General features: G+C 68.8%; 52 protein-coding genes (1 of these 52 only partly in view). 22 read left to right on the forward strand and 30 right to left on the reverse strand.

Translation table 11 applies throughout. The annotated features are described in order from the left end of the window. The 15 genes from KBI44_04760 to rplU all read right to left on the reverse strand — a co-directional run. On the reverse strand, positions 1-336 hold a 336-nt coding region (locus KBI44_04760; protein MBP9143777.1), incomplete at its 3' end, for a chromate transporter. Further along, on the reverse strand, positions 333-1790 hold the full coding sequence (locus KBI44_04765; GenBank protein MBP9143778.1) for an NADH:flavin oxidoreductase: 1458 nt from the start codon (positions 1788-1790) through the stop codon (positions 333-335). The genes KBI44_04765 and KBI44_04760, both read right to left, overlap by 4 nt. Positions 1791-1905: 115 nt before the next feature. Then, entirely contained in the window at positions 1906-2715 is an 810-nt protein-coding gene (locus KBI44_04770) for an IPTL-CTERM sorting domain-containing protein (protein MBP9143779.1), read from the reverse strand. Positions 2716-2777: 62 nt separating this feature from the next. Beyond that, positions 2778-4016: an acyl-CoA dehydrogenase family protein gene (locus KBI44_04775; GenBank protein ID MBP9143780.1), complete on the reverse strand. Its 1239-nt coding sequence runs from the start codon at positions 4014-4016 to the stop codon at positions 2778-2780. Beyond that, positions 4013-4810: an enoyl-CoA hydratase family protein gene (locus KBI44_04780; protein MBP9143781.1), complete on the reverse strand. Its 798-nt coding sequence runs from the start codon at positions 4808-4810 to the stop codon at positions 4013-4015. Before KBI44_04780 ends, KBI44_04775 begins: the two co-directional genes overlap by 4 nt. Beyond that, positions 4807-5253 carry a RidA family protein gene (locus KBI44_04785; GenBank protein ID MBP9143782.1) on the reverse strand — a complete coding sequence of 149 codons (447 nt, stop codon included), beginning with the start codon at positions 5251-5253 and terminating at the stop codon, positions 4807-4809. Before KBI44_04785 ends, KBI44_04780 begins: the two co-directional genes overlap by 4 nt. 14 nt (positions 5254-5267) lie before the next feature. Then, a complete protein-coding gene (locus KBI44_04790; GenBank protein ID MBP9143783.1) occupies positions 5268-6050 on the reverse strand; it encodes an SDR family oxidoreductase in 783 nt (260 codons plus the stop codon). A 28-nt stretch (positions 6051-6078) separates the two neighbouring features. Continuing rightward, positions 6079-6462: a large-conductance mechanosensitive channel protein MscL gene (gene mscL / locus KBI44_04795; GenBank protein MBP9143784.1), complete on the reverse strand. Its 384-nt coding sequence runs from the start codon at positions 6460-6462 to the stop codon at positions 6079-6081. 91 nt (positions 6463-6553) lie between these two features. Further along, on the reverse strand, positions 6554-7300 hold the full coding sequence (locus tag KBI44_04800) for a creatininase family protein (protein MBP9143785.1): 747 nt from the start codon (positions 7298-7300) through the stop codon (positions 6554-6556). A 57-nt stretch (positions 7301-7357) separates the two neighbouring features. Then, on the reverse strand, positions 7358-8275 hold the full coding sequence (locus KBI44_04805) for a sigma-54-dependent Fis family transcriptional regulator (protein ID MBP9143786.1): 918 nt from the start codon (positions 8273-8275) through the stop codon (positions 7358-7360). Further along, positions 8272-8736 carry a ribosome silencing factor gene (rsfS, locus tag KBI44_04810; GenBank protein MBP9143787.1) on the reverse strand — a complete coding sequence of 155 codons (465 nt, stop codon included), beginning with the start codon at positions 8734-8736 and terminating at the stop codon, positions 8272-8274. Before rsfS ends, KBI44_04805 begins: the two co-directional genes overlap by 4 nt. Beyond that, positions 8733-9341 (reverse strand): nicotinate-nucleotide adenylyltransferase, encoded by a 609-nt coding sequence (gene nadD, locus KBI44_04815; GenBank protein ID MBP9143788.1) that lies wholly within the window; start codon positions 9339-9341, stop codon positions 8733-8735. The genes rsfS and nadD overlap by 4 nt, the downstream gene beginning before the upstream one ends. Further along, positions 9338-10396, reverse strand: a complete 1059-nt coding sequence (gene obgE / locus KBI44_04820; GenBank protein ID MBP9143789.1) for a GTPase ObgE — start codon at positions 10394-10396, stop codon at positions 9338-9340. The genes nadD and obgE overlap by 4 nt, the downstream gene beginning before the upstream one ends. Before the next feature lie 38 nt (positions 10397-10434). After that, complete coding sequence (rpmA, locus tag KBI44_04825; protein MBP9143790.1) at positions 10435-10692, reverse strand: 50S ribosomal protein L27; 258 nt, start codon at positions 10690-10692, stop codon at positions 10435-10437. Positions 10693-10719: 27 nt separating this feature from the next. Continuing rightward, on the reverse strand, positions 10720-11046 hold the full coding sequence (gene rplU / locus KBI44_04830) for a 50S ribosomal protein L21 (protein ID MBP9143791.1): 327 nt from the start codon (positions 11044-11046) through the stop codon (positions 10720-10722). Positions 11047-11181: 135 nt separating this feature from the next. On the opposite strand from rplU, the gene KBI44_04835 reads away from it, so the two are divergent. Both KBI44_04835 and KBI44_04840 read left to right on the forward strand, forming a co-directional pair. After that, on the forward strand, positions 11182-12027 hold the full coding sequence (locus KBI44_04835; GenBank protein MBP9143792.1) for an alpha/beta fold hydrolase: 846 nt from the start codon (positions 11182-11184) through the stop codon (positions 12025-12027). A 41-nt stretch (positions 12028-12068) separates the two neighbouring features. After that, on the forward strand, positions 12069-12248 hold the full coding sequence (locus KBI44_04840) for a hypothetical protein (protein MBP9143793.1): 180 nt from the start codon (positions 12069-12071) through the stop codon (positions 12246-12248). Here the strand turns inward: KBI44_04840 and KBI44_04845 are convergent. The 4 genes from KBI44_04845 to KBI44_04860 form a co-directional block, all read right to left on the reverse strand. Then, positions 12223-13083 (reverse strand): nucleotidyl transferase AbiEii/AbiGii toxin family protein, encoded by an 861-nt coding sequence (locus tag KBI44_04845; protein MBP9143794.1) that lies wholly within the window; start codon positions 13081-13083, stop codon positions 12223-12225. The genes KBI44_04840 and KBI44_04845 overlap by 26 nt on opposite strands. Beyond that, entirely contained in the window at positions 13040-14179 is a 1140-nt protein-coding gene (locus KBI44_04850) for a hypothetical protein (protein MBP9143795.1), read from the reverse strand. The genes KBI44_04845 and KBI44_04850 overlap by 44 nt, the downstream gene beginning before the upstream one ends. Before the next feature lie 170 nt (positions 14180-14349). After that, positions 14350-15450, reverse strand: a complete 1101-nt coding sequence (locus KBI44_04855; protein MBP9143796.1) for an ATP-dependent 6-phosphofructokinase — start codon at positions 15448-15450, stop codon at positions 14350-14352. Positions 15451-15460: 10 nt separating this feature from the next. Then, positions 15461-16888, reverse strand: coding sequence for a GHKL domain-containing protein (locus tag KBI44_04860; protein MBP9143797.1), 1428 nt, complete (start codon positions 16886-16888; stop codon positions 15461-15463). A 200-nt stretch (positions 16889-17088) separates the two neighbouring features. Between KBI44_04860 and KBI44_04865 the strand changes: the two genes are divergently transcribed. The 6 genes from KBI44_04865 (at position 17089) to KBI44_04890 (ending at position 23531) form a co-directional block, all read left to right on the forward strand. After that, positions 17089-17538 (forward strand): Hsp20/alpha crystallin family protein, encoded by a 450-nt coding sequence (locus tag KBI44_04865; protein MBP9143798.1) that lies wholly within the window; start codon positions 17089-17091, stop codon positions 17536-17538. A 147-nt stretch (positions 17539-17685) separates the two neighbouring features. Further along, positions 17686-19329: a hypothetical protein gene (locus KBI44_04870; protein MBP9143799.1), complete on the forward strand. Its 1644-nt coding sequence runs from the start codon at positions 17686-17688 to the stop codon at positions 19327-19329. Continuing rightward, complete coding sequence (locus KBI44_04875) at positions 19326-20291, forward strand: ABC transporter permease (GenBank protein MBP9143800.1); 966 nt, start codon at positions 19326-19328, stop codon at positions 20289-20291. The genes KBI44_04870 and KBI44_04875 overlap by 4 nt, the downstream gene beginning before the upstream one ends. After that, the gene (locus KBI44_04880) at positions 20284-21339 is read left to right on the forward strand and encodes an ABC transporter permease (protein MBP9143801.1); all 1056 of its coding nucleotides are present in this window, start codon (positions 20284-20286) and stop codon (positions 21337-21339) included. The genes KBI44_04875 and KBI44_04880 overlap by 8 nt, the downstream gene beginning before the upstream one ends. Next, complete coding sequence (gene queA / locus KBI44_04885; GenBank protein MBP9143802.1) at positions 21339-22436, forward strand: tRNA preQ1(34) S-adenosylmethionine ribosyltransferase-isomerase QueA; 1098 nt, start codon at positions 21339-21341, stop codon at positions 22434-22436. Before KBI44_04880 ends, queA begins: the two co-directional genes overlap by 1 nt. A gap of 45 nt (positions 22437-22481) precedes the next feature. Then, positions 22482-23531 carry a LamG domain-containing protein gene (locus KBI44_04890; GenBank protein ID MBP9143803.1) on the forward strand — a complete coding sequence of 350 codons (1050 nt, stop codon included), beginning with the start codon at positions 22482-22484 and terminating at the stop codon, positions 23529-23531. On the opposite strand, the gene larB is transcribed toward KBI44_04890, so the two are convergent. The 6 genes from larB to gcvT are packed head-to-tail and all read right to left on the reverse strand — an operon-like array spanning position 23505 to position 30184. Then, positions 23505-24293, reverse strand: a complete 789-nt coding sequence (larB, locus tag KBI44_04895) for a nickel pincer cofactor biosynthesis protein LarB (protein ID MBP9143804.1) — start codon at positions 24291-24293, stop codon at positions 23505-23507. The two genes, KBI44_04890 and larB, sit on opposite strands and share 27 nt — an antisense overlap. Then, positions 24290-25099: an ATP-dependent sacrificial sulfur transferase LarE gene (gene larE, locus KBI44_04900; GenBank protein MBP9143805.1), complete on the reverse strand. Its 810-nt coding sequence runs from the start codon at positions 25097-25099 to the stop codon at positions 24290-24292. The genes larB and larE overlap by 4 nt, the downstream gene beginning before the upstream one ends. Positions 25100-25151: 52 nt before the next feature. Then, entirely contained in the window at positions 25152-25736 is a 585-nt protein-coding gene (locus KBI44_04905; protein MBP9143806.1) for a TIGR00730 family Rossman fold protein, read from the reverse strand. After that, positions 25737-28679 (reverse strand): aminomethyl-transferring glycine dehydrogenase, encoded by a 2943-nt coding sequence (gene gcvP / locus KBI44_04910; protein MBP9143807.1) that lies wholly within the window; start codon positions 28677-28679, stop codon positions 25737-25739. It abuts the gene before it with no gap. Continuing rightward, on the reverse strand, positions 28636-29022 hold the full coding sequence (gene gcvH, locus KBI44_04915; protein MBP9143808.1) for a glycine cleavage system protein GcvH: 387 nt from the start codon (positions 29020-29022) through the stop codon (positions 28636-28638). The genes gcvP and gcvH overlap by 44 nt, the downstream gene beginning before the upstream one ends. Positions 29023-29077: 55 nt before the next feature. Further along, positions 29078-30184 (reverse strand): glycine cleavage system aminomethyltransferase GcvT, encoded by a 1107-nt coding sequence (gene gcvT, locus KBI44_04920; GenBank protein ID MBP9143809.1) that lies wholly within the window; start codon positions 30182-30184, stop codon positions 29078-29080. 94 nt (positions 30185-30278) lie between these two features. Here gcvT and KBI44_04925 point away from each other — a divergent pair, with 94 nt between their 5' ends. The 9 genes from KBI44_04925 (at position 30279) to KBI44_04965 (ending at position 45501) form a co-directional block, all read left to right on the forward strand. Then, positions 30279-32042: a DUF1800 domain-containing protein gene (locus KBI44_04925; protein MBP9143810.1), complete on the forward strand. Its 1764-nt coding sequence runs from the start codon at positions 30279-30281 to the stop codon at positions 32040-32042. 25 nt (positions 32043-32067) lie between these two features. Then, a complete protein-coding gene (locus tag KBI44_04930; protein ID MBP9143811.1) occupies positions 32068-33444 on the forward strand; it encodes a DUF1501 domain-containing protein in 1377 nt (458 codons plus the stop codon). Between the two features lie 128 nt (positions 33445-33572). Next, entirely contained in the window at positions 33573-35333 is a 1761-nt protein-coding gene (locus tag KBI44_04935; GenBank protein ID MBP9143812.1) for a DUF1800 domain-containing protein, read from the forward strand. A gap of 11 nt (positions 35334-35344) precedes the next feature. Further along, entirely contained in the window at positions 35345-36706 is a 1362-nt protein-coding gene (locus KBI44_04940; protein ID MBP9143813.1) for a DUF1501 domain-containing protein, read from the forward strand. Continuing rightward, the gene (locus tag KBI44_04945) at positions 36690-38087 is read left to right on the forward strand and encodes a hypothetical protein (protein ID MBP9143814.1); all 1398 of its coding nucleotides are present in this window, start codon (positions 36690-36692) and stop codon (positions 38085-38087) included. Before KBI44_04940 ends, KBI44_04945 begins: the two co-directional genes overlap by 17 nt. Positions 38088-38167: 80 nt before the next feature. Then, on the forward strand, positions 38168-40066 hold the full coding sequence (locus KBI44_04950; GenBank protein MBP9143815.1) for a potassium transporter TrkA: 1899 nt from the start codon (positions 38168-38170) through the stop codon (positions 40064-40066). Positions 40067-40075: 9 nt separating this feature from the next. Continuing rightward, positions 40076-40834: a DUF937 domain-containing protein gene (locus KBI44_04955; protein ID MBP9143816.1), complete on the forward strand. Its 759-nt coding sequence runs from the start codon at positions 40076-40078 to the stop codon at positions 40832-40834. 51 nt (positions 40835-40885) lie between these two features. After that, positions 40886-42409 (forward strand): DUF4932 domain-containing protein, encoded by a 1524-nt coding sequence (locus tag KBI44_04960; protein MBP9143817.1) that lies wholly within the window; start codon positions 40886-40888, stop codon positions 42407-42409. Positions 42410-42558: 149 nt separating this feature from the next. Further along, positions 42559-45501, forward strand: a complete 2943-nt coding sequence (locus tag KBI44_04965; GenBank protein ID MBP9143818.1) for a hypothetical protein — start codon at positions 42559-42561, stop codon at positions 45499-45501. A 21-nt stretch (positions 45502-45522) separates the two neighbouring features. On the opposite strand, the gene KBI44_04970 is transcribed toward KBI44_04965, so the two are convergent. After that, entirely contained in the window at positions 45523-47037 is a 1515-nt protein-coding gene (locus tag KBI44_04970; GenBank protein ID MBP9143819.1) for a hypothetical protein, read from the reverse strand. A gap of 116 nt (positions 47038-47153) precedes the next feature. Further along, positions 47154-47891 carry a hypothetical protein gene (locus tag KBI44_04975; GenBank protein ID MBP9143820.1) on the reverse strand — a complete coding sequence of 246 codons (738 nt, stop codon included), beginning with the start codon at positions 47889-47891 and terminating at the stop codon, positions 47154-47156. 38 nt (positions 47892-47929) lie between these two features. Between KBI44_04975 and KBI44_04980 the strand changes: the two genes are divergently transcribed. From KBI44_04980 to rsmI, 3 genes are read left to right on the forward strand one after another with little or no spacing between them, the layout of a single operon-like run. After that, a complete protein-coding gene (locus KBI44_04980; protein MBP9143821.1) occupies positions 47930-48766 on the forward strand; it encodes a carbon-nitrogen hydrolase in 837 nt (278 codons plus the stop codon). Positions 48767-48788: 22 nt separating this feature from the next. Further along, positions 48789-49625 (forward strand): NAD+ synthase, encoded by an 837-nt coding sequence (locus KBI44_04985; GenBank protein MBP9143822.1) that lies wholly within the window; start codon positions 48789-48791, stop codon positions 49623-49625. Positions 49626-49671: 46 nt separating this feature from the next. Beyond that, entirely contained in the window at positions 49672-50406 is a 735-nt protein-coding gene (gene rsmI / locus KBI44_04990; GenBank protein ID MBP9143823.1) for a 16S rRNA (cytidine(1402)-2'-O)-methyltransferase, read from the forward strand. 110 nt (positions 50407-50516) lie between these two features. On the opposite strand, the gene bla is transcribed toward rsmI, so the two are convergent. Genes bla through KBI44_05005 form a run of 3 tightly spaced genes read right to left on the reverse strand, consistent with a single transcriptional unit; the run spans position 50517 to position 53697 of the window. Next, positions 50517-51398 carry a subclass B3 metallo-beta-lactamase gene (gene bla, locus KBI44_04995; GenBank protein ID MBP9143824.1) on the reverse strand — a complete coding sequence of 294 codons (882 nt, stop codon included), beginning with the start codon at positions 51396-51398 and terminating at the stop codon, positions 50517-50519. 29 nt (positions 51399-51427) lie between these two features. Next, positions 51428-52528 (reverse strand): tRNA 2-thiouridine(34) synthase MnmA, encoded by a 1101-nt coding sequence (gene mnmA / locus KBI44_05000; protein ID MBP9143825.1) that lies wholly within the window; start codon positions 52526-52528, stop codon positions 51428-51430. After that, a complete protein-coding gene (locus tag KBI44_05005) occupies positions 52525-53697 on the reverse strand; it encodes a cysteine desulfurase (protein MBP9143826.1) in 1173 nt (390 codons plus the stop codon). The genes mnmA and KBI44_05005 overlap by 4 nt, the downstream gene beginning before the upstream one ends. A 55-nt stretch (positions 53698-53752) precedes the next feature. Here KBI44_05005 and KBI44_05010 point away from each other — a divergent pair, with 55 nt between their 5' ends. Beyond that, positions 53753-56365 (forward strand): VWA domain-containing protein, encoded by a 2613-nt coding sequence (locus tag KBI44_05010; protein MBP9143827.1) that lies wholly within the window; start codon positions 53753-53755, stop codon positions 56363-56365. 46 nt (positions 56366-56411) lie between these two features. Next, a protein-coding gene (locus KBI44_05015) for a VWA domain-containing protein (protein MBP9143828.1) crosses the window boundary here: on the forward strand, positions 56412-57315 show its start. 1736 nt of this gene lie beyond the right edge of the window; 904 of the gene's 2640 nt are visible here — the first part of the coding sequence; it begins with the start codon at positions 56412-56414; its stop codon lies off the right edge, out of view.

A 57315-nucleotide genomic window follows, 5' to 3' on the forward strand; every position in this document is an offset into this window, starting at 1 on the left:
GAAGATCGACGGCAGGACGAAGAGGATCCCCGCCGCGAGACCGCCGCGAATTCCGTGGAGCGTCCAGCCGATGTAGGTCGCGAGTTGCTGAGCTTCAGGTCCCGGCAGGAGCGAGCAGAAGTTGAGCGCGTGCAGGTAGCGCGGCTCGTCAATCCACTTCCTCTCCACGACGAGGTCGCGGTGCATCATCGCGATCTGCCCGGCCGGCCCGCCGAAGTTCACACAGCCGAGGCGCGCCCAGTATCGAAAAGCCGTCGCGAACGACGGCGTCGGGGGCGAAGTCCGAGGCGGGGCCGGGGCCGGCGGACCCGGCTCCGGCTCTGGCGCTGCGATCATCCGGGCGACCAGGCGGGCGCGACGAGACGCCGCCGGCCGTCGCGCGACTTGAGGATCCCCGGTTCCTCGAGATCCTCACGATCCCAGAGCTGGCAGGTCACCTGCTTGTGCATCTGGTCGAGACCTTCGCAGTAGTTCGAGAAGATGCAGCGCCGAACCTCGGCACCCCGCCCCACGCGGACCTTGCGGAACCAGTCGGGATCGGCGAGCGACTGGCGCGCAGCGGCGATGATGTCGGCGGCGCCGGCGGCGAGCAACGCCTCCGCCTGCGCGAAGCCCGAGATCCCACCGGCGAGAACCACCGGAGTCGTGAAGCCGGCGCCGCGCACCGCGGCGCGGATCGCGGCCACCGCGGCCACATTGCGCCCGAACGGCCCGAAGGCGTCCGAGATCGCCGTCGGCATGCACTCGTAGCCCGAAGGGCCGGTGTACGGATAGGCCGACCAGCCGACCTTCGGCTGCTTGGCGTCCTCGAACTTTCCACCGCGCGACAGCGACAGGAAGTCGACCCCGGCGCGCGCGAACTCGGTGGCGAAGAACGCGGCGTCCTCGACCGTCCCTCCCCCACCCTCGACGCCGATCTTCTCCTTGGCGAGAAAACGGCAGCCGACCGCGAGGCCCGAGCCGACCGCGGCGCGAACGGCAGAGAGAACCTCGAGCGGCAGCCGCACCCGGTTCTCGCGCGGCCCGCCGTAGCCGTCGGAGCGCGTGTTGAGCGGCGAGAGAAACGACGCCATGGTGTAGGCATGCGCAAAGTGGAGTTCCACTCCATCGAAGCCGGCGCGCTTCGCGCGCAGGGCCGCGGAAGCGAACAGCGGTGGCAAGACCGCGGGCAAGGAACGCACCGAGGGAACATGGAGATCGGTCACCAGCTCCCGCGCTCCGAACTGCAGATCGTGCCACTCGCGCTCCGACAGCACTTCGCGCAACTCGGAATCGGTGAGCGTCAAGAGGGCGCCCCGAGCTTCCACGTCTCCCTTTACCGAGAGCTTTTCTTTCAGGGAGTCGGAGATGTTCAGGAATCGGGAAAGGAAAACCTCCCGCTCAGGCCGCCGCCGAATCGAAAGAAAATCGATGATCTGAAGAAAGACCTTCGATCGCCCGCCGCTCGCGCGGTGGACGGTCGAGACCAGTTCAGTGAGCCCGGGGAGAAACCGATCGTCGCCCGCGCGCAGCAAGGGGCCGCTCGGCACGTCGCGGATGCCAGTCGCCTCGACGACGATCGCCCCCGGCTCGCCGCGCGCGAAGCGCTCGTACCAGGCAAGGACCTCGGGAGTGACGAACCCATCCTCGGTGGCCCGCCAGGGCACCATCGCCGGCACCCAGGTGCGCTCGGCGAGCCGCAGCGGCCCGACGTCCACCGGCTGGAACCAGCGCGCCGCCGCTGCCGCCTCGGCGGTCGGCCAGGCCGGCTCCGGCAGCGCGTGCCGGATGCGCTCGGGCGGTTTCCACATCGGAAGAGTCTAGCGATGAAACGAAAAGGGGGACACGATCTCTCGTGCCCCCCGTTGAGCTCTCGAGCGAGCCGGCCCGCAGCTGGCGCCGGCGAGGCGGGCGGCGACGCCCGGATCAGACCGCGCTGCGCCTGCGCAGCACGAGGAACGCCGCGCCCGCGAGCGCCATTCCGAGCAGGACCACTCCCCAGCTCCCGAGGGTCGGGATCTCGATGATCGAAGGCCCGCCGATTCCCGGGTCACCACTCGCATTGAGGACGATCTGCATGTTGGCGAAGCCGAGCGCGCCGGTGGGCGTCGGGACGACTGCGCCGCAGGCCGGGGCCTGAAGGTAGGACGGAGCGCTCTCGCCGAGGTTGTTCGAGCCCATGAAGAAGGAGTGGCCGGCCGTCTGTCCGTTCGGAGTGAAGACTTCGAGGACCATCTCGAGAGCGCCCGCCGGAACGCTCGCGGCGAGCGGTACCGTGAGAACGGTCAGCGCCTGGTCAGCGAGGTCCACCGCCGCCGTTCCGACCAGAGTGAGCGTCCCGCCGGGGAATGCTGAGCCGGTGTTGGAGTAGACGTTGACCGTCATCGGCTGGGTGATTCCCGCGCCGACACCGGGCGCTCCGGCGGCCGCGGACTCGATACCGATCTGGACTTCACAGACGTCGAAACCGTCCGGATATCCGGACATGTCGTAGGCACGGAAGTAGCTGTTGTCGGTGTGCAGGCCGCCGGTGTTGCAGCTGATGCTGTTCAGGGCGGCGATGCTCTGCGAGGTCGACCGGGTCAGGAATGTCGAGCCGCAGCCGGCGCCCTCCGCGACTCTGCTGCCCACCTGCCCGGCGACGCCGGTCGGACTGGCGGAGAATGTCGCACCCCAAGACGCAGAAGCCAGCAGGCCGAGCGCCAGCGCCCCTACCATCCAAGTTCGAGCCCTCATGCGGAATCCCCCCGTCTAGAGCCAGCAGAAAAGTGCAGTAATTTCAATATGCAAGATTACCATCAATGGTCCTGAAGGTCGCGGCCGGGCCCGCCCGGCCCCTCGGGACGCAGGAGATCGCGCGCGATGACGAGGTGCTGGATCTCGGAGGTTCCTTCGTAGATCCTGAGTCCCCGCACTGCGCGATAGAGCCGGTCCACGACGCTCTTCGCGAGCACGCCGCGGCCACCGAGGATCTGCACCGCGTCGTCCACGATGCGCTGCGCCGCCTCGGTGGCGAAGAGCTTCGCCATCGCGGCCTCACGCGTCACCCTGGCGGCGCCGCGATCGCTCTCCCAGGCGGCGCGAAAGGTGAGCAGGCGCGAGGCCACGAGGTCAGTCGCCATGCGCGCGATCTTGGCCTGGATCAGCTGGAACTCGGCGAGCGCTGCGCCGAACTGGCGCCGCGAGCGGGCATGGGCGATCGCCTCTTCGAGCCCTCTCGCGGCCATCCCACAGGCCGCGGCAGCGACGGTCGGCCGCAGCATGTCGAGGCTGCGCATGCCCAGTTTGAAGCCCCCGGTCTCGGCTCCCACGAGCGCCGAGGCCGGAATCCGGCAGGCTTCGAAAGCCAGCTCGCCCAACGGATGCGGCTCCGAGAGCACGTAGGGCGCGACGAAGCGCAGACCAGGAGTCGCGGCCGGAACCAGGAAGCAGCCGATGCCGCGCGCCCCCTGCGAACGGTCGGTCGAGGCGAAGACGCAGTAGAAGTCCGCGATCCCGGCATTGGAGATGAAGCTCTTCGTACCCTCGAGCACCCAGGAGTCGCCCTCGCGGCGGGCCGTCGTGGCGATCGCGCCGACGTCCGAGCCGGCTTCCGGCTCGGTCATGGCGAAACCGGCGATCGCCCGGCCGGCGGCGACCAGAGGCAGCCATCGGGCGCGCTGTTCGGCGCTGCCGGCGAGCGTGATCGGCATCGATCCGAGACCCTGCAGGGCGAAGAGGGCATCGGCGAGCGGCGAGGCCCAGCCGAGCGCCTCGCGAATCAGGCAGAGCGAGCGCAGCTCGGGCTCGCCAACCTCCCCGATCCCGCCAGCGGCTGCGCGCTCGGAGCTCCCGGAGAGGGCCGCCGGAACGACATGCCTCAGCAGGCCCTCGTCGCCCATGGCCTCGACCAGGCCGCGCGCCGCGGTCCGCGCGGCGGCATCGTCGGCCGGCGGTTCGAGGGCCGCGAAGCGTCGCGCGACGATCTCCTCGAGCTGCATGGCGAGCTCGAGGTGCCGCGGTTCCAGGAAGGCCCGGATCGGCCGCGTGCCCTTCATCGGAAGTCCGGTTTGCGCTTCTCGCGAAAAGCCTCGTAGGCCTCCCGGAAGTTCCCGTCCTGCATGCAGATCGACTGGATCTCGACCTCCGCCGCAAGCGCCGCGTCGAGGTCCATCGCCGCTTCGCGATAGAGCATCCTCTTGGTCACTTCGAGCGCGAACGAGGGGCCCGCGGCCAGCTTCAGGGCCCAGGCACGCGCCTCTTCCAGGATCCGCTCCTGGGGAACGACGCGACTGTAGAGGCCCATGCGCACGGCGGATTCGGCGTCGAGGAAGTCGCCGGTCATCAGCAACTCCGTCGCGCGGCCGAGACCGACGATGCGCGGCAGCAGCCAAGAGGCTCCCATATCGGCGCCCGACAGGCCGACCTTGGTAAACAGGAAGGCGATCTTCGCGCTCGGGGCGGCGATGCGAACGTCACAGGCCGCGGCGATCACCGCCCCTGCGCCAGCCACCGTTCCGTTCAGGGCGGCTACGATCGGTCTGCGGCAGGCGATCATCGACCGGATCAGCGCGCCGGTGGCGCGGGTGAACTCGAGCAGGCCGCGGGCGTCGGTCTCGAAGAGCTTGCCGATGATCCCCTCGACATCGCCGCCCGAGCAGAAGGCGCGACCCGCGCCGGTGAGCAGGATCGCGCGAACTCCAGGCTCGATGTCGAGCGCGTCGAAGGTCGTCTTGAGCTCGTCGTAGACGTCGAAGGTGAGGGCGTTCAGGCGCTCGGGACGATCGAGCGTGATCGTCGCCACGCTGGTCGCGGCGTCGAACTGATAGCGGAAGCTGGTGGGCTGGATCATGGTCGTGCTCCGATTTCGGGAGTGTCGGGAACTGGCAGCTGCGGTGATGCACCGGGAGAGAGGGCCGCGGTGGCCTCGATCTCGACCAGAGCGCCGGGTTCGAGCAGGCCCGCCACCTCGACCAGCGCCATCGCCGGAAAATGCCGGCCGACGACCCGGCGGTAGGCCTCGCCGACGGCGCGCAAGTCACCTTCGTAGAGCTTCCGGTCCGTGACGTAGACCGTCAGCCGGCAGAGCTCGTCCATACGGCCTCCAGCCTCCACGACGACGGTGCGGATGTTCTCGAGCGCGCGCTCGAACTGCGGCACGAAACCGCCGGGTGCGAGACGCTGCTCGCGATCCCAGCCGACCTGACCGGCGACGAAGAGGAGGCGGCTCCCCGCCGGCGCAAGGACTCCGTGGCTGAACCCACGCGGCGCTCCGAGCGCTTCGGGATTGATCATCACCAGTCGCAGGCTCATCCGAGGAATCCTCCGCCGTCGATTCCCAGAGTCTGGCCGTTCACTCCCCGGGCGCGCTCGTCGCACAGCATCACGACGAGAAAAGCGACCTCTTCCGCGGTGATCAGCCGGCGCTGCGGGTTGGCCGCCACGAGCTTCTCGCGCGCCGTTTCGGCCGTGACGCCGGCGCGCGCCACGATCCGATCGACGGAGTGATCGGTCATCGGCGTGTCGACATAGCCGGGGCAGAGTGCGTTCACGGTGATCCCCTTGTCGGCGAGCTCGGCGGCCAGGGACCGGGTGAGGCCGACGAGCGCATGCTTGGTCGAGGCGTAGGCCGCTATGTAGGGCGCCCCGGTCCGCCCGGCGATCGACGCGATATGGAGGATCCGCCCCCACCGCCGAGCGACCATACCGGGCACGAAAGCCTGCGCGCAGAGGAACGGCCCGGTTGCATTGACCGCGAAGAGGCGGTTCCACTCGGCGAGCTCGACTCTGGCCAGCGGCGCGGAGCTCGCGATGCCGGCGTTGGCGACCAGGATGTCGACGGCGCCGAATCGCGCCTCGGCGGTGGCGCGCAGCCGCGCGACGGCTTCGGGATCCGAGACGTCGCAAACTGCCGCTTCGGCGCTCGCACCGGTCCGGCGGATCTCCTGCGCCACGGCCTCGATCTCGTCGGCACTGCGGGCCGCGACGACCACCCGAGCACCGGCCTCCGCCAGGAGCCGGGCGGTGGCGGCGCCGATGCCACGGCCGCCTCCGGTCACGAGCGCCACCCTGCCCTCGAGACCGACCTGCACCGTGGGTCGCGTGCCGACGGACACCCGGCTAACCGCGGGCTTTCAGGAGGTCGCGAATCTCGCCGAGCAGGCGCACATCTTCCGGCACGACCACCGGGGCCGGCGGCTCCGGCTTGCGCAGGGCATTGACCGCCTTGACCAGGAGAAAGACGCAGAAGGCGAGGATCAGAAAGTCGAAGGTCGCCTGAATCAGGCTGCCGTAGCCGAGCAGGACCGGCGCCTCGGCAGTGCCGCCGATGGTCAGGGCCAGCTTCGTGAAATCGACTCCGCCGAGGAGCAGTCCGAGCACCGGCATCAGGACGTTGCCGACCAGCGACGAGACGATCTTGCCGAAGGCTCCCCCGATGATCACGCCCACCGCCATATCCATCACGTTGCCGCGCTGAATGAACGTCTTGAACTCCTGCACCATTGCCATAGAAGCCTCCCCATCAAGGTTGTACTGCGCGATGTTCGTCCACTTCAGGTGACGCCGCTGCTCTTGCGTTCCGTCCCAAGACGATTCAGCCTAATTCTGCACGCACCGCCTCGGCAAGGATCCCGCCCAACACCGAGACGAGCGCCCGGCCTTCGGCGGCCGAGGCCGCCGCCGGGTCGCCGCAGTAGGCAAGATCCAGACCGGCCTCGAGGAACGTCGTCTGGCCCCGCTGCGCCGCCTCGACGAGAGATACCGGCAGCGGCGGAAGGTGCTGGCGCGCCGCATCGTCCACCAGGTCGGGCCGCTCGGCGAGCACGATCGACGACTCGTAGCGACCCGCATGGCACGCTCCCGAGCGAAACTCCTTGCCGAGCCGCTCAGCCAGTCGACGCCGGGTGAGATCGGGGAAAGCCACTTTGAGCCGGCCCGCCGCCCGGAGCGCGTGGACCGCCGAGCGCAGGGCGGCGATCTGCTGCGGATCAAAATGGGAATTGGCGAGCGCCAGCATCGCGACACCGCGCTGCGCGATCGCCGACCCCAGATCCACGACCAGTGCGGTCAGGGTCTCGGGACGGATGGACAGGGTTCCCGCGTGGGCGTTCGCGAACGGCGCCGGCGCATAGGCCAACGGGGGCAAGATGAGGACAGCGATGCCCTCTGCACCGAGCCTTTCGGCGCCGTCCCGCGCCATCGCCTCGGCGATCCAGACATCGGTTCCGACGGGCAGATGGGGACCGTGAGCTTCGATCGCTCCCAGCGGCAGAATCGCGACCACGGGTCCCCGGGAGCAAGTGTCGTCAAGCTCGGTGAGGCTCAGCTCCTGCCAGTTCATATCGCGGCGATGCTAGCAGTCGCAGCGCCCGCCAGGCCGGCGCTAGCGGCGAGAGGGTCAGGGAATTCCGAGCCGCTTGCGCTTCTCCCAGAGGCCCTTGCGGCTGATGCCGAGCAGGGCGGCCGCCTTCCCCTGGTGCCCACGGCTGGAATCGAGGGCGGCGACGATCGCCCGGCGCTCGGCTTCGCCGATCGAGATCGGCGCGCCCGAGCCGCTCTCCACCGGCGGAGGCGGGTCGAGAAGCGGCCCGTCGGCGAGCAGCAGGGCGCGCTCGAGGAGGTTGCGAAGCTGGCGGAGATTCCCCGGCCAGCCATGGTGCTTCATCCAGGTCCAGGCGCGGGGAGTGAGATCGAGACCGGGGCGCGCGAAACGCTCGCCCAGGTCGAGGACCATCGCCGCGACGATCTCCTCGAGCTCGGCGGCGCGCTCGCGCAGCGGCGGGAGGATGAAGGTCAGGACCTCGAGCCGAAAGTAGAGGTCGGGCCGGAACAGGCCGCGCTCGACGCGCGAGACGAGGTCGTGCGCTCCGATCGCCACGAAGCGGACGTCGGCCACGGCCTCGGATCCGCCGAGCGGCGCATAGCGACGCTCCGCGAGAAGGCGCAGGAGCTTCGGCTGGCTGGAGAGCGGCAGCTCTTCGACATGATCGAGGACCAGGGTGCCGCCCTCGGCGCGCGCCACTCGCCCGGCCTGGCTGCGCTCGGCACCGGTGAACGCGCCGGCGCGAAAGCCGAAGAGCTCGCTCTCGAAGAGCGCCGCCGGAATCGCCGCCGGATCGAGCTCGACGAGCGGCGCCGCAGCGCGCGCGCCGGCCGCGTGGATCCGGCGCGCGAACGTCGAGCGTCCGGTGCCCGGTTCACCGAGAATGAGGACTGGAGAGGAGGAGGCTGCGACCTGCTGCAGGGAAGAGGCGGGCCCGGGCGAACCTGGCAGACTGGCGAAGAAGGAGTCCATCGCCGGCCGCCCGAGGCTCACGGGATCTCTTCCGGATCGGGCGGAACGTGCGGTTCGCCCGGAGCGTGCGGGAGGTGCGGCTGCCCAGGGCTGGGCGGCGGCGCGAAGTCCGGCGTCACGTCCGGCGCATCCTTCCAGAGGCGTTCGAGGCCGTAGTAGTCCCGGCGCTCTTCGAGGAGGGAGTGGACGAGGAAGTCGCCGTAGTCGAGCAGCACCCACTGCGCGGCGCTGTAGCCCTCGATATGCAGCGCGCGGACGCCCATCTTGAGCAGCTGTTCCTCGACGGCATTGGCGATCGCCTGCACCTGGCGCTCGTTGGTGGCGCTCGCGATGATGAAGTAGTCGGTGAACGAGGTGACCGGCTCGAGGTGGCGGACGCGAACGTTCTCCGCCTTCGTGTCGTGCGCCGCGGCGACGGCCTCGCGAACGCGCGCCCGTATGTCTTCAGAGGAGGTGACGGCGGCGCGCGAGGGTAGGGTCATGGGTAGAGGCGGTACTTCCGCAAGTATCGTACCACCCGCGGCGGCAACCAGCCGTCGGGGATCGGCTCGCCGGCTGCGAAACGGCGACGCACTTCGGTCGACGAGACAGCGATGGGCGCGTTCTCGATGAAATGGACGCGCCCCGCGTCGATGGCGACCGCGAGCTCGGGCGCGAGACCCGGTTCGAGACCGTCGAGGCGGAAGCCCGGGCGGGTGAGCACCACCAGCCGGGCCGCATCGACGATCTCCCGCCAGCGCACCCAGGTCGAGATTTCGAGAAAGGAATCGGCCCCGATGAGCAGATGGAGCTCCGAGTCAGGTTCCGCGGCGTGAAAAAGCGCCAGTGTCTCGACGGTGTAGGCCGGCCGGTCCTGCGTGAGCTCGTGAGCGGAGACCAGCAGATCGGCATGGTCGAGGAGCGCCAGCTCCACCATGGCGAAGCGCGCCAACGCCGGCGCGAAGCTGCGCCCGGGCTTGTGCGGTGGAGTCGCCGTCGGCAGGAAGACGACCCGGTCGAGACCCAACCGACGCTGCGCCTCGAGCACCGGCTCGATGTGGCCCTGGTGAATCGGATCGAAGCTGCCGCCGAAGAGGCCGACCTTCAAGGCGCGGTCTCGAGCCGCTGGTTCTCCTGTCGCGGCTCTTCGAGCCTCGACGCCTCGAGCCGCAGCACCTCGAGCCGCTTCGCCAGCAGGGCGATGAGCGGTTTCAGTCCCTGGCCGGTCGCTGCGCTGATCAGCATCAAAGGCAGCTTGCGCGCGGCCGCCGCCGCCTCGAGCTCGACCCGGCGCTCTTCGCGCATCGCATCGAGCTTGCTTCCCACCAGGATCCGGTCGCGGGTCAGCAGATCGGCGCTGAACTCCCCGAGCTCATGCTCGATCGTGGTCAGGTCCTCGAGGGCCGAACCCTCGGCGGAAAGATCGACCAGGTGCAGGAGGATCCGGCAGCGCTCGACATGACGCAGGAACTGGACGCCCAGGCCGGCACCCTGCGCAGCCCCCGCGATCAGTCCCGGGAGGTCGGCGATCACGAACGGGCGCGACAGCGGACCCTCCGCGACGACACCGAGATTCGGAATCAGGGTGGTGAACGGATAGTCGGCGATCTTCGGTCGCGCTGCCGACACGACGCTGATGAGGGTCGACTTGCCGGCGTTCGGCAGGCCGACGAGGCCGACGTCGGCGAGCAGCTTGAGCTCGAGCCGGAGCCGGCGCTCCACTCCTTCGGTCCCGGGATCGGCCCGGCGCGGCGCGCGATTCGTCGGGGTGGCGAAGTTCTGGTTGCCGCGGCCACCCTTGCCGCCGCGGGCGACTTCGAGCCGCTGCCCGTCGAGCAGCAGCTCGCCGAGGATCTCGCCGGTATCGTCGTCCATCACCACCGTGCCCATGGGCACTTCGATGACCAGGTCTTCGCCCGACTTGCCGGTGCGGTTGCTGCCGAGGCCGTGCTGCCCGCGCTCCGCGGCATAGATCGACTGGAATCGCAGGTGGTAGAGAGTGTTGAGACCTTCGTTGGCGACCAGGAAGACCGAGCCGCCGTCGCCGCCGTCACCGCCCGAGGGGCCGCCGTGCGGGATGTACTTCTCGCGTCGGAACGCGACGCACCCGTTCCCACCGCGGCCAGCGCGTACCGGTATGACCGATTCGTCGAGAAAAACCACGGAGGGAAGGGGGTGCCGGAAGCCCGGCGGGACTTGAATTAATTGACGGGAAGGATGTGCACGAACATGCCACGCTGACCGCGATTCTGGAACTGAACCGTTCCATCGATCTTCGCGAACAGAGTGTCGTCCTTGCCCAACCCGACGTTGTTGCCCGGATTGTACCGGGTACCACGCTGGCGGACCAGAATCGAACCGCCCGTCACCTTCTCGCCGCCGTACTTCTTCACGCCGAGCCGCTGGGCGTTCGAGTCGCGGCCGTTCCGCGTGGATCCCTGACCTTTCTTATGTGCCATTGACGAAAGCTCCTGAAGGGGTTCTGCTCAGATGACGATGTTCTGGACGCGGACCTTGAGATAGTCCTGGCGGTGCCCGGCCTGACGCTTGTAGCCCTTGCGCCGGACCTTCTTGAAGATCCGCACCCTGGGACCACGGGTATCGTGGAGCAGCTCCGCCTCGACGCGCGCACCGGGAATCACCGGATTGCCGACTCGGGTACCGCCCTCACCGTAGACCAGCAACACGCGATCGAAGACGATCTTCTCGCGCTCGTCGCCCTTGCGGGGCTCGATCGGGAGCAGCTCGACGTCGAGCACGTCCCCGGCCTGCACACGGTACTGCTTTCCACCTGTTTCGATCACAGCAAACATGACGACACACCTCTTTCGCCGCACTGGTTGCGGGCCGCAAAGCTTACCTGCCCGGAGCGGCCGCCGTCAACCGGACCCGCCACACCACCCGCAATGCCGGCATCCGCCCCGGAATTGCGCTGGTAGGCTCGACGCGTGCTCACCCGCGCCTTCGAGCTCGCCACCGCCACGGCCCTGGCCGCGCGCGGGCTCAGGGCGACGACCATCCTCACCGGCGAGGGCTGGAGCGTCAAGTGCTGGCGAGGCGGAAATCCGGCCGGAGAACCGTGGCTCCTGCTGCACGGGCTCGGCGCGACCGCTGCTACCTATCTCCCTTTATTGCCGCAGTTGCAGCCTGACTGCAACCTCCTGCTGCCGGAGCTCTCGACGCTCGGCGGCACGCGCGGTCCGCAGCCGGCCATAGGCATCCCGCAAGCCACCCGCGCCCTCTCGGGGCTCATCGAGCAGCAGTTCCCCGGCCGGCCGGTGACGGTCTGCGGCATCAGCCTGGGGGGCTGGATCGCCGTCCGGCTGGCGCTCGCCCGCCCGGAGCTCGTCGCCCGCCTCCTTCTGGTCGTCCCCGGGGGCTACCGCGAGCAGGACTGGGAGCGCATCGGCCGGATGGTCCGGGTCGAGACCTACCGCGACAGCGCGGCGATCTGGCAGGCGCTCTTCGCCCGGCCGCCCCTGCTGCTGCGGCTCGGCCGCCCGCTCCTCTACCTCGCCTATCGCTCCGAGGCGGTGCGCGCAGCGCTCGGCGCGCTACGCGAAGAGGACGCCTTCGGGGATGCCGAGCTCGCCAGGCTCACGATGCCGGTCGGCCTCGTCTGGGGGGCCGAAGACCGGCTCTTTCTCCGCGAAGCCGGCGAGCGGATGGCCCGCGCCATCCCCAACGGCCGCTTCGAGGCGATCGCCGACGCCGGGCACGGCGTGCAATGGGAGAAGCCGCGGAAGTTCTTCGACGCCGTCCGGGCTTTCCGGCGCGAGCGCCCCTTGTCCTAGCGGCGGCAAGCGGGGCAAGATCCCGTCGGAAGGAACCGCCCATGTCCCAGCCCGATTTCCTCATCTGCCTCAACTGCGAATCGCCCTGTTACGTCTTCGAATGGGGCGACAACGGCTGCGAAGAGGCCCTCTGCCAGGTCTGCGGCAACGACGAGCCCGACCAGTTCGCCACCGAAGACGACTTCGACGCCATCGTCATCGACCACGGCGAGAAGCAATAGGGTGGATCGCGTTCAATCCACTCTGGAAGCCTGCGAGCAGCTTTCGCGCCGACTCGGCGTCGTTGCGGTGCATCTCAGTCGCGAGCCGCAGCTCGCCTTGCGGGCTTGACTCCACTTCCAGGGTTCGAATGAGCTCCGCTCGCAGCTCCTCGGAAAGCTGCTGACCGAGGTCCCGCCCCAGCAGTTCTGCGCCAGCGTGCTCGATGTCGAAGTCGTCGCGGTCGGCGAGCTCCGAAATTTCGACGAAGGCGCGCTCCTGGTTTCCGGCCTCGAAGTACGTTCTCAGAATGAGATGCAAGTCTCTGGCGTCTTTGCCTGGCTCCACGAGACGCCGGTCTCTCCAGGCAAGCAGCTTCAGCATCGCGAGTGCGGCGAGCGATGCCACTGGGACCGCGACATCGCCCGGGAGGCGGAAGGTCACGGTGGAACGAAAGGCCTCCGCGAAACCGACGAGGTTCATCACGTGGCTTCCGTCGGGAGGCCACGCAATCGTTCTGTCGCGCCGCTCGATTCCCCCGAACGGGACGAGGTCGACGGAGATTCCGCCGGAATGAACGAAGCGGTGGGGCCGTTTCGTCGATGGCGCGTGGAATCCAGAGGCGACCAGCGCCGCTGAGATCCTGTGAAACGCCTCCCAATCTTCACATTGGACGGCGCAGTCGATATCCGCAGTCGCGCGAACGGGGCCCATGTAGTGGGCAAATTGCAGCCAGAGATCTCTGGCAAAGGCCCCGGCGACAAAGATCTCCGCTTTGGCCCCCTCACTCGCCCTCACGACGTCGCGGACGACGTCAGACAGCGGCGCGAGCGCGGTATCGTTGGAGAGGTTGATCAATCCACTCATCCCGGAGTTTTCGTGCGGTTTCGATGGTCCGCGCATCGCCGATCGCCAGAAGCTCCGCGTAGACGAGGACCGGCGGCGCGGCGAGCTCGGGCAGCGGCACCGGGGTCTCCATCGCCGGCTCCCCGAGACCAGGAGCTGTCAGTTCGGGCTTCCAGAATATCTGGCGAATCTGCACACGCCCCCTCGCGTCCTGACGCAGGCCGAGCTCTGCAAGAAGTCGCGGCGTCGGTTTGTCGACCCACAACGTCAGCGTTTCCGGCTTCAGGTAGCGCGTGATCAGCGCAGCCGCCGGCTCGCCACCCCAGACGGCGTCAAACCTGCGAGGATCGATGTCGCGCCACTTCTCAAAGGCTCTCGTTTCGTAGCGACCCAGCAGGAGCTTCGGTTGGAGATCGCGCGCATAGCCGAGAGCCCACTCATCGAGAAGCCGATCCAGCTGAATCAGGCGGCGACCCGTACGCCCCTCTCGGTGAACGTAGCCGTCCTGAATCAGATCCCGCATGACCCACTGGACGGTGCCTAGAGCCACGTCGGCGACCTGTGCCAGAGTCCGGTAGTCCTTCTCGACGAGCTCGGGCCGGCAGAGGAGGGTGAAGATCACCTTCAGTCCGGTCGGCTGGAAGGCGCGGCGGGTTTCGCGTTCGATCTGAATTCTCCGGGTGTCCTTGCGTCCGGTGACCCAGACCAGCATTCCCTCGCCTCGCAGGTAGGCGTTGCCCTCCATGTCGAGGAAGCAGACCTCGCTACGGCGCAGCTCTTCCGCGAGCTCCGGATTGATGTAGTCGGCGAGGAGGAGACCGGGGTGCTCGCGGTGACCCAACTGAGCGACGATCGCTCCGACCTGAGCCGTTCGCGGACGAATCTTGATCTCGACGATGAACGTCGTCTTCCGCTCCCCCTCCCCGATCTCGACCACGGCATCGGGGCGGTCTTGGCCGAGCGCTGGATCAGCCTCTAGCAGCTTCCACTCGAAATCGTATTCGTGGAGGATTCGAGCTGCGCCATCCAGCAGGCGCTGCTTGTGCCTTTCGAAGCGCTTGGCGTGTTTCTCGTTCATCATTTCATCTCGTTCGCGATTCACGAACAATGGCCTCAGGCAGAACAAAAATGTCCAGGCAGCTGCGCTCGTTCACGTCAGCGTCTTGTTCATAATACACGAACGGCGCAATATTGTGAACGCAACGGGCGGCGTTCGGCGCCGAGGTGGTCGGGACCCGGATCCGCCGCAGCCAGCAGTTGAAACGAGCAGCTGGCCTTCTAGATCCGTTCGTCGCCGAAGCCGACGCCGACGGCGCGGGCGGTGGCGACGAGCTCGCCCTGGGGGTCGACGAGTTTCTGGCCGGCGGTCGCCTGGTCGAGGGAGACCTCGGCGACCTGGCCGTCGCGCAGGCAGACCATGGTGCCGAAGCGGCCGCCGGCGGCGGCCTCGGCGGCGCGGCGGCCGAGGCGGGTGGCGAGGATGCGGTCGTACGGCACCGGCGAGCCGCCGCGCTGAAGGTGGCCGAGGACGGTGACGCGGATCTCGTGCTCGATATGCGGCGCGAGCTCGCGCGCCAGGCGATCCCCGGCGCCGCCGAGGCGGGGATGACCGTCGCCGGCGTCGGCCAGGCGAAAGGACCGCTCCCCGCCTTCGGGCACTGCGCCTTCCGCGACCACGACGAGCGAGTAGGACTGGCCGCGCGATGCACGCTCCTCGATCTTGGCCTCGACCGCGTGAATGCGGTACGGAATCTCCGGAATCAGGATCACGTCGGCCGCCCCCGCGAGGCCTGCGTGCAAGGCGATCCAGCCGGCGTCGCGCCCCATCACCTCGAGGATCATGACCCGGTGGTGGCTCTCGGCGGTGTCGCGAAGCCGGTCGAGAGCGTAGGTCGCGACTTCGATCGCGGTCCAGAAGCCGAAGGTGTAGTCGGTCGCGGCGAGGTCGTTGTCGATCGTCTTCGGGACGCCGACGATCGGCAGACCGAGCTCCGAGAACTGGCGCGCGATGCGCAGGCTCCCGTCGCCGCCGATGACGATCAGGGCATCGAGCTCCGCCTCGCGGGCGTGGCGCACGACCTCGGCCGAGCGGTCGACGCGCGCTCCGCCGGCGACCGGCGGGTCCGGGAGCATCGCGAACGGATTGCAGCGGTTCGTCGTGCCCAGGACGGTGCCCCCCTTGTCCACCAGGTCGCGAACCTGGGAGCTGGTGAACTTGCGGTAGCGGCGCTCGAGGAGCCCCTCGAAGCCGTCGAGCACACCGAGCGTCTCGATCCCGCCGAGGCGGTCGGCGGTGCGCACCACGGCGCGAATGACTGCGTTCAATCCCGGCGCGTCGCCGCCGCCGGTGAGCACGCCGATCCTGCGGATCCTGTTCATGACGTCGATTCTAGCGGTCGCCGGGATCTTGAGGGGCGGCAGCGGTCCCGGCGGGCGGTTGCGCCACGCTGAGCGGCAGCGCGACGCGGAAGATCGATCCTCTGCCGACTTCGCTTTCGAACGAGAGCTCGCCGCCGTGGGCGCGCACGACCCGCTCGGCGATCGCGAGACCGAGCCCCGACCCGCCTTTACGGGTCGAGAAGAACAGCTCGAAGATGCGCTCGCGGATCTCATCGGGGATGCCGGCGCCGTTGTCCTCCACCTCGAGCAGGACGCGCGGACCCTCGCGGCGGGAGCGCAGCACCACGCGCGGCGGCCGGCCCGTGCCTTCGCTCGCCGCGAGCGCGTTCTGCAGCAGGTTGATCAACAACTGCTGGAGCTGCTCTTCGTCCACGCGGACGGCGGCTCCCGGCGATTCGTCCGTGACTTCGAAGATCGCGCCGCGCAGGGCGAACTCGCGCGCCACGACGTCCCGCGCGCGCTCCAGGAGCTCCGCTGCCGGGACCGTTTCGAGGCGCAGCGCGCGCGGCCGGGCGTAGCTCAGAAAGTCGCTCACCAGGCGCTCGAGACGGCCGATCTCCGAGCGCGTGATGGCGAGGAGCTTCTTCTGCCCCGACGCCGCCTGGGCGCTCGCGAGGTCCTCCTCGAGCATCTGCATGTTGAGACTCAGCGAGTTGAGCGGATTGCGGATCTCGTGGGCGAGGCCCGCCGCGAGCGTGCCGAGATAGGCGAGCCGCTCGGCCTCCGCGGCCTGCGCCTCGAGTCTCTGGCCGCGGCGTATCAGGGCCGAGATCAGGAAGAAGGCGAGGATGAAGATCGCCACCGTCAGCCCGCCGATCCATGTCGTCTGCCGGACGAGCTCCTGACGCAGTTCGCCGATCCGGCGATCCATCTCGAGCGGGCTGATGCCGATGCGCAGCGACCCGAACTCGCCGATCGGCACGGTGACGTCGAGCGAATTGACGGCGCTCGACGGCAGCTGCACCGCGCGGCTCTCCTGGCGCTCCAGGGTGCGGCTCTCGACCCGGGGCGTCCCGGCGGGCAGCTCTCGCTCGGCGCTCGCGGCGCGAGCAGGGGCGGCGATCTCGGTCTCGCGACGCTCTTTCATCACGAGCACGCCGTCGCGGTCGGTGATCTCGACCGTCTGGACGATCTGGCGCTGGCGCAGGACCGAATCGATGTAGGTCTGGGTCTCGCGCTCGAGGGCGACCGCGGTGAAGAGGTCGCCCCCGGTGCTCTCGGCGCTCCCGGCGATGCGGCCGGCAAGATCCTGCGCCTCGCGCCGGGTTTCGAGCAGGACGCGATCGAGCTCGCGCCGGGAGAGGGTCTGGAAGATCAGCCAGGAGAAGAGCGCAAGATCGCTGAGGATGAAGAGCCCGAGGAGGGCGAAGATGATCCAATTACGCCGGGATGGGGGCCTTCTGGGCCGCGGAAACACCTGAAAATCATAGCACCGGCGCCCGCTTGAGAGGCTAAGTCAATGAAAAGGCGCAACTTGGGCTGAAACGTAACATCTTAGTCGCCAATCAGCAGATTTTTCTCGAACTGGAATATTCGAAGAAATCTTAGCGTTACACACTACGAACCCAAGCCCAGATCCACCCGGATCGTGGGCCATCCGACGAAAGGAGAAGGACCATGACGACTGGACTGATTCGCTTCAACCCGGAGACCGACCTCTTCCGCGGGCGGATGGACCGTCTCTTCAACCAGATGCTGAACAGCCCCTGGACACCGGCCCTGTCGGAGGACGTCACCAATCGCGGTTTCCTGCCGGCGGTCGACATCCGCGAGACGCCGGAGAACCTCACCATCACGGCGGAGCTGCCCGGCCTCGACAAGAAGGATGTCTCGATCACCCTCGAGAACCAGGTGCTGACCATCTCCGGCGAGCGCAGCTTCGAGAAGGAGGTCAAGGACGAGACCTGCCATCGGATCGAGCGCAGCTACGGCACCTTCTCCCGCTCCTTCACGCTGCCGGCGAACCTCAAGACCGACAAGGTGGACGCGAAGTTCGACAAGGGCGTGCTGGTCGTCACGGTGCCCAAGGCGGAAGAGAGCAAGCCGCGCAAGATCACCATCCTCTGAAGTCGTTCCGGAGGACGCCCCCTCCACCGGAAGTCGGTGGAGGTCGGCGGGGGTCAGCGGGAGCCGCGCCGGCTCCCGCTTTTCTTTTGCGGACGACTTCTCTACGATCCTCGTTCCATGGCCCACAGTTGCGCCTCGAAGGGTCCGTTGGGCAGACCAGCCCCGACGGCTCGCGCCCTGCCGGGAGTCCTCGTTCTGCTCGTGGGCTTCGTGCTCGGCTGCGGCGCCGACAGGCCGTCGGCGGCGCCGGGCACGGCGCGCGCCGCGACCGCCGTCGGCGCCACCATCGCCGACCTGTCCGGAGTCAACGAACTGGTGGCGAGCGACATCCAGTTCACTACCGACGTGCTCGACCAGCTCTTCGTCCAGTTGCTCGACGAGCAGGCCGACTTCGCCGATCATCCGCCCACATTCGCTCCCGAGCTCGCCAGGAGTTACGACTGGTCGGACGACCATCTCGCCCTGACCTTCCATCTCCGCGAGGATGCCCGCTGGAGCGATGGTGTTCCGATGACCGCCGAGGACGTCCGCTGGACCTGGCAGGCCCAGACCTCTCCGGAAGTCGCCTGGAGCTACGCAGACCAGAAGGACGGCATCACGGACGTCGAGGTGGTCGATCCCCACACCGTCCGATTCCGCTTCAAGGCGGCCTACTCCCACCAGCTCACCGACGCGATCGACGGCAAGATCCTGCCGAAGCACGTCTGGGGCCAGGTGCCGTTCGCAGCGTGGCGGGAGAGCGCCGCCTGGTTCCGCGACCACCTGGTGACCAGCGGCCCGTTCCGCCTGGCTGAGTGGCGGCCGGGCGAGGAGCTGGTGCTGGTGCGGAACGAGAACTATTTCGACCCGGCGCTTCCGAAGCTCGACCGGGTGATCTTCCGGGTCGCCCCGGACGCTGCGACGCACATCGAGCAGTTGCTCGCGGGAACGCTCGACTTCGCCTGCGGCATCACTCCGTCCGATGCGGCCCGCATCACGGACCGGAAAGACCTGCGGGTGATCGCCTTCGACAACCGGCAGTACGACTACATCGCCTGGAACCTGCTGCGGGCTCCTTTCGACGACCGGGAGATCCGCCGCGCCCTGACCCTTGCGATCGACCGGCAGGCCCTCGTCGACACCCTGTTCAAGGGCTATGCGCGCGTCGCCTCCTCGCCGATCCCATCGAACATCTGGGCGCACGACCGGACGCTCACGCCCCTGCCGTACGCTCCCGCCGAGTCCCGGCGCATTCTCGCGCAGCAGGGCTTTGCCGACCGCGATGGCGACGGAGTCCTCGAACGCGATGGCCGGCCGTTCGCCTTCGAGTTGACCACAAACTCCTCGAACCGGATCCGCACCGCGGCCCTGGTGTTGATCCAGGAGCAGCTGCGCCGGGTGGGCGTCGCCGCCACCCCCCGCACGATGGAGATCCACGCCCTCACCCAAGCCAATCGGGGGCACGAGTTCGACGCCACGGTCTCCGGTTGGGCGATCGACACCACGCTCGATTTCAGGCCGTACTTCCATTCGACCGAGAGCGCCGGCGGCTACAACATCGGCAGCTACGGCAACGCCGAAGTCGACCGACTGCTCGACACCTCGCGGCGCGCACCGAGCCCCGAAGCTGCACTTCCGGACCTCGTCCGCCTGCAGCAGATACTCCATGCCGACCAGCCCTACACTTTCCTCTGGGAACCGCAGCGCCTGTGCGCTGTGCGCGCCGACCTCGAGGAGGTGCGGCCGAACGCCCTTTCCGCCTATTTCAATCTGCCCGAGTGGCAGCGCCGCGCGTCTCCAGACGGACCGTGACGCGCGCGCTGCTGGCCAGGTTCGCGTCGGCGCTGCTCGCCTGCTGGATCGTCCTCTCCGCCGTCTTCTTCCTCCTCCGGCTGCTTCCGGGTGAACCCGGGGCCGCTTTCGAGGATCCGCGCGTACCGCAGGAGCAGCGTCTCCGCCTGCGCGCCATCTACGGCCTCGACCGGCCGCTCCCGGAGCAGTACCTGCGCTGGCTCGGCGGGGTGGCGCGCGGCGAGTGGGGATACTCGCTCAGTCAGCATCGGCCGGTCGCCCAGATCCTCCGCGAGACGGCTCCGAACACTGTGCTGCTGTCGGCCGCAGCTCTCGCCATCGAGCTCGTTCTCGGCCTCGCGCTCGGCATCGCCGCGGCCCGGCGAGCCGGCTCGTGGTTCGACCACGGGCTGCGCGCTTTGTCGCTCGCCCTCTGGTCGCTGCCGACCTTCTGGCTGGGGCTGATGCTGCTCGCCGCTTTCGCGGTCGCGCTGCCGCTCTTCCCTCCCGGGGCGATGCACGCGGTGGATGCCGACGGGCTCGGCCTCGGGCGCCGTAGCCTCGACCTCGCCTGGCACCTCGTGCTGCCCGCCGCCGCCATCGGGTTGCCCGGCGCCGCAGCGACGGCGCGCTTCGTGCGCTCGACGGTCCTCGAGCGGTTGGGCGAGCCGTTCGTGCAATCGGCGCGCGCCCGCGGGCTCTCCGAACGCCGAGTCCTGTGGACGCACGCGCTGCGTGCCGGACTGGCGCCGATCGCCCAGCTCGCGGGCCTGTCGCTCGCCGCTCTGCTCTCCGGCACGATCGCGGTCGAGGTCGTCTTCGGCTGGCCCGGACTCGGGCGCGCCACGTACGACGCCCTGGTGGCGCGGGACTATCCGCTGCTCCTTGCCGGAACTGCGCTATCCGCCGCTTTCGTTCTCGCCGGAAGCTTCCTCGCCGAGGCGCTGCAGGCCTGCCTCGACCCGCGGCTGCGCGATGCCTGAGATCGCCCCCCGGGCCGAGCGGAGCGACTCGCGGACCTTCCGTGCCGGCTGGGTGCTGCTCGCTTTCATCGTCGGCACGGTCGCGCTCCTGCCGGAGCTCTGGCCGCGCTCGCCCGATCGCCAGCTCGACCCGGCCGCCGCCGGGCTCGCCCGGCCCGGCAGCCGCTTCGACATCGTCCCTCTGGCGGACGGCCGTACCCTCGCCGCCGTCGCGATCGAAGTCACCTCCTCGGAGGTCGTGCTGCACGGGCAACCGCGGCCGACACGGGTCGCGCTCGGCGACCTCGCAGGCGCCATGGACTCGCAGACTTTCCCGCTCGGCAGCGACGAATTCGGCCGCGATGTCGCGGCCCGCGTGCTCGCCGGTGGGCGTGTCTCGCTCGCCGTCGCCGGCTGGACCGTGTTGCTGATCTGTCTGGTCGCGGTCCCCCTGGGCGCGCTCTCCGGCAGCGCCCCGCCGGCGGTCGACCGCGTCGTCTTGCGGACGCTCGAAGCGCTGCAGGCATTTCCACGGCTCTTTCTGCTCCTCGGCCTGGCGGCGATCGTGCGGCCGGGCGTGCTCTCGATCGTCCTCATCCTCGGCCTCACCGGATGGATTCCGATGGCCCGCCTGGTGCGCGCCGAGGTGCGCGCCCTGCGCGACCGCGAGTTCGTGCTCGCGGCGCGCGCCACCGGCGCCGGGCGCGCCAGGGTCGTCCTCCGCCACTTGCTCCCCAACGCCCTCGCGCCGGCACTCGTCGAAGCCTCGCTCGCCGCCGCCTCGGCGATCGTCAACGAAGCGGCGCTCTCGTTTCTCGGATTCGGGCTCCAACCGCCGTCCGCGAGTTGGGGAAACATGATCGCCGACGGGCGTTCCACGCTCTCCGCCGGCTGGTGGGTCGCCTTCTTCCCCGGCGCGGCCCTGGCGCTGACGGCGATCGCCTTCAATCTGGTCGGCGAAGGGCTGCGCGACAAGCTCGATCCGCGCGCGCGCGTTCGGGCCTCTCTCCAGGGTCGCCCCCCCGCCGCCCAGGATCCGTCGCCGCAGGTCTCGTCGCAGGTCTCTTGATGCTGGTCGGGGACTTCGACTTCGAGCTCCCCGCGAGCGCGATCGCTCAAGAGGCCGCACCGCGCGGCAGCAGCCGGCTGCTGTGCCTCGACGCGGCGGGAGCCGCGCGCCATGCCGGCATCGGCGACCTGCCCTCGATCCTCGGGCCGGGCGACCTCCTGATTGCGAACGACACGCGGGTCATTCCGGCGCGCCTCTTCGCCCGCCGAACCGCGCGAGAGGGATCAGAGGCCGGAGAAGGAGCCCGAGTCGAGCTTCTTCTGATCGAGAAGCTCGGCCCACGGCGCTGGCACTGCCTCGCGAAACCCGGCCGCAAGGCCCGGGTCGGGACCCGGCTGCGCCTCAGTGCCGAAGTCTCCGGGCTCGTTGTCGCCAAGGAGGAGGACGGCCGCCACACCGTCGACTTCTCGCTCGAGATCGAGCCCCACCTCGAAACTCTCGGCCACGTGCCGCTGCCGCCCTACATCGCACGCGCCGACCGGCCCGAGGACCGGGCGCGCTATCAGACGGTCTGGGCGCGGGAACCCGGGGCGATCGCCGCCCCGACCGCCGGCCTCCACTTCTCGGAACAGCTCCTGCAGCGCCTCGACACGCGCGGCGTCGAGCGCGCATTCGTCACCCTGCACGTCGGCATCGGGACCTTCAAGCCCGTGACGGCCGAGCTCGTGCACGAGCACCGCATGGAGCGCGAGCGCTACGAGATTCCACCGGCGACCGCCGCGGCGATCGCCCGCGCCCGTCGCGAAGGACGGCGGATCGTCGCCGTCGGCACGACGGTGGTCCGCGCTCTCGAGAGCGCCGCTCTCGCGGAAGCGCCCGCGGCCGCCGCACCGGCCTCGAATGCCGCGGCTGCCGCCGGCAACGTTCCCGCCGGCGCCGGAACGACCGCGATCTTCATCACGCCCGGGTTCCGCTTCCAGGTCGTCGATCTCCTGCTCACCAACTTTCACCTTCCCCGTTCGACCCTGCTCATGCTGGTCTCGGCTTTTGCCGGCCGCGAGCGCGTGCTCGCGGCCTACGCCGAGGCGATCGCCCAGGGCTACCGCTTCTACTCCTATGGCGACGCCATGCTCGTGGAGCGCCAGCCGCCGCCCTGAGGAGTAGAATCGGCATCAACCTACCGCTCGAAAGGAGAGCCCGCCATGTCGACTTCTGTCCGTGGATTGCGCAGCTCGTTACCCGTCCTTCTTCTGACCCTCGCCCTGGGCCTGGTCGCCGGGCCGATCGCCGCCCAGCCCTACGGCGCCTGGCTGGCGCTCTCCGGCGCCAACTCCACCTACATCTCGGTGCCGCACTCTTCGAGTCTCAATCCGACCGACGGCTTCACTTTCGAAGCCTGGGTCGCGATCACCGACAGTGACGGCTGCACGAGCATCGCGGGCAAGGACTACACGCAGGCCTGGTGGATCGGCGTCTGCGGTACGACGCTCAGAAGCTACCTGCGCGGCTCCGGCTCCAGCCGCGACGGCGGCGTCGTTCCGGCAGGAAAGTGGACCCATGTCGCGGTCACCTGGGACGGAACGACGCGCCGCCACTACATCAACGGCGAGGTGGTCGCCTCGTTCGCCCAGGCCGACGCTCCCACGACCAGCACAGCCGCGCTGCGCATCGCCGGCGACGTCTCCTGGCAGTACACCCCGGCGGGCGCGATCGACGAGGTCCGGCTGTGGAACGTGGCGCGCACCACGCAGCAGCTGCGCGACGCCATCAACGAAGCGATCCTCGCCGACACGGCCGGACTGGTCGCGACCTGGGGACTCGACGCCAACGAGGACGACGTCACCGGGGACCATGACGGCAACGGCATCGGCGGACCCGGTTACCTCACCTTCCCGGTCGCGCCGTTCTGTGTCCCCAACGCCACCACGCTCTGCCTCGACGGGCGCTTCGCGGTGAGCGTCGAATGGCGCACCGCCAGCGGTACGGGCGTCGGCACGGTCGCCGGCTGCGGCACCGACGAATCAGGGCTCTTCTGGTTCTTCCATCCGCTGAATTGGGAGATCCTGGTGAAGTCCGTCAACGCCTGCGGCCTGAACGACCGCTACTGGATCTACTCCGCGGCGACCACCGATGTCTTCTATCGCATGACGGTCACCGACGTCTCCGGCGGCGCCTCGAAGACCTATTTCAACTATCCCGGCGCGCCGGCGCCGGCGGTCACCGACTCAGGCGCCTTCGCGACCTGTCCCTGAGGACGGAGGCGACGGCGGCAGCGACCTCACGATGCGGCTCGCCACGATTGCCGCGCCGAAGCCGTTGTCGATGTTGACCACGGCGACGCCCGGCGCGCACGAGTTGAGCATCGTGAGAAGTGGCGCGAGACCGCCGAACGCGGCGCCGTAGCCCACGCTCGTCGGCACAGCGACGACCGGGGCAGCGACCAGGCCGGCGGCGAGCGCCGCCAGGGCGCCGTCCATGCCGGCGACTGCGATGACGACCTGTGCGCGCCGCAGGGCCGGCAGGCGGTCGAGCAGGCGATGCAGGCCGGCGACGCCGACGTCGGTGAAGCGCTCGACCCGGTGGCCGAAGTGCTCGAGGCAGACCGCAGCCTCCTCCGCTACCGGCAGATCGGAAGTCCCGGCGGCGAGGAGAGCGATCTCGCCCGCCTCGCTCCGGGGCTCGCTCCCCAGCGTGACGATGCGCGCCCGTTCGTGATGGATCGCTCCGGCGAACTCCGACGCGAGTCGAAGTCCGGCCTCGCTCGCGAGCCGGGTCACCAGAAAGCGGCCGTGCGCCGCTGCAAAGCGGCGACAGATTGCAACGAGATCCTCCCAGCGCTTGCCCTCGCCGTACACCACCTCCGGATGCCCCGTGCGCAGCTCGCGGTGGAGGTCGAGCCTGGCGAAATCGAGATCGGCGAACGGCAGCTCGGCCAGGTCGGCGAGTGCCTCCGCCGGCGATCGCAGGCCGGAGGCGACCTCTTCGAGCAGTTCCTTGAGTCGTTGCGGCTTCATGCGCCGGCAAGCCGGTCGGCGCCACCGCTGCGGTACCCCGCGGGCTCGAGTGTCGCGCCGCGGAATCCGAGCGCGAGGAGATCGGGCACCAGCTCCCGCCAGATCGACGCCAGCCGACTCACCTCGTCGCCGCCCACCTCGACGCGGGCGCTGGCCTCATCGTGCCGGACCCGCACCACCCGGAAGCCGCGCGCCAGCAACAGGCTCTCGGCGCGCTCGACCCGACGCAGCTTGGCCAGAGTCACCGCCTGCCCGTGCGGGATCCGCGACGACAGGCAGGCATTCGCAGGCCGGTCCCAGGCCGAGAGGCCGAGGCCGCGCGCGATCTCGCGCACCAGCTCCTTGGTCACGCCGTGGGCGAGCAGCGGACTCTCGACACCCTGCTCGCGCACCGCGCGGAGGCCGGGCCGGGCCGGCCCGGGATCCGAGGCGTTGGTGCCATCGCAGACCCGCGAGATACCCCGTTCGCGTGCCAGGCGGACCATCGTCCTCATGCGCATCCCCTGGCACACATAGCAGCGCCAGGCGGGATTGGCCACGTACTCGGGGTCGTCGAGCTCGGAATAGGTTACGACCTCGTGTGCGATGCCGATCTCGATGGCGAGCGCCCGCGCCTGGTCGAGCTCGGCTCCGGCGAGGGTCTCCGCCGCTGCGGTCACTGCCAGCGCCCGCCCGCCGAGAGCGCGCGCCGCGAGCGCTGCGACCACCGCGGAATCGACGCCGCCCGAGAACGCGACCAGCAACGGACCACCCGCGGCGAGGTCCTGCTCGATCCCCCGGCGGAGGCGAAGGGCGTGCTCGTTCATCCGCCGCAGTGTAGCCCGGCTGCCGTCCGGCCGCTGTCCGCCGCCGCCCGGTTCAGAGGCGGCTCTCGTCGGCAGCCGGTGGCGACAGGGGCGGCCGGCCGGCGCTCGCGAGCTTCGACAGCAGGACGGCGGGGTCGTTCGCCACCTTGAGCAGCCCGCGATGTCCCGGGCTGACGAAGCCCTCCTCCACGGCGCGATCGAGAAACGCCAGCAGGGGATCGTAGTAATTGCCGACGGTGAGCAGCCCGCACGGCTTCTGCTGCAGCCCTAGCACGACCCAGGTCCACGCTTCGAAGATCTCCTCGAGCGTCCCCAGCCCGCCGGGCAGTGCGACGAAAGCGTCGGACAGCTCGGCCATCTTCGCCTTGCGCTCGTGCATCGAGTCGACGAGATGCAGCTCCGACAGTCCGGCATGCCCAACCTCGCGATCCATCAGGAAGCGGGGCAGCACGCCGACCACCCTTCCCCCGGTTGCGAGCGCGGCGTCCGCGAGGACACCCATGAGACCGACGTTGCCGCCGCCGTAGACGATCGTGATGCCTCGCCGCGCCACCTCCCGCCCGAACTGAGCCGCCGCCGTGCGGTAGATCTCGCCGCGACCGGCATGCGACCCGCAGAAGACGCCGAGGCTCTTCATTCAGCGGCCCGCGTACTCCTCCACGGGAGGACAGAGGCAGACGAGGTTGCGATCGCCGTAGACGTTGTCGATCCGGCCGACAGCCGGAAAGAACTTGCCGTCCCGCACCCACTCGCGCGGGAAGATCGCCTGCCCGCGTGTATACGGACGATCCCAGCTCTCGCCGGCGATGACCGCGGCGGTGTGCGGGGCGTTCTTGAGCGGGTTGTTCTTGCGGTCGATCCTGCCGTCTTCGACCGCGCGGATCTCCTCGCGGATGGCGATCATCGCTTCGCAAAAGCGGTCGAGCTCGCGCTTCGACTCGCTCTCGGTCGGCTCGATCATCAGCGTCCCGGGTACGGGGAACGACATGGTCGGGGCGTGGAAACCGAAGTCCATGAGTCGTTTGGCGACATCTTCGGCCTCGATTCCGGCGCTCGCCTTGAACGGACGCAGGTCGAGGATGAACTCGTGCGCGACGCGCCCGTTGGCGCCGCGGTAGAGCACCGGGAAGTGCGCACCGAGGCGGGCGGCCATGTAGTTGGCGTTGAGGATCGCCACCTGCGTAGCGCGCTCGAGACCGTCGCCGCCCATCATGGCGATGTACATCCATGGAATCGCCAGGATCAGCGCGCTCCCCCAGGGCGCCGCTGCCACCGGGCCGATCGCCTGCTCGCCACCGCAGCGCACCAGCGGATGTCCGGGCAGGAAGGGAGCGAGATGCCGGGCGACGCCGATCGGGCCCATGCCCGGACCGCCGCCGCCGTGCGGGATGCAGAACGTCTTGTGCAGGTTCAGGTGGCAGACGTCGGCACCGTAGTCGCCGGGCCGGCAGAGTCCGACCTGGGCGTTCATGTTGGCGCCGTCGAGGTAGACCTGGCCGCCATGGGCGTGCACGATCTCGCACAGCCGGCCGATCGACTCCTCGAACACACCGTGCGTCGAGGGGTAGGTCACCATGATCGCGGCGAGTTGAGCGGCGTGTTCGGCGGCGCGCGCTTCGAGGTCGGCAATGTCGATGTTGCCGTGCTCGTCGCACGCGACCGCTACGACCTTCATCCCGGCCATCACCGCCGAGGCCGGGTTGGTGCCGTGTGCCGAGACCGGAATCAGGCACACATTGCGATGCCCCTCGCCGCGCATCTCGTGGAAGGCCCGGATCACGAGGAGGCCGGTGTACTCCCCCTGGCTGCCTGCGTTCGGCTGCAGCGAGACCGCCGCGAAGCCGGTGACCTCGCAAAGCCACCGTTCGAGGTCGGAGAGCATCTGGGCATAGCCCTGGGCCTCCTCCGTCGGCGCGAACGGGTGCAGATCGGCGAGGTCGGGCCACGACAGCGGGACCATCTCGGAGGTCGCGTTGAGCTTCATCGTGCACGAGCCCAGGGCGATCATCGAGTGCGCGAGGGAGAGGTCGCGCGACTCCAGCCGCCGCAGGTAGCGCAGCATCTCGTGCTCGGTGTGGTAGCGGTGGAAGACCGGATGGGCGAGGATCTCCGAGGTGCGCGCATGCGGCGCAGGAATCGCGGAGCGGGCGGCGACAGCGGCGAGGGCTTCGAGAGCCTGCGGATCGGTACCGAAGAGGTCGAGCAGGTCGGCGATGTCGTCGGCGCCAACGGTCTCGTCGAGCGAGATGCCCACACTGCGGGGGCCGAGCTTGCGCAGGTTGATGCCGCGCCGCGAGGCGTCGCCAAGCAGGCCGTCGGCGTCGCCGCCGGCCGCTGCATTGAGCTCGACGGAGAGGGTGTCGAAGAACGGCTCCTCCGCCAGCGTGTGGCCGGCGCGCCGGAGACCTTCGGCGAGCGCCACCGTCATTTGGTGAATGCGCATCGCGATCGCTCGTAGTCCTTCGGGGCCGTGATAGACGGCGTACATCGACGCGAGGATCGCCGGCAGCACCTGCGCGGTGCAGATGTTGGAGGTCGCCTTCTCGCGCCGGATGTGCTGTTCGCGCGTCTGCAGCGCCATGCGGATGGCGGGATTTCCGGCGCTGTCCTTCGACATGCCGATGATCCGTCCGGGCATCTGGCGCTTGTACTCGTCGCGCACCGACATGAAGGCGGCGTGAGGTCCGCCGTATCCCATCGGCAGCCCGAAGCGCTGCGTCGAGCCGACAGCGATGTCGGCGCCGAACTCCCCCGGAGCCCGCAGGAGCGTGAGCGCCAGCAGATCGGCTGCGACGACCATGAGGGCGTTACCGGAATGGGCGAGGTCGGCGAGCGGGGCGTAGTCGAGGACTTTGCCCTCGGTGGTCGGGTACTGCACCAGCACTCCGAAGATCCGTCCGCCAGCGAAATCGCACTGGAAGGGATCGCCGGTCTCGATCTCGATACCCACCGCCCGGGCTCGCGTCTGGACGACGGCGATCGTCTGCGGATGGCAGGCGCGGTCGACGAAGAACACCGGCCGCTCGATCTTCTCGAGGTGCGGATGGATCGCGGCGCACATGTGCATCGCCTCGGCCGCCGCGGTGGCCTCGTCGAGAAGCGAGGCGTTCGAAATCGGCAGCGCGGTCAGGTCGGCGATCATGGTCTGGAAGTTGAGCAGCGCCTCCAGACGTCCTTGCGCGATCTCGGCCTGGTAGGGCGTGTACTGGGTGTACCAGCCCGGATTCTCGAGGATGTTCCGCTGGATGACGCCGGGCATGCGCGACGCGTGGTACCCGAGTCCGAGGTAGGAGCGTGAGCGCCGGTTGCGCGCTGCGAGAGTCTGGAGCCGGTCGAGCATCTCCTGCTCGCCGGGCGCCCGGTTTCGACCGGAGGCATCGATCGCGAGCGACCGGGCGGCGCGAATCGACGCCGGGACGGTCTCCGCTACGAGCGCATCGATCGAGTCCAGGCCGAGCGCCTGGAGCATTTCGCCGATCTCCGCGTCGTTCGATCCGATATGGCGGCGGACGAAGGTGTCGAGCGGCTCGAACAACTCAGTGCTTCCCCTGCTGCACGAACTCGCCGTAGGCCTCGGCATCCATCAGGCTGTCGAGGTCCGAGGAGGCGGAATAGCGCACCTTGACCAGCCAGCCGTCGACGTGCGGGTCCTCGTTGATCAGCTCCGGGTCGTCGGCCAACGCCTCGTTGACCTCGACGATCTCGCCGGCGATCGGGGTGAAGACCTCGGCGACCGCCTTGACCGACTCGATCGTACCGATCTCGTCGCCGGCGTCGTAGACATGCCCGACCTGCGGCAGCTCGACGAAGACGACCTCTCCCAACTCCTTCTGGGCGAAGTCCGTGACCCCGAGTACGGCGATGTCGTCTTCGACCCGCACCCATTCGTGTTCCGTCGTGTAGCGATAGTCTTCCGGATACATTTCAGTCTCCCTCCTGGAGCTGGTTGCGCCGCGCCCTTCTCGTACTCGGGATGCGCTAGCGTGATCGCTTGTAGAACGGCAGGGCGGTGACGCGGGCCTGCAGGAGCTTGCCGCGCACGTCGATCTCTACGCCAGTGCCGACCGCGGCCATCGCGACCGGAACATAGGCCATGCCGAGCGCCTTCTCGAAGGTGGGGCTCCAGGTTCCGCTGGTCACGACCCCCACCTGCTGTCCATCCTTCATGATCGCGCAGCCCTGGCGGGCGATGCCGCGCGACTCGACCTCGTAGCCGACCAGATGGCGGCTCTCGCCGCGCGCCCGCGCAGCGACCAGCGCGGAACGGCCGATGAAGTCACCCTTCTCGAGCTTCACCGTCCAGTCCAGCCGGGCGTCCCACGGAGTCGTCGCGCGGTCGATCTCATGGCCGTAGAGCGCCATGCCGGCCTCGAGGCGCAGGGTGTCGCGGGCTCCGAGCCCCGCCGGCACCAGGCCGGCCGGCCCGCCGGCGGCGAACAGCGCCCGCCAGAGATCCATCGCATCCTGCGGTGCGACGAAGATCTCGAAGCCATCCTCTCCGGTGTATCCGGTGCGCGAGAGGATCGCCTTCCGGCCGGCGACTTCACCGTGCGCGAAGCCGTAGTACTTGATCGGTGCGAGTGGCGTCGCGGTGAGCGGCTGCAGGATCGCGACCGAGCGTGGACCCTGCAACGCGAGCAGGGCGAACTGGTCGGAGCGGTTCTCGAGGGTCACGCTCGCGGGGCGCGGCAGCGACGCGACCCAGGCGAAGTCGCCCTCGATGTTCGAGGCGTTCACGACCAGCATGAACTCCTCATCCCCCATGCGGTAGACCAGCAGGTCGTCGATGAAGGTGCCTTCGGGGGTGAGCAGCGCGCTGTAGTGGATACGCCCGAGGGCGAGCTTCGACACATCGTTCGGCGTGAAGCTCTGCACGAACGCCAGGGCACCCGGCCCGGCGATCGCGAACTCCCCCATGTGCGAGCAGTCGAAGAGACCGGCCGCCGTGCGCACCGCGCGATGTTCGTCGATCAGCCCCTGGTACTGCACGGGCATCTCCCAGCCGGCGAAATCGACGATCTTCCCACCGGCGGCAACATGAGCTTCGTAGAGCGGCGTGCGGCGAAGAATCGGGTCGGCGGACATATCGTGGAAACTATATCGCGGCGGGAATCCACCGGCAGCCTGTGATGCTGCTCACTTCGCGGAGGACCTACCCCAAAGTAGGGTTCCCGGTCTCATGAACGTTCATCCGAGCCGGGAGCGTCGTCGCCGCCCTGCGCCAGCGCCATCGGCTCCGGCCGGCCGGTCGCGGCGCAGCCTCCTCCTTCCGCTTTCCGGGGACGCCTATCGGCCGGCCCGCGAGATGCGCCGCCCGGAAGGCCCGGAAGGACCCGGGGAGGAGTCCCTCACACCTCCGGCCCTGGCAGTCCTGGCGCTCACCCGGCTGGCCTTCGGCCCGACCGCGGGCGATATCGCAGCTTTCAACGCCCTGGGCGGCAACGACCTCCAGCGGCTCACCGCCTGGGTCGATCAGCAACTCGCCCCGGCGACGCTCCCCGACGCCGCCTGCGACGCCCGAATCGCGGCGAGCGGCTTCAGCACGCTCGGCAAGAGCCTGACGCAGCTCTTCCTCGACCATCACGTCGCCGACCCGGAGTGGTACGAGCGCATCCGCCCTGCCACCGAGACCGAGCTCGCGACCTGGACCCGTGCGGTCTATTCGAAGCGCCAGCTCTTCGAGGTCCTGGTCGATTTCTGGCACAACCACTTCAATGTCTACGCCTGGGAGTTCATCGAGGCCCCTCTCTGGGTGCACCACGATCGCGACGTCATTCGCGCCCACGCGCTGGGGAACTTCCGGCAGATGCTCGAAGCCGTGGTGAAGTCGCCGGCGATGCTCGTCTACCTCGACAACTACATCAATTTCGCCGCCGATCTCGATGGGAATCCGGTCGGGTCGAACGAGAACTTCGCCCGCGAAATGATCGAGCTCCACTGCCTTGGTGCCGAGAACTCCCACGGCAATCTGCCGCGCGAGCAGGTGCCCGGTTACCCCAACCCCACCGGCTATTGCCAGGCGGACGTCGTGGACGTGGCGCGCGCCCTCACCGGCTGGACCTTCGCCATCGACTGGGTGCAGTGGGACTGTCCCGAAGGTCTCGACAACGACGGTCACTTCTTCTATTGCGACGAGGCGCACGATACGCTGCCGAAGCAGGTGCTGGGGACGTCGATCCCCGGCGGCGGCACTGCCGCCAGCGACGGCGCAGCGGTGCTCGACCGCCTTGCCTCCCACCCCGCCGCCGGCCGCTTCATCGCCCGCAAGCTCTGCCGCCGATTGGTGGGCGACTTCCCGCCGCAGTCGCTCGTCGACTCCGCGGGCGCGCTCTTCACCGCCCAGTGGCAGGCCCCGGACCAGATCCGCCAGGTCGTCCGCCACATCGTGCTGTCGAACGAGTTCCGCACCACCTGGGGCGAGAAGGTGAAGCGGCCGTTCGAGATCGCCGCCTCCGCCCTGCGGGCCGGTGGTGCGAACTTCCCGTTCACGACTTTCCTGGCCGACGAGGACGCGGTCAACAGCTTTCACTGGTTCTTCGAGGCCGGCGGACAGGCGCTCTTCGCCTGGCATCCGCCGAACGGCTATCCGGACGTCCGCGGCGCCTGGCAGAGCGCCAATCCGCGCGTCGCCCTCTGGCGGCTGGTGAACTGGCTCGTCGAGGCGGACCAGGACGACAACGACCGCTTCCTGAGCATCGTCGACGCGACCCTCGCCTCGCCGGCGCGATCGGCCGAAGCGATCGTCGACTTCTGGATCGCGCGCATCTTCGGCCGGGCGCTCGCCGCCGCCGACCGGGGCGAGCTGGTCGATTTCATGGCCGCCGGGCACAATCCGACGTTCGCGCTTCCCATCCACACCAACGACTGGCCCGACTACACCCAGGACCGCCTGCGCAGCCTCGTCGGGCTGATGCTCATGTCGCCCGAATTCCTCTGGCGCTGACGGCGCGAGGCAAGGAGATCCAGCAATGTGTTCGCCTACACGCCGGGGATTCCTGGTCGGCTGTTCCACCGCCATCGCGAGCCTCGCCGGTTCGCGCTTCAACTCGTTCGCCTTCGCCCAGGGGAGCGGCGGTGGTGGGTCGAACGACGAGATCCTCGTCGTGCTCTTCCTGCGCGGCGGCCAGGACGGGCTCAACCTCGTCGTCCCGACCGGCGGGGCCTCGAACGACCGGCAGTTCTACGAACAGGCGCGACCCAACCTGCGCCTGCCGATCTCCGGACCCGGCGCTGCTCTCCCGCTCGGCACGCTCGGAGGGACCAGCTTCGGCCTTCACCCGGGAGCGGCGGGGCTGCACGAGCTCTTCCAGGACGGCAGGCTCGCGGTGGTCACCGCCTGCGGCATGGCGGCCAACGAGCGCAGCCACTTCGACTCGATGAACTGGATGGAGTTGGGCACCCCCGGGGTCAGCAACATCACCAACGGCTGGCTGACGCGCCACTTCCAGTCGGCGACCAATCTGCCGTCCGAGATCATCATGCCGTCGCTCGCGGTGGGTGGCACCCAGACCATCTCGCTGCTCGCGAGCTACGACACCATCAACCTCGCGAGCGTCGATTCGTTCTCCCTTTCGACCGGTCCCTGGGCCTGGCGGAGCCCGCAGCGCACGGCTCTGCGCCACCTCTACGGCGGCGGCGCGAGCTGGCTACATCAGGCAGGCCTGCAGGCCCTCGATGCGGTCGACATCGTCGAGCTCTACGCCAGCGGCGCCTACACGCCGGCGAACGGCGCCGTCTACCCGCAGACCTGGTTCGGCGAGAACCTCCAGACGATCGCGCAGATGGTGAAGCTCGACCTCGGCCTGCGCGTCGCGACGCTCGACCTGGGGGGTTGGGACACGCACGAGAACCAGGGCAATGCCGGCGGAGGAATGTACGCCGGGCTGGTCGAGGAGCTGTCGCAGGGCCTGGCCGCCCTCTATGCCGACCTCGATGGCGCCGGCGCGGCGAACTACACCCAGCGCCTGACCGTCGTCGTGATGAGCGAATTCGGCAGGCGCTTCGCCGAGAACGCCGACGCCGGCACCGACCATGGGCACGGCAACAACATGCTCGTCCTGTCGGGCAACGCCATCGGCGGACTGCACGGCACCTGGCCGGGTCTCGCCGAGGGCCAGCTGAACGACGGCGATGTCGAGGTCACGACCGACTTCCGGCGCGTCCTCTCGGAGATCCTGATTCGCCGCCTGGGCAACCCGCACCTCGGCACGGTCTTCCCCGGCTATCAGGCCTACAGTCCGCTCGGCGTCGTCGCCGGAGTCGACTTTCCGCCGGTCGGCGCCGACCTCTTCACCGACGACTTCGAGGGCGGTGACCCCAGCCGGTGGAGCGTCGTCGCCGGCTGAACGGCCGGCGCTCCAGCCGCGGAGGCCCATCCCGTCGGTGTGTGAATTGATTCATTCTCCGGCCGCGCCCGGGCAGATTAGCCTTGCCCTTTCCAACGGAACGTGACGAATTCGCCGGGAGAGCCCTCGTGCCGAACGCCAACGCCTTCCCCCGCCATCGGCCCCGGCCCTCGCGCCGGGAGCTCCTCACCTCACTCCCCCCCCTCGAACGCCCGAGCTCCGGAAAGGTCCGACCGGCCCGGACGCGGGCACCGCTCGTCTATCCCGGCCTCGCGATCGTCGCCCTGAACCGCATGGGCTTCGGGCCGCGCCCGGGCGACGTCGCGGCCTTCAATGCTCTTGGCGCCGACGACGACGCCCGGCTCGCAGCCTATGTCGCGCAGCAGCTCAACCCCGACCCGGTCGCGGCCAACGACACCGAGTACCACCAGCGTCGCAACGGCCTCGCCGGCTATCCGAATCCCGGTTTCACCACTCTCGGCAAGTCGCTCACCCAACTCTGGCAGGACCACCAGACCGGCGGCACGCAGCGCGGCCGCCCGGTGGAGGAGACGCGCCTCAACACCTACCTGCGCATGGTCTACAGCAAGTGGCAGCTGCGCGAGGTGCTGGCCGACTTCTGGCTGAACCACTTCAACATCTACGGCTTCGAGATGTACACCCAGGAGACGTTCGTCCACTACGACCGCGACGTCATCCGCCCCAGCATCTTCGGCAACTTCCGCACCATGCTCGAGGCCGTGACGCGCAGCACCTCGATGCTCTACTACCTCGACAACTACACCAACACGCGGAACGGCCCGAACGAGAACTGGGCGCGCGAGCTCTTCGAGCTCATGACGCTGGGCGCCGAGAACTACTATGGCGTCGGTTCGCAGGACCAGGTCCCGGTGTGGGAGGGCGTCGTCTGGCCGGCCGGCACGGCAAGCGCCGGAGATGCGATTCCCGCCGGCTACGTCGACAACGACGTCTACGAGACGGCGCGCGCCTTCACCGGCTGGGGCGTCTCGAGCACGCTCGGTACCTTCCTCTATTCGGCGGGCAATCACGACATCTTCCAGAAGGCCGTGCTGTCGTTCGGCCAGGTCAACATCCAGCCGAACCAGGCCGACGAAAAGGACGGTGAAGACGTCCTCACCATGCTCGCCGCCCACCCCGGGACCGGCCGGTACGTGGCGCGCAAGCTCTGCCGCCGCCTGATCTCCGACGAGCCACCGCAGGCCCTCGTCGAGGCGATCGGCGACCTCTTCACGGCGCAGTGGCAGGCCCCCGATCAGTTGAAGCAGGTCTACGAAGCGATCCTGCTGTCGGACGAGTTCAAGACCACCTGGGGCGAGAAGATCAAGCGGCCGGTCGAGTTCTCGGTGAGCGCGATGCGCGCCGCCAACGCCAACTGGAATTTCGGCTATTCGAACCAGGACCCGCTCACCGTCGAGTCGGACACCTCGAGCTTCCTCTCACGCCAGAGCAGGACCGGACAGAACCTCTTCGCCCGCGTGCCGCCCGACGGCTACGGCGACCGCGAAGAGCTCTGGTCGGGGACCAACACACGCCTGCAGTGCTGGCGCCTCGGCAGCTGGCTCATCGACCAGGACATCGACGGGTCGAGCGCGACGGACGACTTCCGGCTCGACATCCTCGGCCAGACCTACGCCGCATTTCCCGCCCTGCCCCACCAGGCGACTTCGGAGGAACTGGTCGACCTCTGGATCGGCCGGGTTTTCCGGCGCGACATCGAGCCGGAACAGCGCGACGAGCTGATCGATTTCACGGCGCAGGGCAACAGCCCGACCCTGAAGCTGAACCTCGACGCCTCGTCTTCGGTGCGGGCGCGCCTGCGCGCCCTCGTCGGCCTCATGTTCATGACGCCCGAATTCTTTCTGAAGTAGGAGAGCCCGCCATGTACCGACCCACACGCCGCGGTTTCATGATGGGCTGCTCGGCCGCGATCGCCAACGTCGCCGCGGCCCGTTTCACCAGCCTGGTCTTCGCCGATCCGATGATCGTCGGCAACCACGACACCCTGATCGTGCTCTTCCTGCGCGGTGGCATGGACGGGCTCTCCTTCGTCATGCCGACCGGCGGACCCGATCGCGCCCACTACGAGACCGCCCGCCCCGTGTTGAAGGTCCCGGCGGCCGGAGCCAACGCGGCGCTCCCCCTCGGGACGATGGGCGGCAACCAGTTCGGGCTGCACCCGGCAGCGACCGGCCTGCACAATCTCTTCCAGGACGGCAAGGTCGCATTCGTCCACGCCGCCGGCCTCGACACCTCCAGCCGCAGCCACTTCGACAACCAGGCGCAGATGGAGCTCGGCACGCCGGGCGACGGCGGTACGACCGACGGCTGGCTCACCCGCCACTTCCTGACCTGCCCGGGGCTGCCGGCGGACACGCCCATGGTGCAACGGATCGCGGTCTCTTCGACCATCCAGAGCGCCTGGCTCGCCGACACCAACGTCGTTGCCTTCGCGAACCGCGACGACTTTCTCTTCAACACCGGCCCGTCGGCCTGGCGCGACGCCCAGAAGTCGTCGCTGCGCAATATCCTCGATCTGCACAGCGACGTGGACCCGCGCTACGCCCAGGGCCTGGTCTCGCTCGACGCCTCCGGCTTCATCGAGCAGAACATCCCGACGCTCTCCTCCTACGTACCGGCGAACGGCGCGGTCTACCCTTCCGGTTCTTTCGGCGATTCGCTGAAGCTCACCGCACAGCTCATCAAGCTCGACATGGGGCTGCGCGCGGCGACCCTCGACCTCGGCGGCTGGGACACCCACAACGGCCAGGGCACCGCCGCCGACGGACAGTTCTTCTGGGAGAAGATCCAGGAGCTCTCGCAGGCGCTCGCCGCCTTCTACACCGATCTCGACGGCGCCGGCGCGAGTGCCTACGCGGGTCGCACGACGGTCGCCGTGATGTCCGAGTTCGGCCGCCGATTCCGCGAGAACAACGATTCCGGGACCGACCACGGCCACGGCGGCGTGATCACCGTCATGGGTGGACCGGTCGTCGGCGGTCTCTATGGCAGCTGGCCGGGGCTCGCCAACGACCAGCTCTACGACGCCGCCGACCTCGACATCACCACGGATTTCCGCCGCGTGCTCTCCGAGATCGTCGTCAGCCGGCTCGAGAATCCCAACTGGCAGCAGGTCTTCCCCGGCTACGTCGGCTACTCGCCGCTGGGTCTCGTCCGGCCAATTCTGTTCAACGACGGCTTCGAGAGTGGCAACACGGCGTCCTGGAATGCCGCCGTTCCCTGACCGGCGGCACCCGCAGGCTTTTCCGGCGCATCTCGCGACGCTCGCGCTCCTCTTGGTCGGCGCCTTCGGTACCGCCCTCGCCCAGGGCCCGACGCAGGGAGGCGCCTTGCCGGGACCTCTCCCGCTCCTGCCGGCCGACAACTGGTGGAACGTCGATGTCTCGCAGGCGCCGGTCGACCCAGCGAGCGCCGCTTTCCTCCAGTACGTCGGGGTGAACCGGGGAATGCACCCGGACTTCGGCGGGGACGCCGCCGAGGAGCCGGAGATCTACGGCATCCCCTACTCCACCGTGCCGGGAAACCAGCCGCTCGTGGCGGTCGATTTCTACTACCCCGACGAGAGCGATCCTGGAGCTCCCGGCCGGCCCGCCGGCTATCCGATCCCCGAGCAGGCGAAGACGCAACCGAGGTGGATCGAAGGCGGCTACCCCGGAGCTGCCGACCCGGGGGGCGACCGGCACCTGCTGCTCGTCGATCGCGACCACCGGCTGCTCTTCGAGCTCTACGACCTGCACTGGGACGGAGAGCGCTGGACCGGCGGCTCGGGTGCCGTCTGGCCTCTGGACACCAACCGTCGACGCCCGGAAGGCTGGACCAGTGCCGATGCCGCCGGCCTGGCGATCCTCCCGGGACTGGTGCGTTACGACGAGGCCAATGAAGACGGTCCGATCCGGCACGCCTTCAGGGTCACCGTGCGGGCCACGAACGGCTACGTCTTCCCGGCTTCGCACGCAGCGGGAGGGACCGCGGGCGCGCTGCCGATGGGCGCCCGCCTGCGCCTCAAGGCCGCGAAGGACCTTTCCGCCTTCGCGCCGCCGTTGCGCCGGATCTTCCAGGCGATGAAGACCTACGGGCTCATCGTCGCCGACAACGGTAGCGACCTCTACGTCTCGGGCACCTACGACACCCGCTGGGACAACGACATGCTGAATCCGGCCTTCGCCGCCCTGAAGGGCGCCGATTTCGAGGTCGTCCGCCTCGGCTGGCAGCCCGAGGGCGATCCTCCGCCGCCTCCTCCCCCGCCAGACCCCGAGCCGTGCGTCGAGAGCTCGAGCACCCTCTGTCTCAACCGGGAGCGCTTCGGCGTGCGTGTCGAGTGGACCGATTACACAGGTCACCAGGGCGCCGGCAGCGCCCATCCACTCACCACCGACTCCGGACTCTTCTGGTTCTTCAGCGAGTCGAACCTGGAGATGCTGGTGAAGGTGATCGACGGGTGCGACTTCAATGGGCAGTTCTGGATCTACGCCGCCGCGACCACCGACGTCGCCTATACCGTCAGGGTGACGGACTCGGAGACCGGGGAAACCTGGTCGCGCAGCAACCTCCTGGGGCACGCCTCCCCCGCGTTCACCGACACCTCCGCCTTCGCCTGCCCCTGAGGGCATCGGCGTCGGGCCCAGCGCCGGTCGCAGGTCGAATATGATCCGCGATCCACGCAGTGCCATTCCGGAGGCCGTTGATGAGCAAACCCAGTCTGCGCGAGCGTCTCGCGTACGCGTTCGACAACTCGCTGGCGCGCGGACCGATCGTGATCATCGCCTACCTGGCGCTGCTCTCGATCGCCCTGATCGTCGTGCTCGCCACGCTGGTCTGGGTGACCGGAGTCGCGCCCGAAGCCGAGAGCGGGGACAAGCCCGGCTTCGTCGGTATCGCCTGGATGGCGCTCATGCGTACGCTCGACTCCGGCACCATGGGGGGGGACACCGGCAGCTGGTCGTTCCTGCTCGCCATGCTGGCGGTGACCTTCGGCGGCATCTTCGTCATCAGCACGTTCATCGGCACGCTGACGACCGCGATCGAGGCCAAGATGGACGCACTGCGCAAAGGCCGTTCGCGGGTGCTCGAGAGCGGGCATACGGTCGTCCTGGGCTGGTCGCCGCGCGTCTTCTCCATCATCTCCGAGCTGGTGACGGCGAACGAAAACCAGAAGCGCGCGGCGGTGGTGATTCTGGGCGACCGCGACAAGGTCGAAATGGAGGATGAGATCCGCGAGCGGATCGGCGACACCCGGACCACGCGGGTGATCTGCCGCTCCGGCAATCCGGCGGACATGGACGATCTCGCCATCGTCAACCTTCCGGAATCGCGCAGCATCATTCTGCTGCCGCCGGTCGGACCGGAGGCCGACACGCAGACCATCAAGGCGCTGCTCGCGATCACCAACAGCCCGAACCGGCGGCCGGAGCCGTACCACGTGGTGACCGAGATCCGCGATCCGAAGAATCTCGCCGTGGCCACCATGGCGGCGCACGGCGAGGCCGAGCTGGTGCTGGTTCCCGACCTTCTCGCCCGGGTCACCGTGCAGACCTCCCGCCAGGCGGGCCTTTCGGTGGTCTACCAGGAGCTGCTGGATTTCGGCGGCGACGAGATCTACTTCAAGGCCGAGCCGACGCTCGCCGGGAAGCGCTTCGGGGAGATTCTCGGGCTCTACGAGGACTCCTCGATCCTCGGCCTCTGCCGGGCGGGCGGCACGATCCAGTTGAACCCGCCGATGGACGCCGAGGTCGGCGCCGGCGACCAGGTGATCGCGATCTCCGAAGACGACGACACCGTCCGGCTGTCGCGCTCGGGACCTGCCGCGATCGATGAAGCGGCGATCGTCTTCGGCGAACCGCGCCCCCCGCAGGCCGAGAAGACGCTGATCCTGGGCTGGAACCCGATGGCGCCGCTCCTCCTGCGCGAGCTCGAGCACTACGTCGCGGCCGGTTCGGAGGCGCGCGTCGTCGGGAGCTTCCCCGAGAGCATCGAGGCCGCCCGCGTCGCCTGCCCGCCGGCCGAGAGGCTCCGCATCACCCTGCTCGAGGGCGACCCGACCGATCGCGCGACGCTCGACCGGCTGGATATCCCGGCCTACGACCACGTCGTCCTCATCTCCGAGGACCCCGACGACGACGAGCGCACCGATGCCCGGACCCTGGTGACCCTGCTGCACCTTCGCGACATCCGCGAGCGCAGCGGCAGCCGCTTCTCGATCGTCTCGGAGATGCAGGACGTCCGCAACCGGGCGCTCGCCGAGATCACCCGGGCCGACGACTTCATCATCGGCGACCAGTTGGTCAGCCTGCTGCTCACCCAGATTTCGGAGAACAAGGCGCTCAACGCGGTGTTCACCGACCTCTTCGACCCGGAGGGCGCCGAGCTCTACCTCAAGCCGGCCGAAGACTATGTCCGGCTCGATCGCGAGGTCAGCTTCGCTACCGTGGTCGAAGCGGCCCGGAGGCGGGGCGAGATCGCGATCGGCTTCCGGCAGCCGCCGGCGCCGGGCACCGGGGGTCACGGCGTCGCGACCAACCCGGCGAAGTCGCATCGCGTTCGCTTCACCGCACGCGATTCGGTTATCGTCCTGGCAGAAAATTAAGGAGACCCCATGTCGTCACTCTTCGACCAGCTCTCGCAGCACGTCAACGCCGACACCGTCTCGAAGATCGCCACCCAGATCGGCGCCACGCCGAGCCAGACGCAGGCGGCGGTCTCGGCTGCGATGCCGATGCTGCTCGGCGCCCTGGCCCGGAACAGCGCTACGCCGCAAGGAGCGGACGGCATCCTCGGCGCGCTCGGGCGCGACCACGACGGCAGCCTCCTCGACAATCTCGGCGGCCTGCTCGGCGGCCTCGACGGTCGCAGCGGCTCCGGCGGCGGACTCGGGGACATCGGCGGCATTCTGAGCGGGATGCTCGGCGGCGGCGCCCCGCCCGCCGGTCAGGCCGGATCGGGCGGCGGAGGTGGCGGGATGATGGACATGGGCGGAGCGATCCTTGGCCACGTCTTCGGCGGCAAGCAGGGCAACGTCGCGAGCACGCTCGGCAAGTCGACGGGACTCGAGTCCGGCCAGATCCTGCAGCTCCTCGCCATGCTCGCGCCGATCGTCATGGCGGTCCTCGGCAAGCAGAACAAGCAGAGCGGCGGCCTCGACCAGGGCGGCCTCGCCGACATCCTCGGCGGCGCCTTTGAGCAGTCTGCCGCCAAAGCCCCTCCGAGCGTCACCCAGGGCGCGGGCGCAGGCGGCATCGGCGACCTCCTCTCCTCTGTCCTCGACGCGAACAAGGACGGGAGCGTCATGGACGACCTCATGAAGCAGGGCGGCGGCATCCTCGGCTCGCTCCTCGGGGGGCCGAAGAAGGGCTGAACGCTCCTGCCCTGGTGGAAACCAACCAGGGGATTTCCCGTAGTGCGGGGGATGAACCCCCTGCTTCTTGCTCTCGCCCTGCTAGCTGGGCCGGCTGCGGCGGCCCGGCCGCAGCCACTGCAGCCATCGCAGCCACCTGCACCACCGGCGCTCCCGGTCCTGCTCTCCGGCATCGACACGCTCACGATCCAGGATGGCGAGGAGCTCTCGGTCGGCTCCTGGCGACTGGCGCCGGAGGCCGACCCCGACATCTACGAAGCCAGACTGCTGCACGGCAGGCCGCACGCGGTGGTCTTTCGCTCCGATCAGGGCGAGATCCGCTTCGACGTCGAGGTGGGCAAGGAGTACGACTTCGTGGTCCGCTGGAAGGGGCAGGACTGTCGCACCCGGATCGTCGGCACCCGGTTCATCCCGCCGGCAGTCTTCGACGAGGCCTACCGCGCGGCCCACCGCGGCAGGGTGGAAGTGGAGATTCCCGAGGTCTATGAGCTGGTCAATGTCGCGATCGCTCTCTCGCCCACCGGCATCGCGAACAAGAACCTCGTCTTTCAGAACTCCGAGTACTACGCCCGGCTGCGCGCTCGATTCGACCCTTACCGCGACCAACCGGTGATCGCCGCGCTCGACGCCGAGCTGGCGCGCGACGAGGGCCGGTACTTCACGCTCAAGATGAACGCCTACAGCTTCGAGTTCGACGGCGCCGGGAAGATCGTCCAGAGCCCGGTCTACGACCGCACCGGATTTGCCGGCGCGCGCGCGAACGACCTGCGTCCCTTCCTGCCGGGGCTGCAGCAGTTCGCCGACGCCAGCGGATTCCGGAGCTTCTTCCGCGAAAACCGCGCGCTCTACGAGGAGCAGGTCGCCTTCTTCCGTGAGCAGGCCGACCTTCCGGCCATGCTCTCCTGGCTCAACCGGAACTTCCCCGCCGGCGGCGGCTACGACGGCTACAAGGTCGTCTTCTCGCCGCTCGTGGCCTACAACCAGTCGGCCACCTGGCTCGAAACACCGGACTACCGGGAGCTCCAGGCGCACGTCAACTTCCCGTATCCGCAGGACCTGACGCGCAGCGGCGCGGAGAACCTGTCGCCCGCTGCGGCGCTCCTCTTCCGCGGCTGCATCGTCTTCACCGAGCTCAACCACGGGTTCATCAATCCGGAGGCGGACCGCCACGCCGCCCGCGCTGCGGCGGCAGTCTCCGACCGCGACTTCTGGGTCGACGCCGCCAAGGGAAAGAGCTACTACCCCGGCCTCGCCACCTTCAACGAGTACATGAACTGGGCGCTGGTGAGCCTGCGTTTGGTCGACCTCGCCCCGCCCGGGGAGCTCGCCGGGTTGATCGAGCGCATCGACCGGATGATGGTCGAGAGCCGCGGCTTCCGCCGCTTCCGCGAGTTCGACACCTTTCTCGTCGCCCTCTACCGCGCCCGCAAGCCCAACGAGACCGTGGCCGACCTCTACCCGCAGATTCTCGACTGGTTCGAGCGCCAGCCGAGCGCCTCTCCTGGCGCTCCAGGAGAGCCGGCGCCCGCTACCACTTCCAGCTCGCCGCCGTCCCCGTCTCGAAGCCGTCGCTGAAGACTGCCGGGTTGGGTCTTCCTTCTCTCGTCGACCCTTCGTCTGGGGTCTGACCGCGTTCGCCGGAACCGAGGTCGGTGCCGGCGCCCTCGATTGGGATTCGAGCGCAGGGGGGCTCGAACTGGCATACTGATGGAGTGATTGGGTTGATGCCGGAGTCCGGTGAGCGCCTCGCCGGTGGGCGGCGTCGACTCCGACCCAGGACGTTCCGCTGCTGGTCGCTGGCGCTCGCCTGCGGGCTCGTCCTGTTGAATCCGGGAGCAGCAGGAGCGCAGGCGCCAAAGCTGCTCTTCAATTCGCCTCCCGATGCGATTCCCGGTGCCCCCTGGCGAACGTTCCAACTGACCCGGACAGGAACGCGGCTGGCCTTCGCCGACGAGCTCCGAGACGGCCTTTACTCCTACGAGCCGGAAACCGGACAGACCCACCTCCTGGTCGACCTCTCCGAAGGGCAGTCGTTCCAGAGCTTCAACCTGCTCGGAGGAGGGGACGAGGACATCTTTGCCAGCTTCGGCTCCCTCGAATCGCGGCCACTGGCTGGAACCGATGCCACGCCGGCAGGAACACGGATGGTGCTCGAGTCCGACCTGCCGGGCGTTTCGCTCGGCCACGGTGTGGGCCCTGACGAGAAGACCCCAATACGGAACGACCACATCTTCCTCCTGGCGTTCCATCCCGGCGGTTCGAGGGCCATCTGGGCGACGGATGCGACCGCCGCCGGAACCTTTCAGGTTTCGATTCCGACCGCCGCTTCCACATCCTCCTTCTGCGACCCGACTGTGCTCGGAGACGAGGCCCTTTTCCCGGTCGCCGCAGGCGCCGGCGCGACGGAGCTCTGGCTCAGCGACGGAACGCCTTCCGGCACCTCCTTGTCTGGGGTCGTTCCGTATGCGTTCCACTGTACCGATTCCGCCTTCACATTGCAGTCCAGGGCGGTCTATACCTGCTCTACCAGCCCTGGCGTGCGAGCGCTCTGCCTCACCGACGGCACCGCCTCGGGCACGGAGGTGGTCGCGGTGGCGGCTTATCCCAGCTTCTCGGGGGACCTTGAGCGGGTCTACTTCCGGGGCTGGAACGGTCGAGCCTGGAATCTCTGGCGCTCCGACGGCTCCGCGCGGGGCACCTATGAGCTCCAGGCCGCGACAAAGCTGGACCCGCCACTCGACCTCACCAACAACTCCGCGAGCGTACCCCGCGGGCTCGTCTTCAACCTTTTTCTTTCGAACGCCCCTTCCGAGCTCTGGTTCGCTGGCTCCGACGGGACAGTTGCAGAGCGACTGGCGGTGACGTGCGACAGCAGCGCCGGATGCACCGGCCTGCCCACCCGGAGAATCTGGCGGGTCGGCGACGTCGCTCTCTTCTTCGCCTTCGACAGCCAGAGGGGTGCCTGGCTCTGGGCTACCGACGGGACGGCGCCGGGCACCGTGCCCGTTCTGGAAGTGAACGGCATTACGGTCACGAGCCACTACCCCCAGTTCGAAGCCTTCGAGGACGGTCGATGGTACTTCCTGGGATCCTCCGCCGAACTCGGCGAAGAGCTCTATGTATCGGATGGAACGGCCGGAGGGAGTCGACGCCTGACGGAGTTCGCCAATGCGGGTGCCATCACGGGCGGCGGCTTCGGCAACCTGGAGCTAGCGATTCTCGGCGATCGGGCCTGGTTCGCCGCCGCTGAGACCGACGCTGGCCATCAGCTCTATTCGGTCTCTCCGCACTCCGCTGGAGCCGTCCAGGAGACCCATTGGTCCCATGCCTGGAGTGGAGTGCTCGGCAGCGTGGGCGGTCGTCCCGCCCTCTTCGGCTTCGAGCGACTCTGCTATGCCGGCACTCAGGCAGGACTCTGGGCGTCGGACGGCACCCCCGCGAACACTTTCCGGATACTTCTTCCGTCCAGTTCGGACTGCGCCGGGTTTCCGATTCCGACCACAGGGGCTCCCTATTCCTGGGGCAGTGGACTGGCAGTTCCCTGGCGCGGCCAGTCCGGGCTCCACCAGCTCTTCTGGCTCGGCTCCATCGCGCAGGATGTGCAAGAGGTCACTCAGTTCGATGACCGGGATGTCGGCAACGGGATGCAGGTCGGATCGGCGGCGGTGTATCAGGCGCAGAGGCCGGATTCGTCCTGGGAGCTCTGGGCCTCCGACACACCGCTCACCGCCCCTCGATTCATCGGTGCGTTGCCAGCGGAGACGTGGTTCACGTCGCGCTTCCAGCCCCTGCGGGAACTTGGGCTCTTCGCCGCCGCGGCAGAGGACAACGAGTGCGACGTCTTTCGCACCGACGCCACCGCCGCCGGGACCTATTCGCTCGGGTTCGGTACAGGTGCCTTCGTCTGTCCGAACATCTCCTCGTTCCATGTCACTCGGGTCGGGAACCGTGGCTTCTTCCTGATGCGAGAGCTGAGTACCGGAGGCGCGATCTGGGAAACTGGCGGAGACCTGGAGGACACCGCTCCGTTCACACCGCCCACTCTCGATGTGCTCAGTCTCCTGGAGCCGTCGCTCATGCAGGGCCAGATCGTGTTCGCCGCCGGCGAGCACGGACGACCCCGCGGCCTCTACTCCCAGCTTCTCGACACGGAATCGGCCAGACGCCTGACCGACCTGGCTCCGCTTCCGCCGCCCGAGGCGACAGGACTCGGGACCTACGCCGCTGCAACCTCCAGCCACGTCTTCATGACCGGCTACGACTCCGATCATGGTCAGGAGCTCTGGGTATCCGATGGTAACGGTGCTTCCTTCACGTTGCTGCGCGACATCGCACCCGGAAGCCGGTCCTCTCTTCCGCAGTACCTCACCGTCGTCGACGACCTCCTGCTTTTCTCGGCGAACGACGACTCGCATGGGCGGGAGCTCTGGATCTCCGACGGCACCGAGGCCGGAACGCGAATGATCTGGGAACCGGCGCAGGGAGGCTTCTCATCAGCTCCTTCCAACCTCTCGGTGATCGGACAGGACCTGCTCTTCACTGCCTATCATCCCCGGATCGGTCGCGAGCAGTGGATCCTCCATCTCGGCACGGGGACCGACGGACTGATCTTCGATGACGACTTCGAATCCGGCACTACCGCGCAGTGGGAAGAACCACCCTATTAGCAGGCGCAGCGCTTCCCGGCTCTACCAGCTCCAGACTCCGGTCGTCCCCGCTTCGAAGCCGTCGCTGAAGAGCGCGCCGCGCTCGAAGGCGCCGAGGTCGGTTTCGGGGCCGACGAGGCGGGCGCCGTGGGCGAGGTCGTAGGGGCCCATGCCGGAGAAGGTGGTGTCGCCGGCGTCCTCCGCCGGCGAGCCGGCGGCGAGAGTGTAGTCGCCGCCCGCGGCGTTCGTGAACAGCGGGTCGATGCCAACGAGGTTCGCCGGGAAGATCGCCGGAGATCCGATTGTCCCGATGTCCGTACCGTTGCCGAAGGCGATCGAGTTGACCAGGCTGATCGAGCCCGTGCCGACCTCGTCGAGCTCGAGCCCGGTCCCGGTGTGGTCCGTGACGGTGAGCTGCGAGAGCACGGCCACACCCTCCGTCGCCGCCGACACCAACATGCCGCCTTCCCCCATGGCTACGAGTGTGTCCCGCATCGAGACGAAGGCCGAGCTCTGGGTCGAGAACTGCGCCTGCTCGACCGCCACACCCGCCGTGTTGTCGACCACGCGGAGGCGGTCGATCGTGCCCTGCGTCGAGCCGAAGAGAAGCATCGCCAGGCCGGTTCCGCCCATGGGATTCGCCGCCTGAACCATGTTGCCGCGAACCTCCACGTCCTCGATGCGGAGGGTGGCGCCCTGGAAGTGGCCGTTGAGAGCGCCGGCGATCGCGAAGCCGTTCGCGCCGGCGGACGCCGCTGAATTGCCGAGGAATCGCGTCCGTTCCAGGGTGACCTTCGAACCGCTGCCCTCGGAATTGAGGTCGGCGCCGCCGGCGCGAGCGAAATCGGACGGCAGCGTGGCCTCGGAATGATTGTCGAGGAAGAGAGTGTCGGAGATCCGTGTCTCCGCTCCGGAGACCGCGGTGGCCCACAGTGCGCCGCCCAGGCAGGCATCGGAGTTGTCGGGTCGCTGCGCGCGATTCTGTTCGAAAACCGTGTCCTCGATGATCAGGCTGCGCGAAGCGCCGCTCGCCGCCCAGCCGATCGCGCCGCCGCGGCGGGCAACGTTGGCGAAGAAGCGGCTCCGGCGCACGGTGAGCGAGGCCTCGATCACCCGCACACCCGCGCCGAGCGGCAGGACGGTGCCGAGATCGCGGCCGTCGCGGATCTCGAGGTCCTCGAGCGTCAGGTGGCCGCCCGCCTGCAGGTCGAAGACGCGATGGGTCGTGCCGCCCGAGAGCACGGCCGTCGGCGGACTGGCCGCCGGCCCGCGCACGGTGAGGTCGGCGCAGCCGGAGGCATCGAGCACGCCGAGCGGCAGCAGGTAGATGCCCGCTCCCAAGACGATCGTGTCCGACCCGACCGCCGAGCCTGCCGGGCAGGCGTCGACCGCAGCATCGGTCACCGCCGCCGCGAGTGCCTCACGGAGGGTGCAGTTGCCGTTGCCGGTGAAGTCGTCGGCAACAGTCGCGATCGCATAGTCGGTCGCGACTGCGGGAGCGACCCAGCTCAGAAACAGGCAGAAGTGAAGAAGACCGCGGCAGAGATCCCGGTACATGGCGCCTCCTCGAGGAATCCGGTTGTCTGTCCAGGCGGAATTCGCTCTACGGAGGGGCCATCCCGCGGCCGAGCCGGGCCACGGGCCCTTCCGGGCGGCAACGATCCAGGCGCGAGCTACCGCTTCTCTTCGACCAGCGGCGGCAGGGGGCGCGCTTCGCGGTCGAGGTAGTCGACGACGTCGGCCTTGCTGCGGAGGTCCAGCGTCCAGCGGTCGAGCTCTTCGTTCAGGCGGCGCTCACGGAGCACGGCGCGGATGCTCTCGCGCACCGACTCGAGGGTGGGGAGATCGGCGGCCCTGGCGCCGCCGCGCTGCAGTTCCGGCACCAGCTCTTCGTTGTAGTAGCGCGCGATGTCGTCGACGCTGACGAAGACCCGCGGACCGAGCCGTTCTTCGACGTAGGCGAATACCGCGAGCTGGCGAGCGAGGAGCTGGCGGAGCGTGCTCTCGTCGAGACCCAGGCGAAGGAGCTCGGCGCGAAAAGCTTCCTCCGAGGGAAAGCGCGAACGGGTCACCTCCATCTGCCGGTCGAGCAGCTCGAGCGGTGTCTCCTCGAAGCCGAAGCGGTCGACCTCGTGCAACCGCAGCCGCTGCTCGATGAGCAGGTCGAGTGCCTCGCGACGCTGGACGGCGAGCGCCTCGCCGGTGCCCGTTTCGAGAAGACCGAGCCGCAGCACGCGTTCGATGTCGGAATCGAGGATCGGGTCCTCGTCGACCACCGCCACGACGCGATCGACGAGTCGGGGTGCCTGGGGCACAACCTCCTGCGCCGGAACCCCGAAGCCGGGGGGAACGCCCGCCCAGATGCCGGCGGCGAACGCGAAGAGGAGTGGCGGAAGAGAGCGCGGTGGCAAGCGAAGGGCCTCTCCTGGATGCTAGCATTCGGCTTCCGATGCCCGAGAGACGATCGAAGATCAAGGTCGGCCTGGCGCAGATCGACGCCCGCCTGGGTGACCTCGAGTTCAATCTCGCCCACCACCTCGAGTGGATCGGCCAGGCGCGCGCCGAGGGCGTGGAGCTCCTGCTCTTCCCGGAGCTTTCCCTCACCGGCTACCGGCTCCTCCACCTGACGCCGCGAGTGGCCATCCATACGGCATCTTCGCCGGTCATCGCGCGCCTGCGCGAAGCGGCGCCCGAGATGGCGGTGGTCGTCGGTTGCGTCGAGGAGGACGAGAACGGGGCGCTCTACAACAGCGCTCTTCTCCTGGCCGGCGGCGAGATCACCCACGTCCACCGCAAGCTCTACCTGCCGACCTACGGCATCTTCCAGGAGGGCCGCTTTTTCTCCGAGGGACGCAGGCTCCAGATGGCCCGGCTCTTCGGCAATCCGCTGGGGGTGCTGATCTGCGAGGATTTCTGGCACTCCGATCCGGCCGAGAAGCTCGCGCGTCACGGCGCCAAACTGATCGCGATCATCTCCGCCTCTCCAGGGCGCATCGGACCCGAGGCGATGCCACCGTCCCAGGAAGCCTGGGAATCGCTGACCCGCGCCTCGGCCCTCCTCAACACCTCGTGGATCGTCTATTGCGGACGCGTCGGCTGGGAAGAGGGCACCTTCTACACCGGCGGCAGCCATATCGTCCGCCCCGGCGGCGAGCTCCTGGCACGCGCCCCCTACCTCGAGGAGCACCTGCTCACGGCCGAGGTCGATCTCCGCGAAGTCGACCGCCTGCGCTGGCGCCTGCCGATCCTGGCCGACGAACGCAGCGACATCGAGTGGGTCGGGTGAGCGGAGCGATCGGAATGACCAGATGATCCGCAAGGACGAAGTCGCCGGCCGCATCAAGCTGAACGAGAGCCTCGCGATCGCGGCGCTCGCCGACTTCCTGCGCGACGGCGTCGAGAACGCGGGCAGCGACGGCCTGGTTCTCGGGCTCTCGGGAGGCGTCGACTCGGCGCTCGCCGCCGCTCTCGCCGCCCGCGCCATCGGCACCGACCGGGTGCACGCCTACTACCTTCCCTACCGCACCTCGGATCCGCAGTCGGCGGTGGACGCCGCGGCGGTCGCAGCGAAGTTCGGGCTCGCCCTGACGACGATCGACATCACGCCCCAGGTGGATGCCTATTTCGACCGGGTGGACCGCGACGCCGACCGCGTCCGGCGGGGCAACAAGATGGCGCGCGAGCGCATGTCGATCCTCTTCGACCAGTCGAAGAAGCTCGGCGCGCTGGTCACCGGCACCTCGAACAAGAGCGAGATCCTGCTCGGCTACTCGACCATCTTCGGCGACAATGCGAGCTCGCTCAACCCGATCGGCGACCTCTACAAGCAGCAGGTGTGGCAGCTCGCGCGGGCCCTGGGCGTGCCGGAACAGGTCGTCGCCAAGCGCCCGTCGGCCGACCTCTGGCCCGGGCAGACCTCCGAAGGCGAGCTCGGCTTCGAGTACGCGATGGCCGACGAAGTCCTCTACCTGATGTTCGACCAGGGTATGACCGCCGACGAAGTGGTCGACCGCGGCTACCCGGAGGCGGTGGTCGCGCGCATCGTCAAGCTCGAGCGCGCCAACCGATTCAAGCGCCGGCTGATGCTCATCGCCCGCCTCTCCGGCAGCGCCATCAACCTCGACCGCGAGATCCCGCGCGACTGAGGCGCCGGGCCGCCCCCGCCCCGGGCCCTCCGCCTCGCCATCTGCCGTGACCGGCCGCCTCCTCCTCGTCGCGACCCCTATCGGGAATCTCGACGATCTCTCGCCGCGGGCCGTCGCGTCGTTTGCGGCGGCCGATCTCGTCGCCTGCGAAGATACGCGACGCACGGGCCTCCTTCTCCACAACCTGGGGATCAAGAAGCCCCTCGTTTCCCTGCACGAGCACAACGAGCGCGCCCGCACGAGCTCGATCCTCGCGGCGCTCGACGCCGGACAGACGGTCGCCGTCGCCTCGGACGCCGGCACGCCGCTGCTCTCCGATCCCGGCTACGTCCTCACCCGCGCCGCGATCGCCGCCGGCCACCGGGTGGAGGCCATTCCCGGCGCGTCGGCGCCGCTCACCGCGCTCCTGGTCTCCGGGCTGCCACCCCATCCGTTCACCTTCGCCGGCTTCCCGCCGCCGAAGAGCGGCAAACGGAGGGCGTTCTTCCGCCGGTTCGCCAATCTCGGGCACACCCTCATCCTCTTCGAGTCCCCGCATCGGATCGTGGCGAGCCTCGCCGACGCCGCCGGTGAGCTCGGCGACCGCCCGGCCGCGCTGGCACGCGAGCTGACGAAGATGAACGAAGAGGTCGTGCGCGGCACGCTGACGGAAATCCACCGGAACCTCGCCGCGCGCGACCGCATCCTCGGCGAATTCGTCCTGGTGATCGGCGGCGGAACTGGCGAGCCGAAGGACGGCGATGGCGACGGCGACGATGCCGAGCCCGGCGCCGCCACCTGACGAGCGCCCAAACCTCCCTTTACCGGAGCTTTTTCCTTTTCTTCTTCTTCAGGAGAAAGAAGCAAAGGCTCACACAATGAAAAAAGAGCGCGGCTCGCAGACGAGCGCTCTCACTTTCCCTTTGCCGGAGCTTTCTCTCCTTCTCGCTGGCCCTCGAGGGCCGCTCGAAATGCGCCCTCCGCGCGCGCGACCCAGGCTTTGTAGCCCTCGGGATCGACGAATGGGTGGCTCTTCCCGGCGCCGAGCGCGAGGCGCTCGCGCTTGCCGGCGAGATCGAAAAAGCCGCCGTGGGGCGCGAGGAAGATCTGCACCGGCAAGGACTTGAGGGTTGCGAACGTGCGCTCGAAATCGGCGGCGATCCCAGGGTAACTCTCGGCGCCGACGAAGCGGTAGTCGAGGATCGAGGCGCTGCTGACGATCACCACGTCGAACGAGTCCACCCTGAAGGTCCAGGTGGTGGCACCTCGCGTGTGTCCGGGAGTGAGACGCGCAGTCAGGGTCGTCCCGCCGAGGGTCACTTGCTCGCCGTCCGCGAGGCGGCGGTCGACCGCGACCGCAGGAAAGGCCCCTTCGTCACCCCAGCGGAAGTCCCCCTTGCCGCCGTTCTCGAGCAGCGTCGCATCCGCCGCACTGGCGAAGAGCCTCGCTCCGGTCGACGCCTTGAGCGCTGCGAGCCCGCCGGCGTGGTCGAAGTGAGCGTGGCTGTTGAGCAGGATCTCGACGTCCGTGACCTTGAATCCCAGCTTCACGAGGTTCGCCTCGATCTGCGGCGCCGTCTCGACGAAGCCGCCGTCGATCAAGATGTGCCCCGCGGGCGTGGTGATCAGATACGACGCTATGTCGGACGCGCCGACGTAATAGAGGTTGTCCGCGATGCGGAACGGCTCGACGGGTTGGTTCCACGAGCGCCATTCCTCGGTGGCCTGGCCAAACACGATCGAGCTTCGGAGCGCGAAAAGCGCGCACAATGAAAAAAGAGCGATGCGGCGCATCCTTGGGTCCCCTTTATTTTCTGTTCGGGCTAAAGCCTGCCGGAGATCCAGCAGCCGCCGAGGACTTGCGTGCCGCGGTAGAAGACCGCCGCTTGGCCCGGCGTGACGCCGCGCTGGGGCTCGGCGAAGTCGACCTCGACCCGGCATTCGGCCTGCGGCCGCACGAGCGCCGCGACGCCGGGGTGGCGCGAGCGGATCTTCACTGTCACTTCGACCGGCCCGCTCGGGGCGGTGCCGATCCAATGCAATCGCTCGCCAGCGAGGCCGGGGGCCATGAGGTCCGCCTCGTCACCGACCACCACCGCGTTCTCCGCCGGCAGGACTTCGAGGACGTACAGGCGCTTGCTCGAAGCCACGCCCAGCCCGCGTCGCTGGCCGACCGTGTAGCGGTAGTACGGATCCCCTTTACCGAGCTTTTCGCCTTCCGCTGTCCGAACCTCTGCAGGCAAAGCGTCAGGAGCTTTGCCGTAGCGCCCGGGGTGCTCCGCGATCTGCCCCTCGACGAACTCGCGCACGCCGGAGGCGACGAAGCAGACCTCCATCGACTCGCTCTTCTCGGCGACGACCAGTCCGGCGCGCCGCGCCAGCTCCCGGACCTCGGACTTCGTCATGCCTCCGAGCGGGAACGAGGCCGCGGCAAGCTGTTCGCGGGTGAGCTCGAAGAGGAAGTAACTCTGGTCCTTGTCGAGGTCGACCGCGGTGTGGAGCTCCGGCCCCTCGAGCCCGTCTAGGATGCGCGCGTAGTGCCCGGTCGCGATACGTGACGCGCCGAGCCGCGCCGCGCGCTCTTGCAGCAGGTCGAACTTGACGAAAGTGTTGCAGCGGACGCAGGGCGATGGCGTCCGGCCGCCCAGATAGTCGCGCACGAACGGATCGACGACGTGCTCGCGAAACTCCTCGTCCATCTTGAGCGTGTAGTGCGGGATGCCCGCCTGGGCGGCCACCCTTCTCGCGTCGCCGAGATCGAGCGCCGAACAGCAGCGTCCGTGAACGCGATCGCCGGAGTGGTCCCAGAGCAGCATCGAGAGGCCGACCACCGGCTCGCCGCGCTCGGCGAGCAGCCAGGCGGTGACCGAGGAGTCGAGTCCACCGGACATGGCGACCGCCACCAGGGGCTGCGCGGCTTTCATCGGGCCACCGCCGCCGAACGCAGGACGGCGACCGCCTCGGCCAGCGCCTGAAGGAGAACGTCGACCTCGTCCACCGTGTTCGACAGGCCGAACGACACCCGGAGCGAGGCGATCGCCTCGTCGTGCGCCATGCCCATGGCGAGCAGGGTGGAGCTCGCCCGCACCGTGCCGGAGCCGCAGGCGGCGCCGGTCGATACCGCGAGCCCCATGAGGTCGAGGCGGATCATCAACTCCTGCCCCACGAGCCCCGGGAAGGCGACGTGCGAGGTGTGCGGCAGGCGGGGCGCGCCGGCGCAGTGCACGCGCGCTTCCGGCAGGGCCGTCAGCCCGGCCTCGAAGCGATCGCGCAGCAGGCGCAGCCTGGCGTGGCGCGCCGGAAGATCCCGCGCCGCCAGCGCGCAGGCCTTGCCGAACCCGACCACCGCCGGGACATTGACCGTCGAAGCCCGGCGCTGACGCTCCTGCGCGCCGCCGACGAGCAGCGGTGAAAAGGCGGCGCCACCGCGGATCCAGAGCGCCGCCGCGCCGAGGGGACCGTGAAACTTATGCGCGGCGAGCGTCAGGTAGTCCACTCCAAGCGCCTGAACCGAAACCGGGATCTTTCCAACCGCCTGGACCGCGTCGCACAGCACGGGCACGCCGCGCTCGCGCAGGGCCGCCGCCAGTTCGGGCACCGGCTGGAGGGTCCCGAGCTCGTTGTTGGCCAGCATGAGAGCAGCGAGCCGCGTTCCGGGAGCGGCGGCGGCAACCATCCGGTCCGGCGACACCACCCCGTCCTCCTGCGGCGGCACCTCCTCCACCACGACTCCGGCGCGGGGGGCGCCGGCCCGCGCGGCAACGAGGATCGAGGGGTGCTCGAGGGCCGAAACGACAAAGCGGTCGCCGGGAGCGCACTCGCCCAGGCGGCTCGCGACCACGGCATTGTTGGCTTCCGTCCCCGACGAAACGAAGACGATCTCCTCCGGTGTCCGGCAGCCGATCAGCCCCGCCACCTGCTCGCGGGCGGCTTCGACGGCCTCGCGGGCCGCCTGCCCGAAGCGATGCACCGAGGAGGGATTCCCCCACAGTCCATCGCTGCCGCCCGCCCCGCCGAGCCAGGGGAGCATCGCCTCCCGGACCTCCGGGTCGAGAGGGGTCGTCGCATTGTGGTCGAAGTACGATCCGCGCATCGGCGCCGATTCTATCGCTGCGCGCCCGGCACCGGATCTGCAACAATCGACAGGGATGCCGACCCCACCTCGCCGAATCGGCCGGACCCGCGGACGCCTCCCGGTCGGACTGTGCCTGTGGCTCGCCCTGCTCGGCCAACTGGCCCCCAGCCCTGCGCTGCCCGCGGTCGAGCCGGCCGCACTTTCGCAGGAGTACCTCGCCTGGCTCGACGAGGTCGACTCGATCCTCACCCCGGAGGAGCGCGCCGCCTTCCTGGCACTCGACAAGGACTACCAGCGCGACGCTTTCATCGAGCGTTTCTGGCAGGCGCGCGATCCCTATCCCGACACCGTGCGCAACGAGATGCGCGAGACCTGGACGGCGCGGGTGGAGCAGGCCCGCCTCTGGTTCGGCAGCCTCAAAGAGGAGCGCGCCCGCCTCTTCCTCCTCAACGGGGCGCCGGCGGCGCGCCTGGAAGGGCAGTGCGCCGGGACCACCTGGCCGCTCGAGATCTGGGTCTACCCACGCAGCGAACGCATCCGCGAAGACGTCGTCATGTTCGTCTTCTATCGCCGATTCGCGCAGGGACCGTTCCGGCTCTGGTATCCGGACGAGGGACTGGCGATGTTGATGCAGTTCGCCCCGGTCGGCACGAGCGATTCCGCCCTGCTCGAAGAGATGTCGCGCAGCTGCATGCAGCGCGACGACATCGCCGCGGCTCTGGCCAACATCCTGCGCCGCGGGCGCATCGACTTCCAGCGCGTCCTGGAGACCGCCCTGGCGCCGATCGCCCCGATCTCGCGCGAATGGGTGGCGACCTTCAACTCCTACTCCACCGACCTGCCCGAGGGCGTCGCGAACCTCTCGGCCGAGCTCGCCATCGCCTTCCCCGGGCGCCGTCAGAGCCGCTCGGTGATGCAGGGGACTCTGGCGGTCTCGACCTCCGGTCTCACGCCGGCGGACAACGCCGGCGCCCAGTCCTTCGACTTCCAGTTGAACGGCGAGATCCTGATCGGCAAGAAGCTCTTCGACGCCTTCCGCTACAAGTTCGATATCCCCCTCGCGACCGCCGACCCCGCGCCTCCCCCTGCGAACAGCGAGAGTCCGGCGACCGCCGCCGGGGGGCCAGCCGCGCCCGCGATTCCGGCCACGATTCCGCTCGTCTTCGAGCGTTTCCTGCGTCCGGGCAAGTACACCCTGATCCTCAAGCTCGAGGACCTGAACGGTGGCGGATTCTTCCGCAAACTGATCGAGGTCGAAGTGCCGGCGGTCGAGGGACCGGTGCCCCAGGAGGTCGACGCGTTTTCCGCCGGGATCTTCGCCGAGGCCAACGCGGCGCTTTCGACGCTCGACAACACCATCCGCATCGTGCCGCCGCGCGGCGAGCTCCAGGCAGGGCTGGTGCGCTTCGACAGCCTCACCACCGGAACCGCCATCTCCGAGGTGCTGTTCACCCTCGACGGCCGGTCGATCCTGCGCAAGAACCGGCCGCCCTATTCGGTGGAGCTCGACCTCGGCGAGGTGCCTCGCACCCGGACGTTGCGCGCCAGCGCCTTCGACGACCAGGGGAAAGAGGTCGCCTGGGACGAGATCCAGGTCAATGCCAGCAGCCACCGTTTCCGCGTGCGGCTCATCGAGCCGCGCCGCGGCGCGCAGTACGAGAAGAGCCTGCGCGCCGAAGCCGAGATCGAAGTGCCCGAGGACGGCGCGCTCGATCGCGTCGAGTTCTTCCTCAACGAGACCCTGGTGGCGACGCTCTACCAGGAGCCCTTCACCCAGCCGATCGCCCTCCCCGCGGACGGCGGCATCGCTTACGTCCGCGCCGTCGCCCATCAGGTCGACGGCAACCAGACCGAGGATCTCGTCTTCGTCAACGCGCCGGACAACCTCGAGGAGCTCGATGTCCAGTTCGTCGAGCTCTACACCACGGTGCTCGACCGCGAGAACCACCCGGTCCGGGATCTCGAACAGGGCGACTTCCGCGTCCTCGAGGACGGCGTGCCGCAGGAGATCGCGCGCTTCGAGCACCTCGAAAATCTGCCCATTCACGTCGCCATCCTGCTCGACGTCTCGGCTTCCATGGAGAGCAACCTGGCGCAGGCCAAGGCGGCGGCGCTCAAGTTCTTCGAGAGCGCCATCACGCCGAAGGACCGCGGCGCCCTCATCGTCTTCAACGACCACCCCCTGCTGGCCGTCAAGCTCACCAACCAACTGCCGGCGCTCGCCGGGGGCCTCGCCGGGCTCAAGGCCGAGCGCGGCACCGCGCTCTACGATTCCGTCGTCTTCTCGCTCTTCTACTTCAATGGCGTCAAGGGCCAGCGCGCGATCCTGCTGCTTTCCGACGGCAAGGACGAGGGCAGCAGGTTCGACGTCGAGGAGACCCTGGACTTCGCGCGCCGGGCCGGGATCGCCATCTACACCGTCGGTCTGAACATTCCGCGCACCGACTCCGAGGTGCGGAAGGTCCTGAAGAAGCTCGCCGAAGAGACCGGCGGCCGCAACTTCTTCATCAAGGAGTCCACTGAGCTCGCGGCGATCTACGAGGCGATTCAGACCGAGTTGCGGTCGCGTTACCTGCTGGCCTATCAGTCGACCAATTCGAACCGCGAGCTGCGCTTTCGCCTCGTCGATCTCGAAGTCGGGCGCTCCGGACTCGACGCCAAGACGATTCGCGGCTACTACCCCTGAGAGCCCGGGTGAGCCGCCCTCGGGTTAGGATCACCCTCCCTCGCCGATGCGACTTCGCGCTCTCGCCGTTTCGCTGCTTCTCTGCCTGACCGGCGGCACTGCGGCCCCGGCTGCCCTTGCCGGTCCGCAAGGCGAGGCCCTGCCTGTTGCGGCGCCAGCAGAGTCTTCGGATGCCGCCACCGGCAGCTTCCTCGCCGACGTCGAGCCGCTGCTCTCGAGCGTCGAGCGCGAGGCCTATCTCGCCCTCACCCGCTCCTACCAGCGCCAGGCGTTCGAGCGCCGCTTCTGGGAGGTGCGCGACCCGTATCCCGAGACGGCGAGAAACGAGCTCCAGGAGCGCTTCGGTGAGCGCCTCCGCCTGGCCCGGGAACGCTACCCTGAGCCTGCCGACGAGCGCTTTCGCATGACGCTGCTCAACGGCGAGCCGGCGCGGCGGCTGCCGCTGCGTTGCGCCGAGCTGCTGCAGGCGGGCGAGATCTGGTTTTTCGGCTCCACCGACCGGATCCCGCACGGCTTCGCGCTCGTCTTCGTCTCGGGCGGCGTCAGCGAGAGCGCCCCGCACCGCCTCTGGTCGCCGCGGTCGGGCTACCAGGAGCTCCTGCTCTGGCCGCTCCCGGCCACAGGTGACGTCGCGGGCGAGATGGCCGAGAGGATTCCGCGCGACTGCCCGCGCGGGGAGGAGATCGTCGGCGGCCTCGCGGCGGCTTCCGACTGGAATGACCTCGCGACCCAGTGGGAGGTCATTCCGCATCCGAATCCCGAGTGGGTCCGCACCTTCCTGTCCTATTCGACCGACCTCCCCGAAGGTGCGCTGCCGCTCGCCGCGCAGGTCGAGATCCGCTTTCGTGGCCGCAATCAGAGCCGCACGATCGTCGATGCCAGCGTCATCGTCGAAGCCGCCGCGCTCCGGGGGGAGGCCTCCGGCCCGGTGCCGGCGGCGACCGCGCTGC

It is taken from the genome of Thermoanaerobaculia bacterium (genome assembly GCA_018057705.1).
Classification (GTDB): domain Bacteria; phylum Acidobacteriota; class Thermoanaerobaculia; order Multivoradales; family JAGPDF01; genus JAGPDF01.

Excerpts from the sequence above, each read along its gene's own strand:
- KBI44_04765 (MBP9143778.1), bottom strand. The coding sequence starts at position 1,790 with ATGTGGAAACCGCCCGAGCGCATCCGGCACGCGCTGCCGGAGCCGGCC.
- KBI44_04770 (MBP9143779.1), bottom strand. The coding sequence starts at position 2,715 with ATGAGGGCTCGAACTTGGATGGTAGGGGCGCTGGCGCTCGGCCTGCTG.
- KBI44_04775 (MBP9143780.1), bottom strand. The coding sequence starts at position 4,016 with ATGAAGGGCACGCGGCCGATCCGGGCCTTCCTGGAACCGCGGCACCTC.
- KBI44_04780 (MBP9143781.1), bottom strand. The coding sequence starts at position 4,810 with ATGATCCAGCCCACCAGCTTCCGCTATCAGTTCGACGCCGCGACCAGC.
- KBI44_04785 (MBP9143782.1), bottom strand. The coding sequence starts at position 5,253 with ATGATCAATCCCGAAGCGCTCGGAGCGCCGCGTGGGTTCAGCCACGGA.
- mscL (MBP9143784.1), bottom strand. The coding sequence starts at position 6,462 with ATGGTGCAGGAGTTCAAGACGTTCATTCAGCGCGGCAACGTGATGGAT.
- KBI44_04800 (MBP9143785.1), bottom strand. The coding sequence starts at position 7,300 with ATGAACTGGCAGGAGCTGAGCCTCACCGAGCTTGACGACACTTGCTCC.
- rsfS (MBP9143787.1), bottom strand. The coding sequence starts at position 8,736 with ATGACCCTACCCTCGCGCGCCGCCGTCACCTCCTCTGAAGACATACGG.
- rpmA (MBP9143790.1), bottom strand. The coding sequence starts at position 10,692 with ATGGCACATAAGAAAGGTCAGGGATCCACGCGGAACGGCCGCGACTCG.
- rplU (MBP9143791.1), bottom strand. The coding sequence starts at position 11,046 with ATGTTTGCTGTGATCGAAACAGGTGGAAAGCAGTACCGTGTGCAGGCC.
- KBI44_04840 (MBP9143793.1), top strand. The coding sequence starts at position 12,069 with ATGTCCCAGCCCGATTTCCTCATCTGCCTCAACTGCGAATCGCCCTGT.
- KBI44_04855 (MBP9143796.1), bottom strand. The coding sequence starts at position 15,450 with ATGAACAGGATCCGCAGGATCGGCGTGCTCACCGGCGGCGGCGACGCG.
- KBI44_04865 (MBP9143798.1), top strand. The coding sequence starts at position 17,089 with ATGACGACTGGACTGATTCGCTTCAACCCGGAGACCGACCTCTTCCGC.
- KBI44_04880 (MBP9143801.1), top strand. The coding sequence starts at position 20,284 with ATGCCTGAGATCGCCCCCCGGGCCGAGCGGAGCGACTCGCGGACCTTC.
- queA (MBP9143802.1), top strand. The coding sequence starts at position 21,339 with ATGCTGGTCGGGGACTTCGACTTCGAGCTCCCCGCGAGCGCGATCGCT.
- KBI44_04890 (MBP9143803.1), top strand. The coding sequence starts at position 22,482 with ATGTCGACTTCTGTCCGTGGATTGCGCAGCTCGTTACCCGTCCTTCTT.
- larB (MBP9143804.1), bottom strand. The coding sequence starts at position 24,293 with ATGAAGCCGCAACGACTCAAGGAACTGCTCGAAGAGGTCGCCTCCGGC.
- larE (MBP9143805.1), bottom strand. The coding sequence starts at position 25,099 with ATGAACGAGCACGCCCTTCGCCTCCGCCGGGGGATCGAGCAGGACCTC.
- KBI44_04905 (MBP9143806.1), bottom strand. The coding sequence starts at position 25,736 with ATGAAGAGCCTCGGCGTCTTCTGCGGGTCGCATGCCGGTCGCGGCGAG.
- gcvP (MBP9143807.1), bottom strand. The coding sequence starts at position 28,679 with ATGCCGAGGCCTACGGCGAGTTCGTGCAGCAGGGGAAGCACTGAGTTG.
- gcvH (MBP9143808.1), bottom strand. The coding sequence starts at position 29,022 with ATGTATCCGGAAGACTATCGCTACACGACGGAACACGAATGGGTGCGG.
- gcvT (MBP9143809.1), bottom strand. The coding sequence starts at position 30,184 with ATGTCCGCCGACCCGATTCTTCGCCGCACGCCGCTCTACGAAGCTCAT.
- KBI44_04925 (MBP9143810.1), top strand. The coding sequence starts at position 30,279 with ATGAACGTTCATCCGAGCCGGGAGCGTCGTCGCCGCCCTGCGCCAGCG.
- KBI44_04930 (MBP9143811.1), top strand. The coding sequence starts at position 32,068 with ATGTGTTCGCCTACACGCCGGGGATTCCTGGTCGGCTGTTCCACCGCC.
- KBI44_04940 (MBP9143813.1), top strand. The coding sequence starts at position 35,345 with ATGTACCGACCCACACGCCGCGGTTTCATGATGGGCTGCTCGGCCGCG.
- KBI44_04945 (MBP9143814.1), top strand. The coding sequence starts at position 36,690 with ATGCCGCCGTTCCCTGACCGGCGGCACCCGCAGGCTTTTCCGGCGCAT.
- KBI44_04950 (MBP9143815.1), top strand. The coding sequence starts at position 38,168 with ATGAGCAAACCCAGTCTGCGCGAGCGTCTCGCGTACGCGTTCGACAAC.
- KBI44_04955 (MBP9143816.1), top strand. The coding sequence starts at position 40,076 with ATGTCGTCACTCTTCGACCAGCTCTCGCAGCACGTCAACGCCGACACC.
- KBI44_04960 (MBP9143817.1), top strand. The coding sequence starts at position 40,886 with ATGAACCCCCTGCTTCTTGCTCTCGCCCTGCTAGCTGGGCCGGCTGCG.
- KBI44_04965 (MBP9143818.1), top strand. The coding sequence starts at position 42,559 with ATGCCGGAGTCCGGTGAGCGCCTCGCCGGTGGGCGGCGTCGACTCCGA.
- KBI44_04970 (MBP9143819.1), bottom strand. The coding sequence starts at position 47,037 with ATGTACCGGGATCTCTGCCGCGGTCTTCTTCACTTCTGCCTGTTTCTG.
- KBI44_04980 (MBP9143821.1), top strand. The coding sequence starts at position 47,930 with ATGCCCGAGAGACGATCGAAGATCAAGGTCGGCCTGGCGCAGATCGAC.
- KBI44_04985 (MBP9143822.1), top strand. The coding sequence starts at position 48,789 with ATGATCCGCAAGGACGAAGTCGCCGGCCGCATCAAGCTGAACGAGAGC.
- bla (MBP9143824.1), bottom strand. The coding sequence starts at position 51,398 with ATGCGCCGCATCGCTCTTTTTTCATTGTGCGCGCTTTTCGCGCTCCGA.
- mnmA (MBP9143825.1), bottom strand. The coding sequence starts at position 52,528 with ATGAAAGCCGCGCAGCCCCTGGTGGCGGTCGCCATGTCCGGTGGACTC.
- KBI44_05005 (MBP9143826.1), bottom strand. The coding sequence starts at position 53,697 with ATGCGCGGATCGTACTTCGACCACAATGCGACGACCCCTCTCGACCCG.
- KBI44_05010 (MBP9143827.1), top strand. The coding sequence starts at position 53,753 with ATGCCGACCCCACCTCGCCGAATCGGCCGGACCCGCGGACGCCTCCCG.